The organism is Lachnoclostridium sp. An131, from assembly GCF_002160825.1.
In the GTDB taxonomy this organism is placed as follows: Bacteria; Bacillota; Clostridia; order Lachnospirales; family Lachnospiraceae; genus Laedolimicola.
Genome location: NZ_NFLI01000022.1, coordinates 1 through 54,950, shown reverse-complemented (window position 1 = coordinate 54,950; position 54,950 = coordinate 1). Strand labels below are relative to the sequence as shown.

Genomic DNA, 54,950 nt, shown 5'->3' with positions numbered 1-54,950 from the left:
TATTGGTACTCCTTTCGGTTTTGTTTTTTTCGTCGAAATCATTATACCTCAAGGAGCCAATACTCTTTTTATTTATTTTTTATCAACTGACTATTTCTTTACTCCAACCAACCCGCGTCACAGAAGCGACTGATAGGCTTTCACATAGCTTTTCTTTCCCACGGTCACTGCCGCCAGGTATCCGGCTACAATCAAAAACAGCCAGAGAAAATAGCTTCCGGGCAGCGGCGTCAGCCCAAAGCCGCCGCCGAAAGGAAGGAAGGGAAGAAGCGTCAGCGCTCCCACTGCCAGAAACGTGGAGACGAGCAGGGGCGCAGAAGCCCGGCTTTTTACAAACGGCATCCGGGCCGTACGGATAAAATGAATCACCAGAGTCTGCGTCCACATGGACTCTACAAACCAGCCTGTCTGGAACAGGGCCGTAAATCCGGCCTGCGCCGCCGGGTCAAGGGTATGATAGCTGCCTCCGAACACAGCCGGGCAGATCACGAAATACATCAGCAGGTAAGTCAGAATGTCAAACACCGAGCTGACCGGCCCCATCCGGAACATAAACTTCTGTACGGAAGCTGCGTCCCAGCTGCTGGGCTGCCGGAGAAATTCCTCATCCACATGGTCCCAGGGAAGGGCGGTGCAGGATACGTCATACACCATATTTAAAAGCAGGATCTGGATCGCTTCCATCGGAAGGAAGGGCAGAAATACCGAGGCCGCCAGAACAGAAAACATATTTCCGAAATTGGACGCCGCCGTAAGCTTGATGTATTTCATCATATTCGCATAGACCTTACGTCCCTCCAGGACCCCCTGCTCCAGCACAAGCAGATCCTTTTCCAGAAGAATCACCTGTGCACATTCTTTGGCGATATCCACGGCATTATCCACAGAAATCCCCACATCCGACGCCTTCATGGCCGCGCTGTCATTGATTCCGTCGCCCAGATAGCCTACACAGTGGCCGTTTGCGCGCAGCGCCTCCACCACTCTCGCCTTCTGCTCCGGAGAAAGCTTCGCAAAGATAGAGACCTCCTCCACGCAGGCCGCAAGCTCCCGGTCCGTAAGCCCTTCCAGCTCCTCTCCCAGGAGTAGCCGGTCAGACGGGATTCCTACCATATCGCAGATACAGCGGGTCACCTTTTCATTGTCTCCGGTCAGCACCTTCGTCTCTACTCCATAGTGATGAAGAGCCTTTACCGCTCCGGCCGTGGTGGGCTTGGGCAGGTCAAGGAAGGCCAGATATCCGATCAGAACCATATCCTTCTCATCCTCCGCCGAAAATGCGCCCACAGGAGAGGGATTCGTCTTCTGGGCCAGCCCCAGCACACGCAGGCCCCTTTCATTCAGCTTTCTCACGCGCTCCAGCACCTTTTCCCGCATCTCTCCGGTCAGGGGGACGATCTGCCCGTGATACTCGGTGAAGGCAGACACCTGAAGCATTTCCTCTGCCGCTCCTTTTGTGATCATCTGCCGTTTCCCCTTCTGATCCTCCACCACAACACTCATGCGGCGGCGCTCAAAATCAAAGGGAACCTCATCGACCTTCGTATAGCTTTTCTCCAGATCCTGAAGCTCCGGATTGCCCTGCATCAGCGCCTGGGTCCGCTCGATGATAGCCCGGTCCAGAAGATTGCGAAGTCCTGTCTGGTACCAGCTGTTCAGAAACGCATGGCGCAGAATTCTGTCGTCTTCCTCTCCGTCTATATTCAGATGGCGCTCCAGCACAATCTTATCCTGTGTCAGCGTTCCCGTCTTATCGGTGCAGAGAATATCCATGGAACCAAGGTTCTGGATCGCATTGATATCCTTCATGATCACCTTCTGGCGGCTCATGGACACAGCGCCCCGGGCCAGGCAGGCAGTCACAATCACAGGCAGCATTTCCGGCGTAAGGCCGATGGCAATGGAAATCGCGAACAGAACGGCATGCAGCCAGTTTCCTTTTACAAAACCGTTCAGAAGCAGAACCACCGGAACCATAATCAGCATCAGGCGCACGAGAAGCCAGGACACAGAATTTACTCCCTTTTCAAAGGAGGTCTCCGCCCGTTTTCCTTCCAGCTTCCCGGCCATGCTGCCCAGAACGGTTCCATCACCGACAGCTGTCACGACGCCCTTGGCGCTTCCGCTGACCACATTGCTTCCCATAAAAGCCAGGCAGGTCCGCTGGAGCGCCGGCGTCTCCCGGCAGTCCGGCATCCCTGTCTTTTCCACCGGCTCGCTTTCTCCCGTCAGCGCCGACTGGCTCACAAACAAATCCTTTGTCTCCAGGATCCGCAGATCCGCCGGGATCATGTCACCGGCCGCCAGATGGATGATGTCTCCCACCACAATCTCTTCTATGGAGATTTCCCGGGGACCGTCCTCCATCCGTTCCACGCAGGCGGTGGTGCGGAGCATCTGAGACAGCCTTGCGGCCGCATTGCCGCTCCGGGTCTCCTGCACCAGGCGGAGAATCCCGGATATCAGCACCATAACCGTGATGATGATCACAGACGCCGGATTTTTCTCACCCGGCTCTGCCCAGATCACTTCTGTAAAAAGAGAAACCAGGGCCAGCGCGCAGAGAATCAGAGAAAAGGGATTCACAAACGCTTCCCAGATTCTCTGACCAAAAGAATGCTTCTCCCCCTTTGAGATCCGGTTTTCCCCGTATTTTTCCCGAAGCCCGCTTATCTGCTCCCTGGAGAGTCCTTCCGGATAAGTGTCCAGAGCCTCATAAACCTCCGCTTCCTCCATGGATGCGAACACTGCAGAGCTCTGCCCTGTCTCCCGGGTCTGAAGCTCCTTCCCTGCCTTTCCGGTTTTTTCCCTGTTTCCGATCATTCGAATAAAATTCCTTCTGAGTATGTTCTTCATAGCTTTTACCTCCATTTCTGACATGGAAGAAGCAGACAAGGCATGGAGCGCCCTGACCAGAACACAAGGACTCCCTCTTTTCAGCCTTACAGGACTGAAAAAGGGCATAAAGATACCGCAGAAAATTCATTCTCTGCGGCGATGACGTGTCAAAACAGCCTCTCTGCGGCGGAACCAGCCGCCCTGCGAGGCTTTCTGTTCAGAAAAAGACGGCAGAACATTACGCGGCCGGATCTGCAGGCCGCATGCCGGATTTTCCCATATGACGCTTCATCGCTTTGTCTGCTTTCCGACTTCGGCCATTACAACCTTCCACGTAAGTCACCTTCCTTTTGATTTCTTTCTTCTGCGGGATTTTTTCAGACTTTCTTCCCGCATGCCTATTTTAAACGCATCCGGCCCGGGAAGTCAACACCGGGCCGGAAACTTTTCTGTTAACTTTTTATGAACTGTTACTACAAATAATAACTATGAACTCAGCAGCGCTTCGCGAATCACCTCGCACACGGTCGGATGAGGAAATACCGTCCGCAGAATGCGATCCACCGGAACCTGCAGATCAATCATCAGCGCCAGGGAATAGATATATTCCGAAGCGTAGGAGGACATCAGCGCCGCTCCAATCAGCGTGTTTTTCTCCGCATCAAGAATCAGCTTGCACAGGCCGTTACTCATTCCGTTTTCCGCCACATGACGGCCGCTGAAGTTGATGGATACCTTCTTTACCTTATAAGGTCTGCCGGAGGCCTTCGCCTGTTCCTCAGACACGCCCACGAAGGCTGCTTCCGGATTTGTGTAAACCACTCCGCAGATGGCGTCGTAGCTCATGGCGTCCTCCCGGCCGAGGATATGGTTGACAGCTGCCTCTCCTTCCCGGTAGCCCACATGGGCCAGCATCACCTTTCCATTCACATCTCCGATGGCGTAGACATGGGGAACGTTCGTCTGCATATACTCATTTGTCACGATGGCCCCTCGCTCCACCTGCACGCCCAGCTCTTCCAGGCCCTCGATATTGCTGTTTGCCCGGCGTCCCACGCACATGAGGGCCTTGTCGTAGGCAGCCACATCAATTCTGCCGTCCTTCTCAAAGGTCACTACGCCTTCCGACACCTTTTTCACACTGCTGGACAGATAAAAGGTCACGCCCTTTTTCTCCATCTCCTGCTGCAGGAGCGCGCTGACTTCCCGGTCATTGGGGCCCAGCACCTTGTCCAGCATTTCGATCACAGTGACCCTGGAGCCGATTTCCTGAAAATAGGCAGCCATCTCAAAGCCAATCACGCCGCCGCCCACGATAAGCAGCTTGGCCGGAACCTCTGTCATATCCAGAATCTCATCGCTCGTCATCACCGTACCGTCGGTCAGGCCTTCCTTTACGCCCTCAATCGGCGGAATCACCGGGGATGAGCCTGTCGCCAGAATCAGATCCGCCGCTGTGTACTCTTCTCCGTCTACCGTCACCAGCAGCCTGCCGTCCTTCCGGCCGACCTTTCCCGTTCCATTCACCACCTTGACCTTCGCCCGGCGCAGACCGGCAGCCACTCCCTGCACCAGCGTCTTTACGACCTCGTCCTTCTTTCTGACCACTGCCGCCTGATCGATCCTCACGTCACCGTCTGCCGTCACGCCATAGTCTGCTCCGGCTCCGTCTGCGTAATGGTACATCTTGGAAGCGTACAAAAAGGTCTTGGTGGGAATGCATCCCACATTCAGGCAGGTGCCGCCAAGGTTCTTTTTCTCCACCAGAAGCACGCTTTTTCCATGGTGAGCCGCATATTCCGCACAGTTGTATCCGGCCGGACCGCCGCCTACGATGATTACATCAAACTCCTGCATTTCCAATTTCCTCCTCATTCTGATTTTTTCACGTTACAAATACCATTTGATTATACTTTTTATCGGAGGAATTGTCAATTTTATATCAATCTTCTTTTGCCCAGCCGTAGGCATATTTTACAGCCTTCTTCCAGCCCTTGAGCTTCCCCGCTCTCTCCTCGCCGCTGATGGCCGGCTCAAAGGTCCTGTCAACCGCCCAGTTCTTCCGTATATCCTCCGGCCCGGACCAGTAGCCCACTGCCAGACCAGCCAGGTAAGCCGCTCCCATGGCTGTGGTCTCCACACAGCGGGGACGGTTCACCGGAGCGCCTATAATGTCTGCCTGGGTCTGCATCAGAAAGTCATTGGCGCTGGCGCCGCCGTCCGCCTTCAACGCTTCCAGACGGATGCCCGAATCCGCTTCCATAGCCACCAGGACATCATTTACCTGATAAGCAATGGACTCCAGGGTTGCCCGGATAATATGATACTTGTTCACGCCTCTGGTGATCCCTACGATCGTTCCCCGGGCATACTGGTCCCAGTAGGGCGCTCCCAGGCCGGTAAAGGCCGGCACCACATAGCAGCCATTGGTATCGCTGACCTTTTTCGCCATATACTCGGAATCCTCCGAGGAATCAATCAGTCTCATCTCGTCCCGGAGCCACTGAATCGCGGCTCCTGCCACAAAAATGGAGCCCTCCAGCGCGTAGGTTACTTTCCCGTCGATTCCCCAGGCAATGGTCGTCACCAGGCCGTTCTCGGAAAACACAGGCCGTTCTCCCGTATTCATCAGCAGGAAGCAGCCTGTCCCATATGTATTTTTCGCCTCGCCGGGATGGAAACAGGTCTGTCCGAACAGGGCTGACTGCTGATCGCCCGCGGCGCCAGCGATGGGAATGGGCCCGCCGAAAAAGGAAGGATCGGTACAGCCGTAAACACAGCTGGAAGGCTTTACCTCCGGCAGCATGCTTTCCGGAATATTCAGGACCTCCAGAATGTCCCGGTCCCATTCCAGCGTATTGATATTGAACAGCATGGTACGGGAGGCATTGGAATAATCCGTCACATGAACGGCTCCCTTCGTCAGCTTCCAGATCAGCCAGGTCTCCACAGTTCCGAAAAGCAGCTCTCCCCGTTCGGCGCGCTCCCTGGCTCCGGGCACATGATCCAGAATCCAGCGGATCTTCGTAGCGGAGAAATAAGCGTCAATCACAAGCCCTGTCTTCTTCCGGAAGCTGTCTGTAAGCCCTCTCTCCTTCAGCAGATCGCAATACCGCGCCGTCCGGCGGCACTGCCAGACAATGGCATGATAGACCGGTTCTCCTGTATTCTTATCCCAGACGATGGCAGTCTCACGCTGATTTGTGATGCCGATGGCGGCTATGTTTTCCGCTGCCGCCCCTATCATGCTCATGGCCTCCACCGCCACGCCCAGCATACTGGCCCAGATCTCGTCCGCGTCGTGCTCCACCCAGCCCGGCTTCGGGAAATGCTGATGAAATTCCCTCTGAGCCACGCTGCACATTTCCCCCTTTTCATTAAACAGGATGCAGCGGTTGCTGGTCGTCCCCGCATCCAATGCCATAATATACTTTTTCACCCTTCCGTTCCTCCTTGCAGATACCTTTCTATCTTTTCTTTGTTCAGCCCTTCTCCTATGGCGATCAGAATCTCCTGCCCTGCCTGAATGGGCCGCAGCGCCGTCTCCTGCCGGGTCGCATTCAGCTCAAGCCAGCCCTCGCTTCCATGTTCCGCGCCCTGGCTCCTCACAAACCCCTTCAGCCGGAAGACAGAGCCACAGGCCGGATCTCCCAGAATCCTTTCCGCCGCACGCCGCAGGCTCTCTTCTGTCAGCTGTACATTCATAAAAAAGAGAGAGTCAAAGGCCTGATTTTCTCCCAGATCCATTTTTTCATAGTCCGCAGGCACATAGCCGCAGGAAGAACATCTCTGAAAGTCCTCATCCGTAAGGCCCTCCCAGTCCTTACAGAGAATTTCCCTTCCAATCCGGAGCCTGCGCTTACACTGCGCCCTCTCAAGCGCCCGGTTCAGACGCTCTTCCGTCCCGCGAATCTCTTCCATCGAAGCCTCCCGGCTCCTGCTTATGAGCACGCAGCCCGCACACGCCGCTTCCGAAGCCAGCAGATATTCCGCCGCCTGCGGCAGCTCCTTCTCCAGCTTCGCATTCACAACCGCGATCACGCTTCCGATTTCATACCACCTGTCCAGAGGCTCCTCATGCAGGGCGTCGAAAAATTCATCTACATCATAGATCCCGGACGGCTCCACCAGCACCCGGTCATAACCGCTCATTCCCATGGCAATCAGCTTCGTCCGAAACCTCCGCCGGTGCGTCTCCTGATCTCCTCCTCCGGAAACCATTTCCAGCTCGCAGCGCTCCCCTTCCAAATCCCGGAGAAGCATCATGTCCACATTGACGGCTCCGAAATCATTTTCCAGGATTCCGACATACTGGCCCCGGGCCATGAGCCAGGCCGCATATTTTTTCAGAAACGTCGTCTTGCCTGATCCAAGGAAGCCGGTAATCAAATCTATTTTTATCATAGCTCCTCTATGCTCCGTTTAATATACTTCGGCCCCAAAGGGCATCAGGGCCAGCTGCGCCAGCTTGAAATGCTGCAGCCCAAAGGGAATCCCGATAATCGTAACGCACAGCAGCGCTCCCAGGACTGCGTGCTCTATGGCCAGTGCCAGCCCGGAAAAGAGAAGCCAGAGAATATTCAGCAGGAAAGAGACTGTCCCTCCTCCATACCGGATTTCTTTTCCGAATGGAAAAAAGCTTAACCCTGCCAGCTTAAAGCACTGGGTCCCCACAGGGATTCCCACAATCGTAATGCACCAGAGGCAGCCCGCCAGGCACCAGCTAAGCCCGCTCAAAGCCCCTCCAAAAACAAACCACAAAAAATTTCCAAGACATCCCATAGACGTATCCTTTCTAAAAATCCAGTCTTATTACACGTTTTTTATAAAAATGCCGGCGCCGGTGCGCCGAGGGGCAATACGGTCCCTTGGCGCACCGGCGCTGCCTCTTTGTAGTGTCATTCTATCACTTAATGCTGTGCTTTTCAATTCCAGCTTCCGGACAATCCGGCCCGCTGTCTTACTCCTGTATTCTTCCTTTGGGGCCTGGTAAAGCCCTGTTTAAGCCAGTCTCCATACAAAAGGGGGATTGACGGCGGAGTGGGAAACGCAATAAAATAAATGGAGAAATATTCTCACCACCAGCTGTTCCGGACAGAAATTACCTGCTGCCCGCAAAACAGCCTTATGAGATTCCAAATACAAAGGAGTGTGAACATTCATGAACATGATAACCCTGGGAAGTACAGGAATCACCGTCCCACAGAATGCTTTCGGCGCTCTGCCCGTACAGCGGGTGAATATGGGAACCGCCGTACAGCTTCTGCAGCGGGCATACGAAGGCGGCATGCGCTTCTTCGACACCGCCCGCGCCTACAGCGACAGCGAAGAAAAGCTTGGAAACGCCTTTCAGCAGATATTTGAAAAAGCGCGCCAGGAAATCTATATCGCCACCAAAACTCAGGCCAAGACGCCGGAAGCCTTCCGGGCACAGCTTGAGACCTCATTGAAGCTCCTGAAGACAGATTATATCGATATCTATCAGTTCCACTGCGCGGATACCTGCTGGCGTCCGGGAGACGGCAGCGGAATGTATGAATGCATGCAGGAGGCAAAGGAAGCGGGCAAAATCCGCCATATCGGAATCACGGCCCACAAGCTCGGCGTAGCCAGAGAGGCCATTGAGTCCGGCCTTTACGAAACACTGCAGTTTCCTTTAAGCTACCTTTCCTCCGAAAAGGAACTGGAACTGGTGAAGCTATGCCAGGAACACAGCATGGGCTTTATCGCCATGAAGGGCCTCGCCGGAGGGCTGATCAATCATTCCAGGGCAGCTTTTGCCTTTATGTCTCAGTTTGACAATGTTCTTCCGATCTGGGGGATTCAGAAAATGTCTGAGCTGGAAGAATGGCTCTCCTATATGGAACAGCCTCCGGCTATGGACGAAGAAATTTCACGCTTTATCGAAAAGGAAAAGGCTGAGCTGACCGGAGATTTCTGCCGGGGCTGCGGCTACTGCATGCCCTGCCCTGCCGGAATTCTCATTAACAACTGCGCCAGAATGTCCCTGATGGTAAGAAGAGCCCCTTCCGATCAGTGGCTGAATGAATACTGGCAGGAAAACATGAAAAAAATCGAAGAATGCCTGCACTGCGGCCAGTGTATGGAAAAATGTCCCTATGAGCTGAACACTCCGGAGCTTCTTGAGAAAAATTATGAAGATTATAAACGGATTCTGGCCGGAGAGGTGAAGGTAAATTAGCCTTCTCCTATCCTTCCTGATCTTCGCAGAAGTGCCGTGTAAGAGCGGAGGGCGCCCGGATCCCTGCAGTGCATTCAGGGATCCGGGCGCCCTCCGTTTCTTTTTCAAAGTTTCTTTTTCAAACAAGCTTGGCCTTACCACTCTGCCGTCTACTGCCTCTCAGGCGTAAAATATACAAAATAGGTATCGCCTGTGGTTCCATCCGAGTAGATATCCTGGGTCGAAATGGAGAAATCCTTGTACCCTTCCGGGACCTCATACACCAGAAGGCCCTCTACCCTTTCATCGACTCCCAGCTCATACTCATAGGGAAGCTGATCTTCACTGACCGCAGCAATCTCCTCCCCCGTCTCCGGATCGGATGTAATCGGAAACGCATAGGCCTCATCATCGTCATCCTCTCCCCACTGAGCCTGAAAATCCCAGTCAGACATAGGAATGGACTCATTAAAGGTGTTTTTCACGGTGGCGTCCACCACAAGAAGCTCTGTTCCTTCAGAAGCCGCTCTTCCCTCAAACTCGCTGCACAGATATGCGCTGTTTACGGTGAACTCAAAAAAATCTGTGCGAATGGAATCTCCGATTCTGCCCTCTGTCGTACTCTTTCCCGCGCCAAACAGGCCGCAGCCCGCAAGTCCAAGCAGCAGCACGGTACACGCAAGGACTGCCGCTGCCCTGATTTTTCTTCTGTTCATTGCTTTCCCCTCTCAATCAAATATTTGTTTCCTGAAATCAGCTTATCATGGTTCAGATGGAAAGGCAACCTGTTTTTTCTGATTCTGTTCCATCATTCCGCTTCCTGTTTCTCCGCCTTCTCCTCCGTTCCATAAACGTCATTCCGGATCAGTCTATATACAGCCGCAGACAGGGGCACCCCCAGCAGCATTCCGGGAATTCCAAGCACTCCGCCCCCTACGGTAACCGCAGCCAGAACCCAGAGAGCCGGAAGCCCCAGAGAGGAGCCTACCACCTTCGGATAAATCAGATTTCCCTCCAGCTGCTGCAATATCACGATAAACACCAGGAAAATCAACGCTTTTACCGGAGAAACCGTCAGAATCATAAACGCTCCCACAATAGCGCCAATGTAGGCTCCGGCTACAGGGATCAGCGCAGTGAAGCCTATCAGAGCTCCGATCATTGTCGCATATGGCAGGCGGATCAAAAGCATGCCCAGCATGCACAGCACGCCCAGTATCACCGCTTCCGTACACTGGCCGACAATATATCTGTGAAAGCAGTCGTTGACGACTCCCACAACATACCGGATTTTTTTATTCCATCCGTCCCTCAGATACCGCTCCATTATTTTTTGCAGCTGTCTTCCAAGCTTTTCCTTCCCAAGCAGAAGATAGATCGAAAAAATCAGGGCCATAAAAAAGGTGACAAACCCGGATACAACCGACGTAACCGTATTGACAATCGCATTCGCGGCGCTCCCCACTCCCGCAGTAAGCACCTTGACAATGTCAGTCATACGGCTCTTCCAGTCAATCTGCGCCAGAGAATCCGCGATAGTCTCTGGCAGAATCCCCTGCTCCTCACACCATTTTGTGAAATCAGCCACGACACCCGGCACTCCTGCGGCAATCACACAGATACAGGAAACCAGCTCCGGAATCACCAGCACCAGCAGCAGAACCACGATAATCAGCAGAGTCGCAAAGGCCAGCGCCATACACAGCGGCCTTTTGAGCTTCAAACCCGCACCGGAGGCCGCCCTGCCGAATAGACGGTGTTCGTAAAAGGTCATTAGAATATTCACAAGATAAGCCATCACTGCTCCCAAAAGCAGCGGCATCGCCGCAGAAAGAAGCAGGCTTCCCATCCTCGCCACAGACGGCCAGTAATGAATGCACAAATAGAGCAGAAATATTGTAACGCCCGCCCGCAGGCAGGTCTTGACGTCAAGCTTCATTCTTTCCCCTTTCTATCATCCATTTTCTCCCGCAGGATACTGTTCCATAAAATACACACTCTATGTCTGGTTCTGTATTTTGAAATACGTTACATCGCCATATTCTATCATAGATTTCTCGTAATTATCATAAATCAAAATTCCATAATCCCCTATTGCACAGACATCTTTATTCAGATATTTTCCAGCTTCTTTTATCATGCCCGCCATGCTCTCAGAACCATCATAATGCATTTCAAGCAAAAACGGGGGCATACAGTCAAGTCCGATTCCTCTGCAATATTTCATGGTTGTATAGTACCAGTTTGGCGACAAAAAATATTCCTGATACAACATAAGCGCCCCCGCACTGTATGCAAGTATCATTCCCTGATAATTGCTTAACGCAGACAGCAGCTTATTGTTTTTTATCCTTTCAACTCCAAGTTCAGCATCTCCGCCTGGAATAACCAGACAGGTATATCGGTTAAAGTCAGGAACTTCCTCGCAAGTGAAATAATTATAAAAATCAATCCTGTTCCGTACTGCTCCTGCGCCGCAAAGCTGATCCTGTATTTTCTGTGTCAGTATGCCTTCTTCGCCAAAATACTCTTCCCAGGAAAGCAAATCCTTTACATACCGTTCCATAGTGCATACCGGAAGCACTAAAAAGGAATCTGATTGCTCAAAGGAGACTGCCTGCCGCAACAGATCGCTTTTCAGTTTACTGCAAAATATCAGTTTCATGCTTGTTATTTCCCTCAATTCTAAAAAAGAACTCTTCAAACCGTTCGATCCCCAGATTAAAGCTATAAGTAGGGAGTCCTGCATACTCGCAGTACTTCAGATAATCCTCCGGCAGGTCCGCCTCGATTCCCTGCTCCAGCAGGAGAGCCTGCTGCCTGCAAAATTCACTGCGTAACTTCTCTATCCGATATTCATCATAATAGCCATGGCCCAATCCATGATTATTCATAATCCACTTTGTCTCTAATGGAATCCCGTACGTACTCTCCCAGGCTAACGGAGAAATAATAGGTGCGTTTACAAAAACCGCATGAGGATATTCCTGTGAAATAGAAGTATAATAATTACAAATCCCCTCAACTGTAAAAGAGTGCTTTTTCAAATATTCGTTTAAAACATCCACAACCTCAACCGTATCAAACAGATGATTGTAATCCAGCCCTTGCTCCACAGCCAGCCTCTTGGCATTTTCCAGCACCATTAGATAAAAATTCTTTAAATCAAAATTAAAATCAGGAGTCAGAACCACTTCCAGAGTATAAAATTCATTTTTGCCTGTTTTCGTAACATATCTGTCCCTGACAACATACCCAAGCTCAAATACCGGCGCCAATGACATGTATAACTTTTTTTTCAATTCCAGCTCATGTGTTATTCTTATATACTTTTTGCCAATATATTCTCCAGTCACGAGTGCGGGCGATGCCTTGCTGGTTCCCCGATAAGGGGTCAGTATCGGAGCAGAAACCTGGATGACTCCAAGTTTCTGAAGTTCCTCCCGGATGATTTCTATTAAATTTACATAGTGCTTCCATCGCGCAAGATGAACACCGCCATTCAGGCTATTTGTAAACTCATTTTCAAGCTCCACATTTTCCTGCCTGTAGCCATATGATTTATACGACGCATTTTTATTCGGGATATACACTTTCAAGAGTGCCTCAATATAGACAATCTGAATTCCTTTCCTATTCGTTCCGTAATGCCATGCTGCGTCTATGACCGTCCCGATAGATATAGACGATTCTCCCAACAGTTCATTCGGTATAAGCAGCTGCTGCCTATACAGCTTGAATGAATATGCATCGCAAAATGTAACTGTTTTATGTTTTCTAATCGTCAGAATCCGAAATAACATCTTGTTTTACCTTTTTCTTCCAACATAAAAATGCTCTTTGTAGCAAGTCTCCTGATCATCACTTTCTGCCTCGATATAAGGCACGCCAGAGAAAAGGTCCAGCGTTTGAAATCCAAACATTTCAAACAGCTCTTTCATTGAGGCATCGCTATTTAACCGTCTTTGTGCCTGTGGTCTGTCCAAACGCCAGCCAATCAGATCGGCAAAGATCACTGTACCGTCACTCCGCACAGCATCTGCTATTTTACGCACTGCCGCTTCGTGATTCGGAAGCAGATTGACTGTATTCGAGCAAACAAGCAAATCACATTCAGGAATCTCGCAAGTGATCAAATTACTGATTCCAAACTCTGCATTCGAAAGAGAAAATCCCTCTACCAAATATTTTGCAGAAATATCGTCTTCCGAATATACATCCCTTCGGAGAAGCGCCGTCCTTTTATCACTGCATACGATCCGATCAGCAAGGAGCAATGCCAGGAATGAATAATCCAGTCCTTCTACCTGGGAATTTTTATAGATTCGTGCAAAATCAAGCACCGATCTTCCCGGACCACATCCCGGGATTATGATCTTCTCAGGCATTCCCTGGTGCCAGGTCGCCGCCAGGCTTACCAGGGTCGAGTAAAGGGCCTCACTCCGGGCGTATTTTTTTTCTGTAAATCTGGAATACTGGAAAAAAGCCAGCCGCATAGTCTCTGCCCATTGTGTATATTTTTTTGTCTTTTCCGATATTTCACCCTCTCCCCACTCTGTCAGATTCACTCTGTGAAGAGCCGCAAATTTATCAATCTGCTCTATTCCTTCTGTACACCACGCTTTTATCATTCCGCTGTGGATCCAGAAGTCATCCAATGCAGCAATCGCTTTTTGCAGATAGGATTTCTGCGAAACGAAATATTGATTCCGTTCTTTTTCTTTCAGGAAACAGGTAATCATCTCTCATCTCCTCTTTTTTTTAGCAGTTCCATCTTTTCCAGCGTTTTTAAAAAATTACCGTTCAAAAGCGGAATGACATTGGGATGGCAGACGACATCCTCATCCACGTCATTCCCGATATAAATCAAAAGATCGAGAGAGTGTTTTTTCAGAAACGCATCCCAGTCCTCCTTTGAGCTCTTGTTAAAAGACTCTGTTGTCAGAATTTCATCAAAGAACTGCTGTCCGTTCCATCCCTTCAAATCTCTGTAAACCTTTTTCCGGTTAGACGCACTAATCAGATACAGCGGATAGGATTCTCTCAGCGACTGCAGAAAATACACCCAGCTGGTATCAGGTTTTACCTTTGAATGGTATAGTTCCAATACCTCAATGTAATCCGCTCCTATCTGCTCCGCAATCATCTTACGCGAAGTTTTATTATACACTTCATGCCGGATAAAATTTTTATATTTTTCTTCACTGCACTCTGACAGTGCTTCAATCCATGCATCATTACTGAGAAGGATCGTATTATGCAGATCAAATCCGAATGCTATTTTCATTGCACAATCTCTCTTTCCGAAGGTGACAGCAAAATTTCTTTTGCCTGCACCTTAATGCCATACGCATTTTTTATATAGGCCACCTGTTCCTGAGACACCGGACTGTGAATCACAAGAGCATCCTCCTCTGTCTCACAAATAAAACTATTTCCAAATTTCCCCTCCAGTTCCCTCTTGATACCAGCGAAATCTTTCTCTTCCATTCTGCCGCAGTTTTTATAATTACCGCATCGATCACTGCAGTGATGTATTCGTCGAAAATAGAGAAGCTGACATCTTTTCTTGCCATGCGCCGCTATCATACAGGACGTATGCCTGTAAACTGGATAATTCAGCCTTTGTATCGCCAGCAGAGAAAGGATTCTGTCATACAGATCCGGCTCTATCAGCTTATGATGGGGGTCATATCCCATAAGACCGGGCACCAGCCTTCTGTTTTCTGAGGTCACCCTGAGCCCGGTAATAATACTCCCCGAAAATCTGTACAAGCTAAATTGTTTCAGAATTTTAATCATTTGATCAAGATCATCGTTATATCCCGGGATAATGGGTCTAAAGTAATGAAACCTGCTATCCTCTGGCACATTTTCCGATATAATCTCAAGATCGCGTTTTAGATTGCCGTAATTAAAATCCGCTTCGATATTGCTATATGAATAAATGTACAATAAATTTAGCTTTTCAAAAAAGTGTTTTAATGAAGCATCTGATGGGAATTTACTGATAATCAGTATCGGCGATCTGACTGACTCCTCCACAAACAGTTCCAATAATCTCATCGTATCATCAATCACTGCCGGCAAAAGGGGATCCGTCCTGTTATTGATCAGCAATGGAGTCTTCTCGTTCAAAAAAAGCGTACTTTTTTTCTTTAATGTTTCTATAATTTTCTCCGGTGTCATACTTCTTTCCGGCTTTTTCTTAAATTCATTCAGTTTTGACAAAACACAGTACGGACAGCCCATTGGACAGCCAATATGTGTCGATACTGATAACCCGCTTTTTAAATGTTCAATCATACTGTTTTCTCCCCCAGCTTATCGAACATACCCTTCCGGGAAAAGGAGCTGCATATACTTTTCCGTCGAAATACCTTCTATGCTGTTTGCCAGAAATGTGTTTCTTGAAAAAGAGTCCAGTTCTTCTGTTACATCCTCCTTTCTCACATCTTTGCGATGCAATTCACTAATAGGGGAATATTCCTTCCATCGATACGGGATCTCCAGCTTTTCCACAAGCTCCTGCGTTCTTAACACTTCCTCCGATGTCTGTCCCGGAAGCCCCAGTATAAGCAGTGCTTTTACATTTACTCCAGTCTCTTTGCACAGATGGATCGTCTCCATAATCCTATCCATCGTCTGGTGTTTATTCACCCTTTTCAGAAGTCCGTCCTCAAAAGTTTCTATCCCCAGGGACAATTGACAGAGACCTGCTTTTTTCATCAGCAGCAGAAGCTCCTCATCCAGACAGTCCACCCTGGTATCGCTTCTCCATGGAACGATGCAGTCCTCCTCGATGATTCTCTTACACAATTTTTTTACCCACTCCCTGTCATAAGTAAATGTTGTTGCGGAAAAATAGACCGAGGAATAGCTCGCTCTTATCCTTTTCAGCATAGAGATGATTTCCTCTACCGGGCGTTGTGCAAAAACAGCCCCTTTTCCTGTGGGAAACAATATCTTCTCTGAGCAGAAGGAACAGTGAAAAGGACATCCCACCTGAACTGTAAACTCAAACATTCCGTTTCCCCAATATTTATACAAATCCAGCGGAGCATTGGTATCAAGGGAACATCCCCAGGTATGGTGTTCTACTTCTATATTTATAATCTTATCCTGCGGAGTTACAGGGAGCCTCCCACTATCAAGCACATGGAGGATCGCTTCCGCAAAATTCCCGTTTGCGATTACAAAATCCACTTCCGGACGCATGGAAAGATAATTTGGCACAAGTGCCGCTGCCGTACCATAAACAATCGTCCTTCCTGTTTTTGTCATAAATTTGTAAATTTCCATCAATTCAAGCGACTGCCTAATATTATAGGGCTCTATCAGAAGAATCAATCTATCCGCATTGCGAAACTGTTCGTAAATCTGGTTTCTGTTTTTCATCTCCACTGCACAATCCAAAACAGAAATATGGCTGTATTTTTTAGATACCAAATCGATTGTTTCGGCAAAATAAGTAAAATGTTTAAACATGGAATGATTTAAGTATGACGATGGCGGATAGACAAATAGAATTTTCATTAGCAATCACCTGTTTCCTAAATCACAAATATGGTAAAAACAACCGTTTTTACCATACTTGTTTTCTTTTGTATTTAATGTAATCTTGTTCCCTCTGGCACAATATCATCAACAAAGATTACCTGACAGCCGCAAGCATTGTTCGTTGCTGCAAGAAGCATACCTTCACTGGTAACACCTGTGATACGGGCCGGTTTTAAATTCGCTATTACAATAATTTTTTTCCCTATCAGCTGCTCTGGAGTATAATATGCTTTCAGGGAAGAAACAATCGTCCGTTCTTTGAGCCCATCAAACAGAGTAAGCTTGTAGCAGCTATGTGATTTTCTTATTTCCTGGCATTTCAGAACCTTACAAACCCGAAGATCAATAGCGTCAAATTTGTCAAGATCAATCACATCCTGCACCGGAGATACTGGATCAGGCTCGCCATACGTTACCTTCTTTTCTTCCGGCTCTACCTTTTTATTTAATTCTGAGAGCGGAACCATTTCCTCCTCTGTTTTCTCGTTGGTGAAATCTAAAAGATGAATGTAGCGTTCCTTATCTATTGCATAAAGAAAGAGGTATAATCTCGGTCCTTTCTCTTTATTTAGCAGCAGACGGTAAACCTCTTTGAAGAACGCTCCCTGATATTTCTTCAAATTCGGATTATCCTCGCCAAAAATCCGTTTCGGTATATCATATAGCTTCGTATTCAACTCATCCAAGGTATACGATTCTCTCTGAAGATAGTCGTGCAGGTCTTTAATTTCCTGTTTCTCTTCATCAGACAGAGCCTCATATACTTCCCAGTTCCGATGCGGAACCAGCCTGTTTACATTCTCTGGAGAGCAGTTTTCCAGCCAATACTGTGCAAGCTGAAGCCTTTCTTTAAAGTCAGCGTATTTATAGGGCTGTCCGATTTTTTCAAAGACAGTTTCAAGAAGGGAAACATTAAAGTCCACAACTGAACCCAATTGAACAAGCAGCGACATGGGTACCGTCTTGATCGGCCGGTCAGTCAGGAGACAGCTTTCCATAATCGACTTTACATGGTCATTCGCCTCTCCGCCGATATACTGATTATACTGTTTGTCAAATTCAAAATACTGACGCAAAATACCTTCATCAAAACACAGATCAAACGCTTTATTCGGTTCCACCCTGGCGTAAAGCCACAGCAGAATTTCCGGCTGATATACCTTCAGCAGGGTGTCTGGAGTCAGGTTCAATCCCGATGACCCCGACATTTTACCTGTGGTACCCTTGATCCCGATAAATTCATACCCCTGGAAAACAGGAGCATCTATTCCGAATATCTTCTTCGCAATGACACGGCTGGTATCGTAAGAACCGTTCGGAGCTGCATGGTCTTTTCCGCCCGGCTCAAAGTCAACCTGCTCATACGCCCATCTCATTGGCCAGTCAACTTTCCATGCCAGTTTGCAGTCTGTATCCGTATTGAAGTTAAAGTCCCCCTCATATCCGCACTTGCAGACATAATTTGCCACCTTTGTTGTATCATCATATCCAATGATTTTTGTCGTATCCCTGTGGCAACGTGGGCAGTAAATGCTTACCGGATAATAGTTTTCTCTTTCTCCCTCTTCGGCAGCCTGTGTCCTAAAGCTGTCCAGAATATCGAAAATTTCTCCTCTTTTATCAAGCGCGGTCAAAATATAATCTCTGTATTTCCCAGATCTATACATCTCCGCCTGATGCCTGTAATCTAATTGAATCCCGAACTTATCAATAGCATGTTCAAATTCCCGTTCAAAGTATTCCGCATAAGATTTCTCTTCCGAGTCAAACGGGTTTGGGATATCCACATAAGAATATCCGATATATTTTTCGAATCCATCCGTCGCCTTCTCTACATTAACCGGGACTTTTCTTAATCTGTCATATTCATCCCACGAAAAAAGCAATCTGGCCTTTTTCCCTTTTCTCTCCAGCGCTCTGACAACAAATAAACTTGTTGCTATGTCTCTGAAATTTCCAATATGGATCGATCCAGATGGGCTGATTCCAGCCGCACACACAAATTCTTCTTTATCCGGATTCTTCTTAATAAGCTTATCTGCTATCGTATCTGACCAATGCATTCTTATCCTCCCCTTATCTCTTTCCAATTATTTCAAGACTGTATTTTAGTCAGTAACATACATATGATATTTAGTATACCAGAAGACATATTAAATGCCAAGGATAAATCATTCTTGAATTTCCGCAGCTAATTTCCATGTCCGAGAAACAAAACCAGGTTTAACGGGATACATCTTTACTTCTGTATGTATGGAATCTCCACGTTTTCGTATCAATTACTAAAAACTCCTGCGTCCCAATCGGTTCCCCATTTCGATATGTAGAAAATACATCACAGGAAATAATATTTCCACTTCGGAATATGTGCTCAACCGGAGTATGTCCGACAACCTGCAGAATCTCATCTGACTTATACAGCTTTCTTTTTGAATACTGCGGCCGGTACCAGACAGGTGACATATCATTCCACATAGAATCGTGATCCAATCCATTAATGAAATCAATCGCCTGCTCAGCATTATGATACAGATCAGGCGGCACTATATTTTCCACAAAGTAATCCATAACGCCGCCATGGCAAAACAGTACATTATCAATTATATGAATATATTTCATTTCATTGCCTTCCGGCAATGCTCTTTTTAATTCCAATAGTTTTTTCCGAACTGTCCAGGCAGCCATTACACTATATCCACTCTCTCGCTCATTCCAGATATAACTAAGATCATGATTTCCATATACCCATAATGTATCCGGATATTTCTTAGCGAATGTAATCGCAGCATCAAACGTCTCGGCATACAATTCAATATTATATTCTTTCCCCCAGTCATCTGGTATATCCATGAGACACACTGTCTGTCCGGCGCAGCCCTTTTCCAACAATTCTTCTGCTATCCGGAACATATATGGTTTCAAATGTATATCCGGTATCACAAGCACCTGCATACACCATCTCCCCTTGCTCTATTTTACAAGCCAGGCGCAGCCGCTATTGCTGTTTATACGTGAAGAATAAGAGAGCACTTCTTGAAAATTTTCCCTTCAAAAAGTGCCCACATTATCAGCTTCTCAATATAATTCGCAGGTAACAGCTCTTTATCTCGCTACATAATACTTCATGATTACTTTGACCTCTGAATCTCCAGCACCTTATACTCTATCATTCCGGCCTGGGTCTCCACCTGGATCGTATCTCCTACGCGCGCCCCGATCAGAGCCTTTCCTACCGGAGACTCGTTGGAAATCTTCCCATTCAGGCTGTCCGCCTCGGAAGAGCCTACCAGCTTAAACTCCTCTTCCTCATCGTACTCCACATCAAGGACCTTGACCACACAGCCAACACTGATCTTGTCCAGATCCACTTCATCCTCAACTACAACCTCGGCATTCTTCAGAATCTTCTCGATCTCCTCGATACGCGCTTCGATATCCCGCTGCTCATCCTTCGCTGCATCGTACTCCGCATTCTCAGACAGATCACCCTGTTCTCTGGCTTCCTTGATCTTCTGGGCAATCTCCTTTCTCTGCACTACCTTCAGATCCTGAAGCTCGTCCTCCAGCTTCTTCAGTCCCTCATAAGTCAGCAAATTTTTCTTCCCACTCATGTTCCTTTACATCCTTCCTGTTTCTTATTTCCAATCTATTTCATTATATCTCTTTCTGTCCCGTTTATTCCTGTAACCTGTTCTTTTGATTCCAGTGGAGCAGGCCCGGTCTCCTGTCTGAACCTGCGCCCCTGAAAGCCTTCAGAAACATTCACAGTATTATATCTTAACAGAATCCGATTGTCAAGATTTCTTCCAGCTCTTTCAGGCTTTCCACGCTGTTGATCCTTGCCCGCAGCCTGGCTGAATGGGGAAGTCCTGCCGTATACCAGGAAACATGCTTGCGCATCTCCCGGATCCCCGTGTAATCGCCCTTGTATTCTACCTGCATGCGCGCATGGCGCAGCATCATAGATCGCACCTCTTCCAGGGAAGGCTTTGGCTCCTCCCTGCCATTTATAAGATATTCCCGAATCTGACGGAAAATCCAGGGATTTCCTCTGGCCGCCCGGCCCACCATCACACCGTCGCAGCCCGTCTCCTCCAGCATGGCCCTGGCCTTCCGGGGCGAATCCACATCCCCGTTTCCTATCACCGGAATAGAGACCGCCTCCTTCACCTGGCGGATAATATCCCAGTCTGCTTTTCCGGAGTAATACTGCTCTCTCGTCCTCCCATGAACCGCGATGGCCGCTGCTCCGGACCCTTCCGCGATCCGCGCAATCTCTACCGCATTCACATGGGCATCGTCAAAGCCCTTGCGAATCTTTACTGTGACCGGCTTTTTGATGGCCCCCGCCACCTTGCTGATAATCTGTTCCACCAGCTTCGGGTCACGCATCAGCGCCGAGCCTTCCCCGTTTCCCACAATCTTCGGAACCGGGCAGCCCATGTTGATATCCAGAATATCAAACGGCTCTTCCTCTATTTCTTTTGCAATCTCTGCCATCAGCTCAGGCTCTGATCCGAAAAGCTGCAGTGAAACCGGACGCTCCGCCGGATCAATCTGCATCAGCTTCCGGGTATTGCGGTTGCGGTATGCAATCGCCTTTGCACTGACCATCTCCATGCAGACCAGGTCTGCTCCCTGCTCATGGCAGAGCAAACGAAATGGCAGGTCGCTTACCCCTGCCATAGGCGCCAGTATCACAGAACCTGCAAGCTCTGTATTTCCTATTTTTAATGACATATCCCGATACCCTTTCCCGCTAACGCCTGTGCCTGCGCCTGTGTGTCTGCTGCTCCCTTCTGGCTTTCCAGAACAGCAGGATACTGGCCAGAAAGCAGGCCGCAGCCGCAGCCACCCAAAGTATAAATACCACCTGGATAAAGGGCAGCTGGAGCACAAAGCTCTCATTTGGAAAACGCTGCGCGTACCAGCTCCAGTCTGCCGCTGTCAATGCCAGAAGAATGGCAGCGTACAAAAAAACCTGTGCCTTTCTTTCAAGATTGTTCATCTTCCTCTTCCTGTTCTGCAGCGTCTGATTGTTCTGCCTGCTCCGAGTCCGCTGCTGCTTCTTCTGAATCTGAGACTTCTACAGACTCTGCTGTTTCCTCTGTTTCTGAGGCTTCAGCAGCCTCCGCTCCTGCGCCGCCATGCTTTCCTGCCCAGAAAAACAGCACTACACCAAAGATAAACGCAAAAATTGCGATAAACTGAGAGGTGGACAGTGCTCCTACGTTTCCACGCTCCAGATCGCCCCGGAAAAATTCCAGGATAAAGCGTCCCGCGCTGTACAGCGCAAAATAGAGACCTGTTACCTGTCCCTCTCCCTTCTTCCATTTTTTCGCAAAGAGAATCAGGAACCCAAAATGCAGGAAATCCAGCACGCTGGATATGATCTGCGTCGGAATCAGCGGCACTCCGTTAGGCGCGTAGGCCGAATTCTGGAAAACAATGCTGAACGCGCAGTCTGTCTCCCTTCCGTAGCAGCAGCCTGCCAGAAGGCAGCCTATCCGCCCGAAGCCCTGAGCCAGCGCTACTGAGGGAAGCGCCAGATCGAGATAACTTGGCACATTCATTTTCCATCTCCGACAGTAGAGCACAATTCCCGCAAAGCCGCCAATCAGTGCGCCGTAAATCACAAAGCCTTCCATCAGATCCCGATAAAGCAGAGACGGATCCGCCGCAATCTGAGGCAGAACCGTAAGGTAATACAAAACCTTGCCTCCAATGATGCCGCCGATGACGGCACAAATCGTGAGCCCAAAGACCCTCTCGTCATCCAGCCCAAGCCTTCTGGCCCGGTATTCTGCCAGGCAGTAAGCCGCAAAAATACCAATTGCAATCATCAGCCCATAGCCGTATACAGTAAATGGTCCGATGGAAAAAAGTTCGTTATGCATGTTCAATCTCCTCATTCAAGAAAAATACTTTATAAAACAGCTCCAGGGAAGCCAGAAGCTCCGCTTTTTCCTTCTGAAGCTCCTTTATCTTCAGGCCGCTTCCGATTTCGTCAAAAAAGAAGTCGTCCTCCCGGCTGGATACCTGGAAAATTAATGTCCCGTCCTCCTCAAATTCCAGAAGCAGGATTCCTCCCACCTCTGACACAAAAAGCACGCACATGATCTTGAGCTCTTTTTTTATCGCTTCCGGCAGGGCCGAAAAATCTTCGTTAAAATAATATTTCTCCTCATAAGAATTTGCGCCGCAAAGCACTACATTATCCTGATACATCTGCTTTTCATCCTCCCGGCTTTTTATACATACCCATAGACGCCGCGCACCGATACCTCGCCTGCATAGACCTGCTCAATTCGTCCGTCGGACAGCCTTACCAGCAGCTCGCCCTGGTCATTGATCCCAAGGGCCGTCCCCGTGTGCTCGTTTCCCGGCTCCAGTACCTGTACCTGCCGTCCTTTATTCACCAGAAGCTCTTCATAATCCTTTCTCATACTGCTCAGGTCTTCCGTCTCTTCAAACTGCCCGTAATACTCCTCAAAATATTCCATACAAAGAGCGATCAGCTCTGAGCGCATCAGCGGCCTGCCTGCCGCCTGGCGCAGAGACGCCGCCTGAGTCAGGCTCTCAGGAAAGATCTGCGTGTTTACATTGATGCCGACACCGATTACTACATAATGAATGCAGTCAATCTCCGCGCTCATCTCCGTCAGAATCCCGGCAGCCTTCCTGCCGTCCAGCACCAGATCGTTGGGCCATTTCAGCCCGATCCGCAGCGTTTTCCCTGACAGCAGCATCTCTCCCGGCTGCGGCGCATCCTCCGCCCGCGTCTCCGCCCTTCCGGGCTCCACTATGCCAGGCTCTGTCATTCGGCCCAGAAGCTCATTGCAGGCGCGGGCCGCTGCAAACCCCATCACCAGTGTCAGCATGGAAGCATGCTCCGGACGGATCTCCGGGCGCAGCAGAAGACTCATATAGACAGCCTCTCCCGGAGGAGAGCTCCAGGATCTTCCCCGGCGCCCCCTCCCTTCTGTCTGCCTTTCCGCGCAGACCAGGGTGCCGTGGGGCGCTCCCTCCTCTGCCAGGCGCTTTGCCTGGATATTGGTAGAATCTGTCGTATCAAAACAGACGCAGCTTCTTCCCATCACCCTTGTCTTCAGACGGCTGCCGATCTCCGCCTCTGTCACCACATCCGGAAGCTCCTTCAGGCAGTAGCCCTTATTGGAGACGCTGTCAATCGCGTAGCCCTCCTCCTTCAGCCTTGTGACCGCTTTCCAGACCGCAGTCCTGGAGACGCCAAATCTCTCACAAAGCTCCTGGCCGGAGACGTAAGCCTCCGACGCACGGAGCGCCTTTAAAATTTCTTCCTTTATCATAAAAACCACGACCGGATCAAATCAAAAATCAACGCCACCGCCAGAATCCCCGAAAACACAGAGCAGAGATAGCCTGTTACCCTCTTGCTCTTCGCCAGCTCCATGATCCCCGACAGCGCGCACATCACCACGCCGAGAAAACAGGCTGCCGGCGCCAGATATTTTGCTTCCCTGCCGCACAGAACCAGAACTGCCAGAATCAGAATCGCGCAGGCCAGAACCATATTCATGATTTTCCAGTGATAATAAGGATCTCTGACAACCCTGTTTTTCTTTTTCTGCATAGCAGCTAAGCCCCCAGTGTAGCAGCCATAACCGCTTTGATTGTATGCATGCGGTTTTCTGCCTCATCGAAAACCACAGACTGAGCGGACTCAAATACCTCGTCGGTGCACTCCATCTCTGTAATGCCGAATTTCTCCGCAATCTGCTTTCCTATCGTAGTTTTCAGATCGTGGAATGCCGGCAGGCAGTGGGTAAATATTGCCTGCGGTCCCGCATTTTCCATGACCCTTCTATTGACCTGATAGGGAGACAGCTCACGGATTCTGGTCTCCCATACCTCGTCCGGCTCTCCCATGGAAACCCATACGTCGGTGTAAATCACATCCGCTCCCTTTGTGCCGCTCTCCACATCCTCAGTCAGCGTAATCTCCGCTCCCGTCTCCTTCGCCACGCCTTCACACCAGGACACCAGCTCCTGATTCGGGAAGTAGGCCTTCGGAGCGCAGGCCGTAAAATGCATGCCCATCTTCGCGCAGGCAATCATCAGAGAATTCCCCATATTATAACGGGCATCTCCCATATAAACCAGCTTCACGCCCTTCAGGCGTCCCAGATGCTCCTTTACCGTCAGAAGCATCGCCAGCATCTGGGTCGGGTGGTACTCGTTGGTCAGGCCGTTCCAGACCGGCACATCCGAGTACTTTGCCAGCTCCTCTACAATCTCCTGTCCAAACCCTCTGTATTCAATTCCGTCAAACATCCGGCTCAGCACTCTGGCCGTATCTGCGATGCTCTCCTTTTTCCCGATCTGGGAGCCTGACGGATCGAGATAGGTCGTTCCCATCCCCAGATCATGAGCCGCCACCTCAAAGGCGCAGCGCGTCCTCGTGCTTGTCTTTTCAAAAATCAGAGCTATATTTTTTCCTCTGAGATCCCGCTCCACGATCCCCTGCTTCTTTCTCGCCTTCAGCTCCGCAGCCAAATCTACCAGATATTCAATCTCCTCCGGCGTGAAATCCCGGAGCGTAAGAAAATCGCGTCCTTTTAAATCCATCTTATCCTTCCTCCTCATGTCCAGGCGCCAAATCCAGAATCAGCCGCGCATAATCCGGAAGCCTTTCCGGAAGCCTGCCCTGCCGGATCCTGGCCCTGGTCTCCTCCAGAAGCTCCTGCACCGTATATACCCTGTATCTGGGCACCTTGCAGAGCCGGGCCGTATGTTCCAAAATCGCCAGATACAGGCTGCTGTAGGTCCAGTCCTTTGGCAGCTTCAGTTCCGCAGCCAGAAGCGGCAGCAAAACCTCCAGAAATTCCCGCAGCTCCTGCGGCGGTTCCTGATTGAGCTCATACGCCTCCAGAAGGGAAGACCGCGCCTCTGGCGCCGCCTGTATCAATTGCTTTAAATAATAACACTCTTCCTGCGTTTGTTCAACATAATATATTTTTCCCTGCAGGCCGTAAATGACACGCAGAGCGTCGTAATACCCCAGCCGCATATTCCGCCTGCTCCTGGCCGCGTCAAATTGAAGCGTGCTGCCGAGATTGACGTCCGGAGCTATCTCTGTCACGCTGACTCCTTCGGGAATGCTGACACGCTTCTCACGGCCCACGCCAAAAATCCGCAGCAGAATCAGATCCTGATATCCGTGCTCCAGGAGCACGTCCATGGGAAGCACATTCGTCGCTCCTCCATCCACGTAGGTCTTTCCATGCAGCTTTTCATTCTTAAAGCCCGGCAGATAAGCGCTGGCCAGCAGCATATCCTTCATCTGCCCCTCCGGGACCGTCTTCATATCCACATTCAGCTCTTTCCGATCTGTCAGGGAATAGGTGCAGGAATAGAAGTCCATGGGGCTGCTGCGGATAACCTCTTCATCGATATTCTCCTCGATCAGACGGCGGAGAGGCGTGATGTCCATGCCTCCTACCCCCAGCATCCGAAAGACCTCCTTCAGAGTCTCCCTCCAGAGCTCTGGGGTCTTCTGTGTTTTGTCAAACAGCCTGCCCATCAGCTCATCGTCTACATCCATGATCTGGGAATAAGAAATATTCGCCCACAGATTCTCCGCGCGCTCCAAATCGTCCATGCAAATCAAAGCTCCGTTCAGAGCCCCTACAGAGGTTCCCGACACGCCCCTGATCTTGACGCCTGCTTCCTTCAGGGCCTTCCAGGCTCCTATCTGATAAGCTCCCTTGGCTCCTCCGCCCTCCAGCACCAGCCCGTATTCCTTTGTCAAATCAAGCTTTGGTTCCATACCTGCAAGCCTCCCCGTACCACAAGGAGGCTGCGCGCAAGTCTCCCTGCGCAGCAGCCCCCGCCATATATGCAGTCACATTCCCTGCATTTTTTGAAATCAGTTTTCCTTCGCCACTTCTGTGACAGCCTTTACCATACCTGCCAATCCCTGAATCTCGGACGGAATGATAATCTTGGTCGCCTGGCCGTCCGCAGCCTTTGCAAAAGCCTCCAGGCTCTTCAGCTGCAGCACTGCGCTGTCCGCATTGGCATCCTTCAGCATTCTCAGGCCGTCCGCATTGGCCTGCTGTACCTTCAGAATCGCCTGTGCCTGGCCCTCTGCCTCGCGGATCATCGCTTCCTTCTTTGCCTCGGCCCGAAGAATCGCAGCCTCCTTCTCTGCCTCAGCGTCCAGAATCGCAGATTCCTTCTGGCCCTCCGCTACCAGAATCGTAGACTTCTTCTCGCCTTCGGCGCGAAGAATCGCTTCACGGCGTTCACGCTCTGCCTTCATCTGCTTCTCCATCGCATCCTGAATCGCAGCCGGCGGGATAATATTCTTCAGCTCTACGCGGTTTACCTTGATGCCCCAGGGATCGGTCGCCACATCCAGGGACGCGCGCATCTTTGTATTGATCACCTCACGGGAGGTCAGCGTCTGATCCAGCTCCAGCTCACCGATGATATTCCGCAGAGTCGTCGCGGTCAGATTCTCGATGGCCATGATCGGATTCTCCACCCCGTAAGCGAAAAGCTTCGGATCTGTAATCTGGAAAAATACAACCGTATCAATGCGCATCGTTACATTGTCCTTCGTAATCACAGGCTGGGGAGCGAAATCAACCACCTGCTCCTTCAGGGTAATTCTTCTGGCAACCCGATCGATAAACGGAGCCTTGAAATGGATTCCCACACCCCAGGTTCCCATATACGCTCCGAGCCGCTCCACTACCATCGCCTGTGCCTGCGGCACAATCTTGATACAGGAAGCAAGAATCAGCAAAATGAAAATAATCAGAATAATAATAAGTACAGTACCTACTATCTGCGGCATCTGTCACCCCTCCTCTTTCCTTTTTACAATTAATTTTACACCCTGCACAGCTACGATCTCTACATGAGTCCCTTCCGGGATCTCTACAGAATCTTCCTCTGACCGGGCCGTCCAGGCTGCTCCGTTCACAACAGCCTCTCCCTGCGCCTCCAGATTCGAAATCGCGGATGTCACGACAGCTGTTTTTCCGATCAGGCTGTCCACATTCGTCTTTTCCTTTTTCTGGTTGTTAAAATAGCGCAGAGCCCATGGCCGCGTACAGAACAGCAGTATCAGGGAAACCGCACAGAACGCTGCCCACTGAAGAACAGGCGACACATTGAGCATAGAGAGAATAAAGCCTGCCAGCGCTCCTCCGGCAAACCAGATCGTCGTAAGTCCCAGCGTGATGATTTCCAGTACAATCAGTACAATAATCAAAATCAGCCAGTATATCGCATCCATACGCCACTGCTCTCCTTTCCTTCCCGAACTTATGATCAATGATACTATAAATGCGGCCTGATTACAAGTAAAGTTTCTGTCAGGCTTCCTGTGCAGCCTGGTCTGCGGCAGCTTCCACGCGTGAGTGGACTGCAGGATACCTCCACAGCAGGAACAGTGTTCCGGCCAGCAGGACAATCGTCACAGCCAGCCCGCCCTCCAGTCCAAACGCTCCGCCGTTTATCAGCCCTCTTCCTTCTACGGAGGTGCTCGCAAATACGGAGCACTCAGTCACAATTCCGCTCACCCGGATTCCGTAAAAGTTGCCCTGCGCCAGGTTCCAGATAGAATGCAGCGCTCCGACACCCCAGATATTTCCGCTTTTTACAAAATAAACAGACGCAAAGACTCCAAACAGCGTCAGGTTGATGAATGCCAGCGGACTGATTCCCGTGTTTCCCAGATGAAGCATCGCAAAGAGAACTGCGTTGGCAAAAGCTGCCGCCCACATGGAATGGCGCCGTGCGTATGACACCAGAAAATACCCCCGGCACAAAACCTCCTCCGCCATTCCCTGAATCAAAAAGCCCAGCACAAACAGCAGAAAAATCCCAGGCGTAAAGCCTGCTGAAATTCCTTCTATCTTAAGCGCTCCTGTAAGCACACAGATCAGTACAGCCGCAGAAAACAAAAGAAAGCCAAAGCAAAGTCCCTTCAGATATTCCTTTCCCATGCCTCTTTTTACGAATCCGAGCGTGTTCATCCTCCGTTTCTGCAGAGCCCTGCAGAACAGCATTACCACTCCTATCATAGCCAGATTCGCAAATAACATACAGATTGTCACGCCGTCCGAGTTCATCGCCGCAAGCATGGCCTCCTCTGCCAGCGCGGCGTCGCCGCTCATGGCAGCCGACAATACAGCCGGATTCGCAGCTATGGCAATTGCGATCCCCGGAATCATAACCAGGCTTTCTGCAATCGACACAGTAAAAAAGACTGCTCCAAAGACCAGAACCTCCAGAATCCAATTCCACCCTCTCTGCGCCTCTCTCGCTTTCAGCACCGCAGCCGGCGTCTCAAGCCTAAAATTCATACCGTTTTCCTCCTCAGCAGCCGTTCCCACAGGAAGCGGCCTTTCTGTGTTTATTGTATCACACAGTTCTCTCTTTTCACACGAAAGATTTTCTTAAGAAAGCTAAGAAAACATACCCGCCAATTTACCTCGCGTCAAGAAAGCGCGCGCTGTCAGGCGCATAAAAAAAGAAACTCCGGCTTTTCCTGCCTGAACTTCTTTTTTCAGCACACAAACGTGCCTTTTTAAACTTCATAAATCGGATTTAATAAAATACATGATTTCCAATCACGATGTGGTCGGAGCTTACTGATGAGCGCGCATTCTTGAAATGCGTATAGCCGCCGATGTTCGTATAGCCGTTAATCGCCTCCTGCGCTGCCTGTACGCAGCTTGCCTTGGGGCTGCTGGTATACCGGAGAATCGTACCGTTGCTCACTACGCCAAACTGGCCCGGGGCATAGATAACATCCGCAATCGTGCTTCCGTAGCGTCCGCTTCTCACACGGTTCATGACCACCGCGCCAATCGCTACCTGCCCTTCATAGGGCTGGTTTCCGCCCTCGGCCTGAATCAGCGCCGCCAGAAGCGTCACATCGTCGCCGTTCGCCTTAAAGGCCTCCAGCTGCTGCTTCAGCGCCTCCCGCTTCTCCTCGGCTTCCTTTTCTTCTATCTCTTCCATCGTCATGGCTTCGCCAAGCTCATACTGTACGTCCACATATTCTGCGGATACAAAGCCCGTCTTATCCTCTGCGTATTCTACCTGAACCCACTCGGAACTCTCGCCGCCTGCGTCTACCACGTCAAGCTTCGCGCCTTCCTCTACGTTCTTCAGAATCCTTGCCTCAGTGCTGGCCTCCTCACGGACTCTTAAGCCTCCGGTCAGAGAAGTGGCTGTCAGCGTCGCTTCCTCCTGAGCCTGAGTGTATGCTTCCTCGCCAAACAGCAGATAATCGTTGCTTACATAGCCTTCTACATTGCCGGAGCTGATCTTGGTCCAGCCCTCTGCCTCTTCTACAATCTCTCCGCCGTCTCCCTTGAACATACGTCCGACAGCTTCCGCCTCCGAGCTGGGCTCGGAACGCACCGTCACATAATCCTCCACATTGGCAAGCACCTTGCCGTCCCATTCATCCTGTGCCTGTATTTCCTCAAAATCCTCGCTTGTCAGATCGTCCATTACGGACTCGATACCAGCCGCCATCTCCACATCCAGTCCGGCAAAGCCGGAGCCCAGCACCCAGAGTGCCGCAAGGGCAGAAAGCGGAAGTACCTTTTTGCTGATAAAGCTCATAACAACCTCCCGTAGTTCCTATGATGTAACATTTTTATTTCACATATTACAATTATTATTACAAATGTTACATTTCTGTTACGTTTGGTATTGTAACAAAGCCGCAGGCATTTGTCAACCCTTCATCTTCTGACGCGCACTTCCGGATGGCCGGACGGTATTGTAATCGAGTAGGGGAGATTTTCTCTCCCCTCTCACACCACCGTACATGCCGTTCGGCATACGGCGGTTCAACATAACTTCAAAGCATGACGCTCATTGTAATAATCAAGACAGCTTACAAGCCCTGCTTTAGCTAATACCTCTTTTGAGATTGCCCTGACAACGCATGTCTTAGTCGCTACCCAGTAATAGCGGTCTCCGCAATACGCTGTCAGCCTTGCCAGGTCTTTTCCGATTCCCAATTTCTGCAATCCCCATTGTCGTTTCTTCGGCACTTTCCACTGCTTCCAGATGATAACTCTGAGTCTTGTTCTTAGGTGTGCATCAATTTCTGTCATTACTGTTTTCATGGAGCCGAGGGCATAGTAGTTAATCCACCCTCTTGTCACCCGATTGATTCTCTCAATCTTGCTCGTGACTGTCCCCGGCATTCTCCTACAGGTTAGTTCTTTCAGTCTGTCTTTGAATTTCTTCACAGAGTCCTGATGGGGTCTGCTCTTCCATTCTTTTGTCTTACTGTCCTTGTAGAATCCGAACCCAAGATACTTCAGCTTTAGCGGTCTTGTGATGTGAGTCTTGGTCATGTTGACCTTTAACCCCAGTTTCCTCTGTATCCAGTCTGATACCGTCCGCATCACTCTTTTTGCACTCGATTCGCTTTTGACCGCTATTACACAGTCATCTGCGTATCTTGTGAACCGAAGTCCTCTTGTCTCCAGTTCCTTATCAAGTTCATTCAGCATGATGTTTGACAGTAGCGGTGACAGGTTTCCGCCCTGTGGCGTTCCAATTTTTGTTTCTGCGTAACCCTGCGGTGTCATAACTCCTGCTTTCAGATACTTGCGGATTAGGGATTCTGTATCGCCATCGTTGATAATCTTGTGAACCAGGCTCATCAGCTTGTCCTGCGGTACATTGTCAAAGAATTTCTCTAAGTCGATGTCTACTATCCATTCATAACCATCGTTTAAATATAAGAGCAGCTGCCTGATTGCCATTTCACAGCTCCTGTTCGGTCTAAAGCCATAGCTCCACTCTGAAAACAATGGCTCACACATGGGGCTTATCACCTGCACGATACCTTGCTGGATTACCCGGTCCATTACAGTCGGGATTCCCAGCTTTCTCACTCCACCATCCGGTTTGGGAATTTCCACCCTCCTGACCGGCTGTGGTTTATACTCCCTGCCCCTGATTTGATTCCTGATACTCTCCCAGTTCTCTTTGATATAATCGCCGAGTTCTTCAATCGTTACCTCATCTACTCCTCCTGCCCCTTTATTGGCGCAGACTCTTTTGTATGCGGCGTTCATGTTGTCTTTGGACAGTATCTTTTCCAACAGTTCTGACATTGCTTTGTGTGCTTTCTCCTTTCCGTTTCCGTGGATTCGCCCTAAGTTGTACAGTACCTGCTCATTTACGTTTTGCCCTTCCTGCTGTCGGGTATTCCATGGAGCATACATTTGATTACACAGTTACATTGTTCAGCCCTTCAGCAACATCCATTTCAGGACTCTACCTACTATGGCCTCTGCTGACTTCTCACAGTTCGTTGTTACTACGGTACATCTCCGCCTGTGAGACCTCACGGGATAAGCCTGCCAGTCTTTCCTCGTCTACCTGCCTGATTTACGCACATGGGTTACGGTTGCCTTTTGGACTTCGCTGTCTACGGTCAGCTTATCCGCCATGTACGCCTTATATCAGGTTTCTGTCCGTCAGGCTACGATTTCGCTATCCCTTCTTCTCGCCTGTACCTCACAATACAAACCTTGGGAGTCGCTATGGGGTTCGTCGGCAACTACGCCCCTTGTGGACTTTCACCACAGACTAACGGCATGCCCGTCATACCATAAAAACGGCGGCCGGTTTCCCGGCCGCCGCAGCTGTAATGTGCTGTAATATTTCTTATCCTCTATAGTAGTTGATGAGACAGCCCTTCAGAATAATCTCACGCTCATCATCGGTCAGACCTCCCAGCCGGAGCGTCACTTCACGCTCCTTCTCGCCGTTTACATAGACCTTAATCTCACTCTGCTTCTCCTCGATCGCTTTGCGGATATCCGGCACAAACAGGAAGTCTCCCTTTGTAAACGGAAGCTCTCCTTCCTCAATCAGGAAGGGAAGCATGCCCCAGTTGATCAGGTTCGAGCGGTAACGCTTGGTCGCGTAGGAATTGGCGATATTCGCCCAGCCGCCCAGCACCTTCTGGCAGGAAGCCGCCTGCTCTCTTGCAGAACCGTCGCCCGGCTTCACCGCAAAAATTGTGCTTCCTACGCCCAGATTGGTCTTGTCCACACCCGGGTACCATGCGTCCAGCGCCTGGAAGACGTCTTTCAGCTCCGGCACAGCCTCCGCAGGACAATTTCCTGCCTCGATGGCTTTCTCTGCCTTCTGAATCTCCTTCGCAAGCCCTACATAAGCCGGATCCTTGCGGGACAGCGTGAACTCTGCCAGTCCCAGCGGATTGGAACGGTAGGAGGAGGTCTCTCCGGACGGAATCAGCTCGTCCGTCGTCGTAACCGGATCGTGAATCTCAGATACTACCTTGAGAATCAGCTGCTCCGGAAGCGCCGGCATTGCGGGCCAATCCTTGATGTTCGGCCCCATCTTGATTTCCACAGACGGATCGGCCACGCCCTTGCTGTCAAAGACACGGTTCTCATAGATCTTGCTGTCGAAGAAATAGCGCGGATTGGAGTAATCTACATCCATCTCTGTCGCCGCTGTCAGGTAACCCTTATTCGCCGCTGTCGCCGCGATGGAACGGGCATCCATCAGCGCCACAGACGCAATCTGCCCGCTCTGAAGCTTGGATCCCTCCCGGTTCGGGAAGTTTCTCGTAGAGTGGCGGATACTGAAGCCGTTGTTGGCCGGGGTATCTCCCGCTCCGAAGCAGGGACCGCAGAAGGCTGTCTTCATGACAGCTCCCGTCTCCATCAGCGCCGCTGCCGCTCCATTCTTCACCAGCTCCATATAAACCGGCATGCTTGCCGGGTACACGCTTAAGGTAAACTCATCCGGGCCGATGCTTGCGCCCTTCAGGATATCGGCTGCCGCACAGATATTCTCGAAGCCGCCGCCCGCACAGCCGGCGATGATTCCCTGATCCACATAAAGCTTTCCGTCGCGGATCTTGTCCGTCAGATGGTACTCGACTGCTCCGCCTAAGGAAACCAGAGCCTTCTTTTCCACATCTCTGAGAATATCTCCCAGATTCGCCTTCACCTCTTCGATCGTATAGGTATTGCTCGGATGGAAGGGCATCGCAATCATCGGCTTGACCGCGCTCAAATCCACATAAACCATTCCATCATAATATGCCACCTTGCCCGGCTTCAGCTCCTTATAAGCTTCCGGTCTCTTATGAATCTCATAAAATTCCTTAATCTTATCGTCGGTCTGCCAGATGGAGGACAGACAGGTGGTCTCCGTCGTCATGACGTCAATGCCGATACGGAAATCAGCGCTTAAATTCTCCACGCCGTCGCCGACGAATTCCATAACCTTATTGTTTACATATCCCTTCTCAAAGACAGCGCCGATGATGGCAAGCGCCACGTCCTGGGGGCCTACGCCCTTCTGGGGCTTACCGGTCAGGTATACGCCCACTACATCAGGCATATTGATATCATAGGTTTTATTCAGAAGCTGCTTTACCAGCTCCGGTCCGCCCTCTCCCATCGCCATGGTTCCCAGGGCTCCGTAGCGGGTATGGCTGTCCGAACCCAGGATCATCTTTCCGCCCTCTGCCAGCACCTCACGGGCAAACTGGTGAATCACGGCCTGATGCGGGGGAACGTAGATTCCGCCGTATCTCTTGGCGCAGGTCAGGCCGAACATGTGGTCATCCTCATTGATCGTTCCGCCTACTGCGCAGAGGCTGTTGTGGCAGTTTGTCAGCACATAGGGAATCGGAAACCTCTCCAGTCCGGAAGCCCTGGCTGTCTGAATAATTCCCACAAACGTAATGTCGTGAGACGTCAGCTTATCAAATTTGATCTCAAGCTTTTCCATATTTCCGGAAGTATTATGCGCTTCCAGAATTCCATAGGCAATCGTCTGCTTTTTCGCATCCTCCTTCGCAGGAACGCTGCCGAGCTGGCTTTCCAGCACGCTGGCTGCATCCTTCGTATCCGGAACAAGCTCTGTCCCGTTCAGCAGATACGCTCCGCCTTCAAATAACTGAACCATATATTTTCCTCCTGAACAGGCGCCCTTCTCTTCTTTCCACGGACGCCGCGATATTTATATTATAAAGAGAGGCGGGGGAGAATGCAAGCTGTTTTATCCCTGCTTCATTCCAGCCGGCCTGCATGTTCTCCGTTCTCTGTCCCTGCTTCCTCCTGCCTGCCCGCTGATTTTCCGGGAGAAGGGGCTTCCGGGAAGATAATTGTCACCTTAAACAGATCCCCGTCCAGGTAAATATCAAAGCTGCCCTTCTGAAGCTCTGTCAGATTCTTCGCAATCGAGAGTCCCAGGCCGCTTCCTTCGGTGCTTCGGGCCACATCGCCGCGGATAAACCGCTCCGTCAGCTCTCCGGCCTCAATATTCAGCGGCTGCTCGGAAATATTTTTGATGCTGAAACGAACCATATGGCCCACAATCGTCAAATCCACATAAACCCGGGTATTCGGCATCGCATATTTCGCCGCATTGTTGTAAAGGTTTTCAATGATTCGCCAGAGCCTGCGTCCATCCGCCTCGATCACCACCGGGTCCTGGGGCATGTTCACCACAAACTGCAGTCCCTTGTCCTCAAACTTTTCACTGAATTCCCCATTTGTCTGATTGATCAGCTCCTGGAAATTAATCCGGGTCATCTCAAGCTTCACGTTGCCGGAGCTGATCTTGGAGGCCTCCACCAGGTCGTCTGTCAGATGCTTCAGGCGCAGAGCCTTGTCCTCCAGAATCGCAATGTAGTTTTCTGCCCGCGCATTCTGGATGTCCTCCCGCTTCAGCAGATCCACGTAATTGATAATCGAGGTCAGCGGCGTCTTGATATCATGGGATACATTTGTAATCAGGTCCGATTTCAGCCTTTCATCCTTGATACTCTTTTCCACTGCTGTAGAAAGGCCCTTTCCGATCTGGTTTACCGCCCCAGCCAGGATCAGATTATCTCCCCCCAGCTTGTCTGTGGGAATCTGATGTTTCAGATCGCCCTCGGAAATCTTTGCAATGCCGTCCAGAATTTTCTGCCGCTGCACTGCCTGGCGCATCAGAAAAATTCCTGTTCCCAGATCAAAGAGCACAGCCAGGAACATTCCCAGCGCTCCCATGCAGAGAAATACGATGTTCAGAAGCAGAAAGCTTCCATAGCTGAGCAGTGTCTTCGTCGTGGCCTTCCGGTTTTGAAACGCTTTTCCGAGGCCGGCAGCAATCCAGTGCAACACGCTGTTCGTCCACAGTGTCCTGCTCCGAAGCCTCCGTACCAGACTCAGGTAACCAGTCAGGAACAGAAGATTGAAGAGAAACGCAATGCCGCCGCCTCCCAGCGTAAATTCTGTCATACTCATATCACTGCGTGACAGATAGGCTGCCGCCGCCAGCAGAAGCAGGGCCGGCACCGCGATCAAAAGCACCGCCGCCTCCGTCTTGACACGATCGAAACGGTTCAGCCGTATGGATCCTCCTTCCTCTGTGCCGCGTCCCGCAGCCATCGTCAGGTATACCATGGTCAGAAGATAGAGAATCGCTCCCAGCACCACTCCATAGACTGCAAGCTGGCTGACCGGGCGGATTTCCTCGAACTGCTGCTTATATATCTGCAGATTATCGCTGGCCATGTAATTTGGATCGACAGCCACTGCCAGAATGTAATCTCCCTCTACCGAAGGAGGATAGCTCTTCACATAGCTGCTCAGCTCGCTTAAAGAAATCGGCATATTGCTGGATTGGAAATCCATATTGGAGCTGTCGTAAATCAGATAATCCCGAAATCCCTGAATATAGGCCACAAGCCCGTCCCTGTCAGTAAATTCCGCGTTGCCAAAGGACATAATATTTGTGTAGCACTTCTCCTCATAATCCTCCGGCGTAACCTCTGCCACAGATTTGGGGATAACCAGATAGCGCATATTGGTCATGCTGGGGCTGAACAGCTCAAGATTCTCTTTATACGCATAAAAATCATTGTAGATGACAGAGATAATATTCTCCAGATCATAGTAAAGCGCCTGGAGCTGATCTGTTGTCAGATAATGCTCTTCCGCATATGCGGTAAGGCTTTCATAGCCTACAGGAGCGTATCTTTCCTCTACCGCTTCGATCTGTTCTACATTCTGTACTGTAGCCTGACCCGGATCAGGAATTCCCATCTGAGCCAGCGTCTCAGAATCCGCCGCTCCTATGACCTCCTCCCAGAGTATTTCTCCGTTTTCCGTATCCGAAGCTCCTTCTTCTGCAGCTTCCGTCTCTGCTGCTCCCGTATCCTCCGCTTCCTGGCTTTCCTCTCCGGAGACTTCCTCCTGGTAGCCTTCCTCCCCGCCTACCGTGGAGATCGAGGCGACAGCCGCTCCGTCCTCATACACGGACTGCTCTGTGTAATTCCGGGAGCCCTTCGTCAGGTAACCGACGCTTCCATCATCATAAGTCAGCTTCATCAGAGTAATGCTTTCAAAGCCATCCAGAAACCAGTTCAGGAGATCTGTCAGCCGGTAATAGAGGCCGCCGTCTGAAGGGTCACCCTTCAGGATCGTGCCGCTCTCCACATATTCCTCCACGTTCACCAGAAGATCTGCATTATAGACGCCGTCCTTCTCAAACTTGCTTTCCCGGCTGGCGGCCCGGATGCAGCGGTAAATCTGTTCACGGACCTCGTTCTGATAATAGGCCGTGCTCTCAAAGCTCTCGTCGCTGCCAATCCAGCCAAAGCCGCTGCTTCCCACATAAATCGTGCACACAGCCACAGACAGGACGAGAACCACTGCGCAGATCTGATTCACAATAACAGCCACAGCCTTCCAGGCCTTCGAATACTCCCATTTCATTCTACAGCTTCTCCACCTTATAACCGATGCCCCAGACTACCTTCAGGTAGCGGGGTTCTTTTGCATTGATCTCAATTTTCTCACGAATATGCCGAATGTGCACCGCCACCGTATTGTCCGCTCCGATAGCGTCTTCATTCCAGATACTTTCATAAATCTGATTGATCGAAAAGACCTTTCCCTGGTTTTTCACCAGAAGCAGCAGAATATTATACTCGATAGGCGTAAGCTTCACCGGCTCTCCGTCTACCGTCACCTCTTTCAAATCATCATTGATCATCAAACCGCCCGTCTGATATACCTTCTGGCTCTCTCCCGCCGCCGTGCCAAGCTTGGTATAACGGCGAAGCTGGGATTTGACCCGCGCCACCAGCTCCAGAGGATTAAAGGGCTTCGTCACGTAGTCGTCCGCACCGATATTCAGGCCCAGGATCTTGTCTGCGTCCTCTGATTTTGCAGACAGGATGATGATCGGAATGCTGCTCTTTTCCCGAATCTTAAGCGTCGCACGCAGACCGTCCAGCTTCGGCATCATGATATCAATCAAAAGCAGCTGCACATCCTCTCTCTGAAGTATGTCCACCGCCTGCAGGCCGTCATAGGCCTTTAAGATTCTGTACCCCTCCTGAGAAAGATAAATCTCTATCGCATCTACAATTTCCTTGTCATCGTCACATACCAGGATTGTATTCTTGTTTTTTGTCATGCTTTTCACCTCTAACTCCCATTGTACTGTCTGTCTACAGTTATAACAAGGCTTTTTTAAGTTCTAAAGCCGGGAATTCTTAAGATTTTCTTGAGATCCCGGAAAACCGCGCTTTTCCGCACCCCTTCCGCATGTGGGGCAGCTTATCCGGAGCATCAAAAGACTGCCGCAAAGCATCGGGCTGCGGCAGTCTCTGGTATCCTCTGTATGTCTGGCTTTATCCCAGATATTCAGCATATTTTTCTTCGCTGGCGTTCAGGAACACAATTCCGATGATGCCGGGGCCTGTATGGGCTCCAATCGCGCAGCCCACCCAGGAGCGGATGATGTCATGGCAGTGATATCTCTCCTCCAGCATCGCGCACACCTTTTCACAGGTCTCCGGATCATTTCCATGCACCACGCTGATGATCTGCTTATCCAGATCTACGCCCCGTTCGCCCACAAGATCTACGCAGCGCTTCAGGGATTTATGGCGGCCCCGAATCTTTTCTGTCGCCTCCAGGGCCCCTTCCTTGTTGATTTCAATGATCGGCTTCAGGTCAAGCACCCCGCCCAGCACTGCCGAGGTCTTGCTCAGCCGCCCGCCTCTGTACAGATACTCCAGTGTCTCCACAGTTACAATATGCTCCATGTGTGAGCAGAAGTACTGGGCCGCCTCAATGATCAGCTCCTTCGGAGCTCCATTTGCCTGCATGCGCAGAGCCTTATATACCGCCAGGCCAAAGCCCATGGAAGCGCATTTCGTATCAATAATTGTGATTTTGAAATCCGGATACTCCTCCAGAAGCTCCTCCTTTGCAAGGTTGGCTGCGTTGAAGGTGCCTGCGATTCCTGTGGAAAAGCACAGGTACAGAACCTCATCCCCCGCCTCTGCATAGGGCTTAAAGTTCTCGTAAAACATATACTGGTTGATATGATAGGTCTTGATATCGGCTCCTTCCGCCTGAATCTTGTAAAACTGCTCCGGAAAAATCGTCTTTCCGTCAAAATAGTCGGTTCCGTTTATCGTAACCGGCGTGGGAATCACATGAAGCTGATATTTGTCAATGATTTCCTTTGGCAGATCCGAAGCGGAATCTGTAATAATCTTAAAAGCCATAATTATCTCCCCTGTTTCCATTTTTCACGGGACGGTCGTCCGCCCTATAAGTTTTCAAGTTCCTTCAGCCAGATTGACGCGCTGGCGTCGCTTGGCATCCTTAAGTCGCCTCTGGGTGACACCGCCACAGAGCCGACCTTCGGCCCGTCAGGCAGGCAGGAGCGCTTAAACTGCTGGGAGAAGAACCTGCGGTAAAAGGTCTTCAGCCATTTCAGAATCGTCTCGTCCCCGTAGACTCCCTCGAAGGCTCTCCGGGCCAGACGGTAAATCTTTGAGGGTGAGAAGCCAAAACGCAGCACATAATACAGATAAAAATCATGGAGCTCATAGGGGCCCACCAGATCCTCTGTCTTCTGGGCGATCACTCCGTCCTTCGGAGGCAGAAGCTCCGGGCTCACCGGCGTATCCAGCACATCCAGAAGCACCGCCGCCAGCTCCTTATCCCCATAGGTATCCGCACAGTACCGCACAAGATGACGAACCAGAGTCTTCGGCACGCCGGCGTTCACACCGTACATGGACATGTGATCGCCATTGTAGGTGGCCCAGCCAAGGGCCAGCTCCGACATATCGCCGGTTCCTATCACAAGGCCTCCGGACTGGTTTGCCAGATCCATCAGCACCTGCGTCCTTTCTCTCGCCTGGGAATTCTCGTACGTCACATCATGCCGCTCCGGATCGTGGCCGATATCCCGGAAATGCGTAGATACCGCTTCTTTGATGTCTACCTCGCGAAGCGTCGCTCCCAGCCTTTTCACCAGATCGCAGGCGTTGTGATAGGTTCGGTCTGTCGTGCCGAAGCAGGGCATCGTTACACCGAGAATTCCTTCCCTGGGCAGTCCCAGGCTGTCAAAAGCACGGACCGTGACCAGAAGGGCCAGCGTAGAGTCCAGGCCGCCTGAAATACCGACCACCGCAGTCCGGCAGTGCGTATGCTCCAGGCGTTTCTTCAGGCCCATATACTGGATCGCAAAAATTTCCTCGCAGCGCCTCTGGCGGTCCTGGCTGTCGTCCGGCACAAAGGGAGCCGGATCGATCAGACGCTCCAGCCTCGTATCCTCCCTTTTCAGACGAAAGCCGATCTCTGTATACACCTCGTCTGATTTCGAGAAAAACGTAGTCATCCTCCTGCGCTCTCCCACGATCCTCTCGATATCCAGATCCGCGTAAATGGTCTCATTTTTAAAACGAGCGGAACGGCTCAGAATCTTCCCGTTTTCCGCAATTAAATTATGTCCTCCAAACACCAGATCCTGGGAGGATTCCCCTTCTCCGGCATTTGCGTAAATATATCCGCAGACCAGCCTCGCCGACTGCCCGCTGATCAGCGCTTCCCGGTATCCGTCCTTTCCCGTCGTCTCGTCGCTGGCTGAGCAGTTGACAATTACGGTCGCGCCCGCAAGCGCATGGCGGATGCTGGGCGGATCCGGAACCCAGACGTCCTCGCAGATCTCCGCAGCCACTGCCAGTCCCGGCAGAGATTCGCAGGTAAACAAAAGCTTTGTCCCGAAAGGAATATAGTCCCCTTCGCCGTCTCCAAGGTCTACCCAGACGTCATCTGCCTCCTTATTTCCCCGGGCAAAATGGCGCAGCTCATAGAACTCCCCATAATTAGGAAGGCAGGTCTTTGGCACCAGGCCCAGAAGCCTTCCTCCCTGAAAGGCCGCCGCCACATTGTACAGCTTCCCGTCCTTTTCCCAGGGAAGCCCCGCAAAGATCAGGGCATCCAGCTGCGCTGTCTCCCGGATAATCCGGAAAAGCTCTTCCTTTGCTCTTTTCAGCAGAAGCTCCTGCAGAAACAGATCGCCGCAGGTATAGCCTGTGATGCACAGCTCCGGAAACACGATAAGCTTCGCACCGTTCCCCGCCGCCTCAGCAGCAAGACGGATAATCTCCTGCGCGTTGGCTTCCGGATCTGCCACCTGAACCTTCGGCGTCACAGCCGCCGTCTTGATAAATCCGTGTCTCATTCGCTCTCCCTTTCCACTCTAGCGCTTCGCCTTCGCCAGAATTCTTTTCAGGTCTTCCACATCAAAGGTATATGCCTGATCACAGAACTGGCATTTCACCTCTATCGGCTTATTTTCCTGAATCATTTCCCGGATATCCCTGCTCCCGATGCTGACGATAGCCCGCTCCACACGCTCTCTTGTGCAGTTGCAGTAATAGGAGGCCGGAAGCGTATCCGTAATCTCCAGCCCGAAATCTCCCAAAAGCCTTTCCAGCAGCTCCTCCGGAGTCAGCCCCTGATCGAGAAGGGCTGTCACGGAGCTTACCTCCGAAAGCTTTTTCTCCAGTTCATCAATCACCTTATCGCCGGTAAACGGCATCAGCTGGATGATAAAGCCGCCGGCCTGGCGGATCGTATTGTCCCGGTTCAGAAGCACGCCCAGTCCCACTGAGGAGGGCACCTGCTCTGAGGTGGCAAAGTAATAGGTAAGATCCTCTGCAATCTCTCCGGTCTGCAGCTCTGTCTGCCCCACGTAGGGCTCCTTCAGGCCCAGATCCTTGATCACGCGCAGCATTCCATTTCCCACAGCTCCGGCCACATCCAGCTTTCCCTTTGAGTTGGCATGAATCAAAACCGCCGGCTCATTGACATAGCCCTTTACCCGGGCCTTGGAGTCGGCAGTCACTGTAATTCCGCCGATGGGCCCGTCGCCCTTGATCTGAAGGGTCAGAAGATCGTTTTCCCCTTTCATCATGGCCCCCATCATGGCTCCCGCGCTTAAAAGCCTTCCCAGGGCCGCCGTAGCCACTGGGCTCGTATTATGGATGGAGCGGGCTCTCTCCACCAGCTCCTTTGATGTGATGGCAAAAGCGCGGATCTGAAGATCCGCCGCAGCCGCCCTTACAATATAATCTGACATCTCTGCTCCTTTATCCTGTCTCAAAATCTCATATTTTCTTTCATTCGGAAAGATTTTCGTCCGCTCCCCAGGCTTCTTCTGGTTCATTCCTCCGTCTGCGCAGCCTTCCGGGCCAGGAAAAGGATTCTTTCCGTCTCCTCCCGAAGCTCTCCTCCCGTCTCTGCATCCATCAGCCCTTCCACCTGGAACCCGGCCTCCTCCAGAAGCCTGCGCACCGTCTCCGCCTCGTAAGCCTTCTGAAAATGGGTCTCCTGGGAGCGGCTGTACCGCCCGTCCTCTTCTCTCACGTAGATCGTCAGATCGTATTCGTTCAGCATTTCCTCCGGGTCGTACCAGTTTTCCCAGATAAAGCTTCCTTCCTCCCTGTTTTCCGCAATGACCGATTCTCCCAGAAGCTTCTCATACTTATAAACGGTATTCATGTCAAAAAGGATGACTCCGTCCGGGTCAAGATAATTGTGCGCCAGGCGGAAGACCTGAAGCAGATCCTTTTCTTCCGTAATGTAATTCAGGGAATCACAGACACTGACGACAGCCCGCACTGTACCGTACAGCTCAAACTCCCGCATGTCCTGCAGAAGGTAGAGGATATCATGTCCGGACTCCCTCTTTTTCCCGTCGGCCAGCTCCAGCATCTCCTCTGAAGCATCCACGCCGATCATATCGTAGCCCGCCGCAGCCAAAAGCTCCGTCATGCTGCCCGTACCGCAGCCCAGCTCCAGTACAAGCCCGTCTTCAATCCCATACCCTTTTAATTTCTCCACGATCCGGCCGGCCCATTCCCGGTAGGGAACTCCGTCCATAAACAGATCATAAACTTGCGCAAAGCTTGTATAGGCGTCCATCTGCATCTCCCCTGCTGTTTTCCTCCGGCGCCGGCTATGGCCTCAGGCGGGGGCCTCAGCCTCAACGATTTCTCTCCGGAGCCATACCTCATGATAGCAAATTTCCCGAAAAAATACAAGGACTGCCGCATGCTTTTGCGGCAGTCCCTGAATATTCCGTTTACAGTTATTTACTGCTCAAGAACTTCTCTATATTTGCAAGAGCCTCTTCCTCGTCCTCGCCGTTGGCAGAGACCGTCACTGTCTCGCCGGCATACAGGCCGAGGGTCATCATTCCCATGATACTCTTGGCGTTTACCTTTTTGTTGTCGCTTTCCACATAGATTTCGCTGCCATACTGACTTGCTACCTGCACCAGCAGGGCCACAGGTCTGGCCTCCAACCCTTCCGGAATTTGAATTGTGATTTCCTGCTTAATCATAATATTCTCTCCTCCTTGTGATCCCTTAGCTCTTCTGCAATAAAACTCAGCTTCCTGAGTCTGTGGTTCACTCCTGATTTGCCTACCGCCGGAGTCAGCATCTGTCCCAGCTCCTTCAGCGACATCCCCGGCTGCTCCAGGCGCAGCCTCGCTATCTCAGCCAGATTCTCAGGCAGCTGTTCAAAGCCGATCGTCTTCTGGATATACTGAATATCCTCAATCTGCTTTACCGCTGCAGAAACGGTCTTATTCAGGTTGGCAGTCTCGCAGTTCACCTGCCGGTTCACGGAATTCCGCATCTCCTTCAGAATGCGGATATTCTCAAACTTCATCAGGCCTACATGCGCTTCCATCACATTCAGAATGTCTGCTATCTGTGAACCTTCCTTAACATAAAGAATGTAACTGTGCTTGCGAAGCGTAATCTTCGCCTCAACGCCAAAACTCTCCAGCATTCCTGAGAGCTGCTCCGCCATGGCCCTCTCCGGGCATACGATTTCAAAATGATAGCTTTTCTCCGGATCACTGACGGAACCGGAAGCCAGAAAGGCTCCCCGGATAAAGGCGCGCCTGCAGCATGGATTTTGGATCAGGACATGCCTGACCGCGCTCATATCCGCATAAGACGTCACCTCAAAGCTTCTGCTCCCACTGGAATTTCTGTTCTGACGAACCGACACGCTCATGTCTATATTAAATGTTTTTTTCAGCAATGTAAAGTATTTTCTTGCAACTGCCAGATTTTCCGTATGCATTCTTACACTTTCGGATCCGTCCGCCCCGGTCTCCACATGGCTGCAGAAGCTTAAAATCGCGGAAATCTCCGCAAGACGGCAGTGTCTGGCAGGCGGAAGCTGGTAGGACAGCTCCTGCTTGATTTCACTGGAAAAGGACATCTGTCACCTCATACCCTTTCTCAATGGGCTTTTACAATCGCATCCTTCCCGATATCCCGGTGCTCAATCCGCACTGCATAATCGGCGTTTTCCCGCAGGCGCCCATACAGCTTGTTTGCCAGCGTCACAGAGCGGTGCTTTCCACCGGTACAGCCGATAGAAATCACCAGCTGGTTTTTTCCTTCCAGCACATAGTTGGGAATCAGAAACTGTATCATATCGATGAGCTTGTCCAGAAAACGGTGGGACACCTCGAAGCCCATCACAAAATCCTGAACCTCCCTGTCATTCCCGTTCAGACCTCTCAGCTCCTCGTAATAGTAAGGGTTCGGAAGGAATCTTACGTCAAACACCAGGTCCGAGTCATTGGGGATCCCGTATTTGAAGCCAAAGGACAGAACTGTGATCACCAGATTTTTAAAATCCTTATTCTGCACAAAAATTTTGTCCAGCTCCTGCTTCAGCTCTCTCGTGAGAAGGCTGCTGGTGTCAATAATATAGTCCGCCTGCTTTTTCAGGAAAGACAGCTTCTTCCTCTCCTCGGCAATTCCCTCGATGATGCGGCCGTCCTGGGCCAGCGGATGGTTTCTTCTCGTCTCCTTATACCGCTTCACCAGCACGTCATCCGAGGCCTCCAGAAACAGAATCTCGTACTTATAGCCATCCCGGGACAGCTTGCCCAGCGTGCTCTCCAGCTCGTCCAGCGTCCGTCCGCTTCGAATATCCAGCCCCAGAGCCACCTTGGAAATCTCGCTGGTGCTGGAATAGATCAGCTCCGCAAATTTCCCAATCAAAGAAATCGGAAGGTTATCCACACAGAAATAGCCTGCGTCCTCCAGTATCCTTAAGGAGGTTCCTCTGCCTGCACCAGATATGCCGGTCACTATCACAAATCTCATTCGTATTCTCCCTTAACTGCCGGTTCTTGCGCCGGTCCTTTCCGCCGGCTTTCCCAGCCTGTTCCCGGAATCCGTTTAAAACCCCAGGGTCTTCACTTCCATCTCCAGCTCTACTCCGAATTTGTCCCTGACCTCCGTCTGTACATGACGGATCAGCTTCATGACATCCTCCGCAGTAGCGTCCCCCCTGTTAATCACAAAACCGCAGTGCTTTTCCGAAACCTCCGCTCCGCCTACGCGGTATCCGCGAAGCCCTGCGTCCATAATCAGCTTCCCTGCAAAATATCCGGCCGGCCTCTTAAACGTGCTGCCCGCGCTGGGATATTCCAGAGGCTGTTTTGTGGTTCTCGCTTCCTTCAGCTCCTGCATCCGGCCTTCAATCTCCGTCTGAAGGCCTTCCTTCAGCTCCAGAAGCGCACTTAAAACCACGTAGCCCTTCCGGGCGATGATACTGGTCCGATAGCCCAGCTCCAGCTCCTCCCGGCTCAGCCGGAGAAGCTTCCCTTCCTTTGTCATGACGAGAGCTTCCCGCACTACGTCCTTCATCTCTCCTCCGTAGGCCCCTGCGTTCATGACCAGCGCTCCTCCTACGGTTCCCGGGATCCCGGAAGCAAATTCCAGTCCTGTAAGTCCTGCCTTTGCCGCCAGGTGAGCCGCCTTTACCAGAAGAACGCCTGCTTCCAGCTCCATCAGGCAGCCCTCTATACGGACTGCTTCCATATTGTGAAACAGCTGGATGACCACTCCGTCATACCCGCTGTCGCTCACCAGCACATTGCTGCCATTCCCCAGAATATACCAAGACATGCCTGCTTTCTCACAGGCCTCTACAGTCCCGGCAAGCTGCGCTGCCGACCGGGGAAGACAGAAAAGCCGGGCCGGGCCTCCGATCCGGAAGGTCGTGTGCTTATTCATAGGTTCATTGCGGAGCACATTCTCTGCCCCGTTTATCTCGCATAACGTATTGTAAAGGGATTCGTTTTTCATATTCTGTATGGTATCCTGCCATTTCATTTTACTTCGTTACGATACATTATATGCAAAATTTGAAATTTACACAACCCCTTACAAACGCAGGCCCTCTATTCTGTATTCTCTGTACGCCTTATGCTTCCGGCTTCTTCGGCTTCAGATACTTTTTCAGGTACTGCCCTGTATAGGACACCTCCTGCTCCGCGATCTCTTCCGGCGTCCCCTTCGCGATCACTGTGCCGCCCCTGTCTCCGCCTTCCGGTCCCATATCAATGATATAATCCGCCGTCTTAATCACATCCAGATTGTGCTCAATGACGACAACCGTATTGCCGCCCTCAGCCAGACGCTGCAGGATCTCCGTCAGCTTGTGAACATCTGCGAAATGAAGTCCTGTCGTCGGCTCGTCCAGAATATAAATCGTCTTTCCGGTGCTTCGTTTGGAAAGCTCCGTGGCCAGCTTGATTCTCTGAGCCTCTCCTCCGGACAGGGTCGTGGACGGCTGTCCCAGCTTGATATAGGAAAGTCCCACATCGTTCAGGGTCTCTATTTTTCTGCGGATAGAGGGCACCGGCTCAAAGAATTCCAGCGCTTCCTCCACCGTCATATCCAGTACGTCAAAAATGCTCTTGCCCTTATATTTTACCTCAAGCGTCTCCCGGTTGTACCGTTTTCCCTGGCAGACCTCGCAGGGCACATAGACATCCGGCAGGAAATGCATCTCAATCTTGATAATCCCGTCTCCGGAGCAGGCCTCGCAGCGGCCGCCCTTTACGTTGAAGCTGAAACGTCCCTTCTTGTAGCCCCGGCTCTTTGCGTCGGCCGTGGACGCGAAAAGATCCCGGATCTGGTCAAAGACGCCCGTGTAGGTCGCCGGATTGGAACGGGGCGTCCGCCCAATGGGTGACTGGTCGATGGCGATGACCTTATCCAGCTGCTCGATTCCTTCTATCGCCTTATATTTTCCGGGGATTGTCCTCGCCCGGTTCAGCTTTCTCGCCAGCGTCTTATACAGGATTTCATTGACAAGAGAGCTCTTTCCAGATCCGGAAACTCCTGTCACGCAGGTCATCACGCCCAGCGGGATATCCACCTGAATATTCTTCAGATTGTTCTCTGCAGCTCCCTTGATGGTAAGCCATCCCGTGGGAGTCCGGCGCGTCTCCGGCACCGGAATCTGGAGCCGTCCGCTTAAGTAAGCGCCCGTAATCGATTCCGGGCAGGCCATGATCTCTTCCGCCGTGCCTGCTGCCACTACCTGACCGCCGTGTTCTCCGGCTCCCGGCCCGATATCCACAATATAGTCCGCCGCAAACATGGTGTCCTCGTCATGCTCCACGACAATCAGCGTATTTCCCAAATCCCGCAGGCGCTTCAGGGTCGCCAGCAGCTTGTCGTTGTCCCTCTGGTGAAGGCCGATGCTGGGCTCGTCCAGAATATAGGCCACCCCCACAAGTCCCGAACCTATCTGCGTCGCCAGACGGATTCTCTGGGCCTCTCCGCCGGACAGGGTACCCGTAGCCCGGGCCAGTGTCAGGTAATCCAGACCCACATCCACCAGAAAGCCGATACGCGCGCGGATCTCCTTTAAAATCTGCGCTCCGATGAGCTCCTGCTGAGGCGTGAGCTTCAGATCCTTCAGGAAATCATAGAGCGTCCGGACAGACATGGCAGTAATCTCCGCAATATTTTTATCCGCCACCGTCACGGCCAGGGAAGTCTTCTTCAGGCGCTGACCGCCGCAGGTCTTACAGGGCGTGATCCGCATGAAGGTCTCATACTCCTGCTTTACGATTTCCGAGCCTGTCTCCCGGTAACGCCGTTCCACATTTTTGATCAGGCCCTCAAAGGCCACGTCGTAAACGCCCTGGCCTCTTTGTCCCTTATAATGCACCTTCATCTTATGGCCGTCCGTGCCATGAATCAATATCTTCTGAATTTCCGGATCCAGCTTTTCGTATGGCGTATTCAAATCAAAATGATATTCTTCCGAAAGCGCTTTCAAAAGCGCATAGGTGAAGCTGGACGGATCTGTACAGGACTGCCATCCCATAACCGTAATGGCTCCCTCCGCAATGCTCAAAGACTTGTCCGGAATCATCAGATCCTCGTCAAACTCCATCTTGTACCCCAGACCAAAGCAGTCCGGGCAGGCACCGAAGGGATTATTGAAGGAAAAGCTTCTCGGCTCAATCTCCTCCATGCTGATGCCGCAGTCCGGGCAGGCGTAGCTGGAGCTGAAGGACAGAATCTCCTCCTCGCTTCCGCCGACGATTTCCACGATCAGAAGCCCCTCCGCCAGGTTCAGTACAGTCTCAATAGAATCCGCCAGACGCCGCTCAATGCCCGGCTTCACCACCAGACGGTCCACAACGATCTCAATCAGGTGCTTCACATTCTTTTCCAGCTTGATTTCCTCGGAAAGCTCATAAAGGCTTCCATCAATCTTCACACGGACAAAGCCGCTCTTTCTTGCCTGCTCCAGCACCTTCACATGCTCGCCCTTGCGCCCCTTTACCACCGGCGCCAGAAGCTGGATTCTCGTCCGCTCCGGCAGGGCCATGATCTGGTCCACCATCTGATCGACGCTCTGCTTTTTGATCTCCTTGCCGCATTTCGGGCAATGGGGAATTCCAATCCGCGCGTAAAGCAGACGGAAATAGTCGTAAATCTCCGTCACCGTTCCTACCGTAGATCTGGGGTTCCGGTTCGTGGACTTCTGATCGATGGAAATCGCCGGGGACAGTCCCTCAATGCTTTCCACATTCGGCTTTTCCATCTGTCCCAGGAACTGACGCGCGTAGGAAGACAGAGACTCCATATATCTCCTCTGTCCTTCCGCGTAAATCGTGTCAAAGGCCAGAGAGGACTTTCCGGAACCGCTTAAGCCCGTCAGCACCACAAATTTATCTCTGGGAATATCCAGATCCAGATTTCTTAAATTATGTTCATTTGCTCCCCTGATTCTGATACAGTTTTTCATAATACTCCTCTTATCTTTTGCTCTATAGCCTGCGCCGGAACCCGGAAAATATTCTTACTGGTTTTCTCCTGGTTCTCCCGTACTTTCCCTACAGATCCGCAAGCTGCTTTTTCAATTCAATCATCTTGTCACGCAGCTCCGCGGCCAGCTCGAAATTCAGCTCCGCAGCCGCCTTCTTCATCTTCTTGTCGATATCCGCAACCAGCTTTTCCAGCTCTTTTTTGCTCATGGACTCCGGATCCTTCTCGAACTGCAGCTCCTCCTGAGCGATTTCTTTGGAAATGCTGATCAGCTCCCGGACAGACTTCTGAATGGTCTTCGGGGTGATGCCATGCTCCTTATTATAAGCCTCCTGCAGCGCCCGGCGCCTCTCCGTCTCTTCAATCGCAAGCCGCATGGAATCCGTGATGGTGTCCGCATACATGATAACATGGCCCTCGGAATTTCGGGCCGCACGGCCAATGGTCTGGATCAGCGATACCTCAGAACGCAGGAACCCTTCCTTGTCCGCGTCCAGAATCGCCACCAGCGTAATCTCCGGAATGTCCAGGCCCTCACGGAGCAGGTTGATTCCCACCAGAACATCGAACACATCGAGACGCATATCCCGGATAATCTGTGTCCGCTCCAGCGTGTCAATATCAGAATGAAGATATTTGACACGAATGCCCAGCTCCCGCATATAATCCGTCAGGTCCTCTGCCATTCTTTTAGTCAGCGTCGTAATCAGAATCTTATGGCCTGCTGCCGTCTCCTTATTGACTTCACCCACCAGGTCATCGATCTGCCCCTCTACCGGGCGCACCTCCACCTTCGGGTCCAGAAGTCCTGTAGGCCGGATAATCTGCTCGGCCCGCAGCATCTCATGATCCGCCTCATATTCTCCCGGCGTCGCCGACACAAACAGGATTTGATCTATTTTACTTTCAAACTCTTCAAAATTCAAGGGGCGGTTGTCCAGCGCTGACGGCAGGCGGAATCCATAATCCACCAGCGTCCTTTTTCTGGACTGGTCGCCCGCAAACATTCCGCGGATCTGCGGAACCGTTTTGTGGGACTCGTCAATAATAATCAGGAAATCATCCTTAAAATAATCCATCAGCGTATTGGGCGGCGTTCCCGGCGCATACCCCGACAAATGGCGGGAATAATTCTCGATGCCGGAGCAGAAGCCCGTTTCCTTCAGCATCTCGATATCGAAATTCGTCCGCTCCGCAATCCTCTGGGCTTCCAGAAGCTTATCCTCGCTCTTGAAATACCGGACGCGCTCCTCCAGCTCCTGCTCGATGGCCGCCGCTGCCCGCTTGATCTGCTCCGCCGGCACCACATAATGGGAGGCCGGGAAGATCGCCACATGATTCAGCTCTTCCTTAATCTCTCCGGTCAGCACGTCGATCCGGGTAATCCGGTCGATCTCGTCTCCGAAAAACTCCACCCGCACAGCCGTCTCGGCCTCGTTGGCCGGAATGATCTCAATCACATCCCCCCGCACCCGGAATGTGCCGCGCTTAAAGTCCATATCGTTCCGATCATACTGGATATCCACGAGCTGCCGCAGCACCTCGTCCCGGTCCTTTTCCATTCCCGGCCGCAGGGACACCATCATCTTCTCAAAGTTTTCCGGTTCACCCAACCCGTAGATACAGGACACTGAAGAGACGATGATAACGTCGCGGCGCTCGATGAGCGCCGCGGTGGCCGACAAGCGGAGCTTGTCGATCTCATCGTTGATGGCGGAATCCTTGGCAATGTAGGTATCTGTGGAGGGCACGTACGCCTCCGGCTGGTAATAATCATAGTAGGACACAAAATACTCCACTGCGTTCTCGGGGAAGAACTCCTTAAACTCACCGTAGAGCTGCGCCGCGAGGGTTTTATTGTGTGCAATGACCAGCGTCGGCTTGTTCAGCTGCTGGATGATATTGGCCATCGTGAAGGTCTTGCCGGAACCCGTAACCCCCAGTAAAGTCTGGGCCTGATTGCCTTCCTGGAATCCTTTGACCAGCTTTTCAATGGCCTGCGGCTGGTCGCCGGTGGGCTGATATTCTGAGTGTAATTTGAAACCGGCAGCTTTTTTGCCGGTTTCATGAGCAAGGAGCTGGCCTTCGCCAGCGGATTGCGAATGTCCTTGATTTCCCATTTTCTATTTTTCCTCCCTGGTGACCGTAGTAAAAAGTTTGCCTATTAGGCAGAAATTCGTAAAATGAAGCAATTTTGGCCTGCCTAATAGGCAAACTTTTTTGATTTTACGAATTCAGGTCACCAAAACGTGTTTTTCAAAACTGCGTAACACCAGATAAACCCTGGTGGAATTGGCATTTCTAAAGGTCACCAAACATGCCAGAATTCACGTTGTTCATTCTGGCATGCTCAGAACCTTCGGTTCTTCGCTGCCTGACCAGAGAAAAGCAAATGCTCCCTCCGGCCGCGCTTGCTTTTCTTCCAGTCAGGCAAATTATAGCATGGATAGCGAAAAAAGTATAGCCGCATTTTAGAACATCCGTTCCCTTCTGCTGCTATACTTTTTTAGTATGTTCAATTTTACACTAAAACTATTCCAACGTCCAGTATTTACCATCCGGTACTAAGTCTTTTCTGTATGCCCAGCAACGATTCGTGTGGTATGCTGTAAAAAGAGTTACGTTTGTTGTTGAATTGTGACAAGATAAAAGCCGCCGGGATCAGCATAAGCACTGAACCCGGCAGCCGCATTTTAATAAAAGATTCCCCCCTTAAATCTAGCCTAATTTCCCCAAGCGATTATTCTAATTCTCTAGTGTATAAATCATAATCGGAATATCTTCCCCTCTATCGTAGACATAGATTCTTTTACATACAGGGCAACGCCATACCTCATACCTGGGAGAGGGTATCATCCAAGGCTGTATACTGTCACAATTACAAATTGCATCCCATTCTTTATCTGTATATACAATAAGTTCTATGTCATTTGGTGCTTCATGATTATCTAATAATTTACCACATTTACAAGTCATTCTTGCCACTTACTCACCTCACATATGTTCCTTCGTTGGTCCAAATTTCTACACGTCCTGGCAACTCACTAATTTTCCAATTACTCTGTCGACGACATTCTCCGCATCTTGCATTGTTATTTCAGTCTTTCTTGCCCCGCTTGTCATAGGTATAGGTGTAGCTCTCATTTCCATCCTTCTTGGAAATCAGCTGATTCAGTTCGTTATACTGATAGTCTCCGATTTCATTTGAACCTTCCTGTCCAAGGTATCCACGAATGTTGATGTAAAAATATTTCTGTGAATCATCCATTCATCTTTTTCTCTTTCAGCCTTATCATCAGAGCTTTAATTTCTTTAGGATCAGTTACCTGCCTTCCCAATGTCGGAATAGGAGGATAATCTGTGTTGGCAGCTTTCTCCAGCGCATCTGCAAATGCCTCCACATCATCCTTATCCGCGATGACAAAATTTTTTGTTATACTCGAAGCTGCCATATTCAAACACCTCCTTCGTCTGTATGAAACTTGCACATTACTTTACTCCTTCGAATTTATGATGACCCATGAGCCGTTCCTGCTGGAACCCTCACGCTGTATCCAGCCGCTTTTTTGAAGACTTCTCATAATCCTTTTCACCGTAGCGATAGAAATACCGAGTTTCTTTCCAATATTTTTTTGTGTTACACTCGAGTCGTTTTGAATGATATCTAGAATAGCCTTTTCATAAGTATCGTTGATATCATCTGTATCGGCTTTGGTATCATTGGTATCAGCTTTGGTGTCATTGGTATCAGCTTTGGTGTCATTGGTATCAGCTTTGGTGTCATTGGTATCACGCTCTCTAGGATCAACAACACCATTCTGATCTGTAATAGCTTTTTTCCGATAGAGGTTGATGCGGAAATCGCTGCCCATATCAATCAGCTCGGGCTCACGGAGGCCATATTCCTTTGCCTCCTGAAACATTTTCGGGATACCGCTCCCCCATGCCTCTACGATATTCATATAGGAAAAGGCCGCTGCTATCCCACGATTTCGAATCTTTGAAAGGCCTGTCTTCATCTTCTCAATGGTAATCTCACTGTCCAGCATTCCAGGAGAAGTTACTTCCAGCCGGTCATCAAAAAGCGCCACTTGAATTTTTCCCGGTGTAAGATAACTTCTGTGGCAAACAGCATTGGAAATCATCTCACGGATAGTTTTAACAGGTAATTCATAGTAGTCTTGCCTGGCAATTCCCTCAATACGAGAGCCAAGGTCAATGTGCTGCAGCACAAAATTGTAAGCGTCTTCAATCTGTTCGTAAATAGCTCCTGTAAACTCCTTACGAGTGATAAAGATATCACGTACCTTGCCCTTGAATACTGCACATTGTATGGCGGCATCTGGAAAGTCTACCATATCGCCGTCCAAAAGAAGATAACCATTGGTTGGATGGCAAACTCCCTCCCGTTCTATCAGCAGTTTCCATGAAAGCAGCTGATTTTTGCCTACCTTTTGGATCTGCTCTCTTGCTGTATCTGTCTCAGCCAGCTTAATGGCATGCTGGTACATTTTCTCGCAGAAGGCGGCGATTTCATTTTCCGAAACAATCTGCTCGCTCTCAATTTGATCATAAGAACGGTTTGTTCCTTCCATAATGAGTTCCTGTACACGATACCGCTCTGCATGGCGTGTTGTTCCGGCTACTCGGATATAGGTGCCATCCATAATGCCTTGGCTTTTGATATAGTAAGGACGTTGCATTCCAGAAATAATCTCTACGACAATGATCAGTTTTCCGTCGATTTCCTGCACAGCAATGTTAGGGGTGATCTTAGGTTCGCAGCTATCGAAAATGGCATTCGTAATCGCATCCATCTTTTGAAAGACTTCTTCCTTAGAAAACCCGGTGACAGTCCATGTCCCATTTTCTACGCCAAAAACCAGCTTCCCGCCTTTGCCATTGGCAAAAGCCACCACTGTCTTCATATACTTTTCGCTTTTAGGTGGAATTTCGCTTTTAAACTCCACATTATCAGATTCGCCAGCAAAAATCTCTGCTGCAGTCATCTAATCACCTCATCTCTATAGAAACTGGCATTCCGTGACAGCACTGCCTCAAGTGGACGTTTTCTTCTCACGTTCTGCCTTCTTTAATCCCTTCATCTATCCTCTATAAAAGCATATCATATTTTTCACAGTTAATAAATTTAATTCTGACCCTCTCTAATAATTCTAGTTCTCTCTGATTCTTCCCGTTCGCATCTACACTTCTTTGCTTTCATCATCAAAACCTTGATCTCTTTTGGGTCTGTCAGCTGTCTCGCTGCCACTTTCCGTAAGGGTACATCAGCATTTGCCGATTCTTCCAGCGCGTTGACAAACGTCTCTACCTTATTTTTTCCAGTGATAACAAAATTCCGGGTAATACTTGAAGTCGGCATAATAATTCCTCCCTGTCGATTATTCTGCATACCATCCTGCCCTATACGCGTCTTTACGAATGAAGGTCACCTATGCTGTCTAATCCACCCTGTTTTATCATGTCCATACAGTCCACCTAGTCCACAATATCTGGTATAAGTAACGCGAAATACCACTAAATAGCACGCCCAAGGGGTCCTCTCCCTAGTAGGACACAAAATACTCCACTGCGTTCTCGGGGAAGAACTCCTTAAACTCACCGTAGAGTTGTGCCGCGAGGGTTTTATTGTGTGCAATGACCAGCGTCGGCTTGTTCAGCTGCTGGATCACATTGGCCATCGTGAAGGTCTTGCCAGATCCCGTAACCCCCAGTAAAGTCTGGGCTTGGTTGCCTTCTTTGAATCCTTTGACCAGCTTTTCAATGGCCTGCGGCTGGTCGCCGGTGGGCTGATATTCTGAGTGTAATTTGAAACCGGCAGCTTTTTTGCCGGTTTCATGAGCAAGGAGC

At 50.5% G+C, this 54,950-nt stretch carries 47 protein-coding genes and 1 pseudogene; 1 reads left to right on the top strand and 47 read right to left on the bottom strand.

Translation table 11 applies throughout. From position 1 onward, the window contains the following. Nucleotides 1-117 precede the first annotated feature (117 nt). The 5 genes from mgtA to B5E77_RS15340 form a co-directional block, all read right to left on the bottom strand. Nucleotides 118-2,856, bottom strand: coding sequence for a magnesium-translocating P-type ATPase (mgtA, locus tag B5E77_RS15360; protein WP_087166241.1), 2,739 nt, complete (start codon nucleotides 2,854-2,856; stop codon nucleotides 118-120). Nucleotides 2,857-3,324: 468 nt separating this feature from the next. Continuing rightward, nucleotides 3,325-4,695, bottom strand: coding sequence for a dihydrolipoyl dehydrogenase (gene lpdA / locus B5E77_RS15355; RefSeq protein ID WP_087166240.1), 1,371 nt, complete (start codon nucleotides 4,693-4,695; stop codon nucleotides 3,325-3,327). Nucleotides 4,696-4,780: 85 nt separating this feature from the next. Next, complete coding sequence (gene glpK, locus B5E77_RS15350; protein WP_087166239.1) at nucleotides 4,781-6,277, bottom strand: glycerol kinase GlpK; 1,497 nt, start codon at nucleotides 6,275-6,277, stop codon at nucleotides 4,781-4,783. Then, nucleotides 6,274-7,242, bottom strand: a complete 969-nt coding sequence (locus tag B5E77_RS15345; RefSeq protein ID WP_087166238.1) for a GTP-binding protein — start codon at nucleotides 7,240-7,242, stop codon at nucleotides 6,274-6,276. The genes glpK and B5E77_RS15345 overlap by 4 nt, the downstream gene beginning before the upstream one ends. Nucleotides 7,243-7,260: 18 nt before the next feature. Further along, nucleotides 7,261-7,620, bottom strand: coding sequence for a YccF domain-containing protein (locus tag B5E77_RS15340; RefSeq protein WP_087166237.1), 360 nt, complete (start codon nucleotides 7,618-7,620; stop codon nucleotides 7,261-7,263). Nucleotides 7,621-7,999: 379 nt separating this feature from the next. Between B5E77_RS15340 and B5E77_RS15335 the strand changes: the two genes are divergently transcribed. Beyond that, on the top strand, nucleotides 8,000-9,040 hold the full coding sequence (locus B5E77_RS15335; RefSeq protein ID WP_087166236.1) for an aldo/keto reductase: 1,041 nt from the start codon (nucleotides 8,000-8,002) through the stop codon (nucleotides 9,038-9,040). A gap of 149 nt (nucleotides 9,041-9,189) precedes the next feature. Here the strand turns inward: B5E77_RS15335 and B5E77_RS15330 are convergent, their stop codons facing one another. The 42 genes and pseudogenes from B5E77_RS15330 to B5E77_RS15125 all read right to left on the bottom strand — a co-directional run. Further along, nucleotides 9,190-9,735, bottom strand: a complete 546-nt coding sequence (locus B5E77_RS15330; RefSeq protein WP_087166235.1) for a DUF4352 domain-containing protein — start codon at nucleotides 9,733-9,735, stop codon at nucleotides 9,190-9,192. Nucleotides 9,736-9,827: 92 nt separating this feature from the next. Beyond that, on the bottom strand, nucleotides 9,828-10,958 hold the full coding sequence (locus tag B5E77_RS15325) for an AI-2E family transporter (protein ID WP_087166234.1): 1,131 nt from the start codon (nucleotides 10,956-10,958) through the stop codon (nucleotides 9,828-9,830). Between the two features lie 60 nt (nucleotides 10,959-11,018). After that, the gene (locus B5E77_RS15320) at nucleotides 11,019-11,723 is read right to left on the bottom strand and encodes a hypothetical protein (RefSeq protein ID WP_143468653.1); all 705 of its coding nucleotides are present in this window, start codon (nucleotides 11,721-11,723) and stop codon (nucleotides 11,019-11,021) included. Next, a complete protein-coding gene (locus B5E77_RS15315; protein ID WP_143468652.1) occupies nucleotides 11,662-12,822 on the bottom strand; it encodes an amino acid--tRNA ligase-related protein in 1,161 nt (386 codons plus the stop codon). The genes B5E77_RS15320 and B5E77_RS15315 overlap by 62 nt, the downstream gene beginning before the upstream one ends. Nucleotides 12,823-12,828: 6 nt before the next feature. Then, nucleotides 12,829-13,761, bottom strand: coding sequence for a class I SAM-dependent methyltransferase (locus B5E77_RS15310; RefSeq protein ID WP_087166231.1), 933 nt, complete (start codon nucleotides 13,759-13,761; stop codon nucleotides 12,829-12,831). Further along, nucleotides 13,758-14,306, bottom strand: a complete 549-nt coding sequence (locus tag B5E77_RS15305) for an HAD hydrolase-like protein (protein WP_087166230.1) — start codon at nucleotides 14,304-14,306, stop codon at nucleotides 13,758-13,760. The genes B5E77_RS15310 and B5E77_RS15305 overlap by 4 nt, the downstream gene beginning before the upstream one ends. Then, on the bottom strand, nucleotides 14,303-15,325 hold the full coding sequence (locus tag B5E77_RS15300) for a hypothetical protein (protein ID WP_087166229.1): 1,023 nt from the start codon (nucleotides 15,323-15,325) through the stop codon (nucleotides 14,303-14,305). Before B5E77_RS15300 ends, B5E77_RS15305 begins: the two co-directional genes overlap by 4 nt. 18 nt (nucleotides 15,326-15,343) lie before the next feature. Next, nucleotides 15,344-16,555, bottom strand: a complete 1,212-nt coding sequence (locus B5E77_RS15295; RefSeq protein ID WP_087166228.1) for a B12-binding domain-containing radical SAM protein — start codon at nucleotides 16,553-16,555, stop codon at nucleotides 15,344-15,346. A gap of 74 nt (nucleotides 16,556-16,629) precedes the next feature. Next, on the bottom strand, nucleotides 16,630-18,669 hold the full coding sequence (gene lysS, locus B5E77_RS15290; protein WP_242963767.1) for a lysine--tRNA ligase: 2,040 nt from the start codon (nucleotides 18,667-18,669) through the stop codon (nucleotides 16,630-16,632). Nucleotides 18,670-18,802: 133 nt separating this feature from the next. Beyond that, a complete protein-coding gene (locus tag B5E77_RS15285; RefSeq protein WP_087166226.1) occupies nucleotides 18,803-19,531 on the bottom strand; it encodes a metallophosphoesterase in 729 nt (242 codons plus the stop codon). Nucleotides 19,532-19,707: 176 nt separating this feature from the next. Further along, nucleotides 19,708-20,190, bottom strand: coding sequence for a transcription elongation factor GreA (greA, locus tag B5E77_RS15280; RefSeq protein ID WP_087166225.1), 483 nt, complete (start codon nucleotides 20,188-20,190; stop codon nucleotides 19,708-19,710). A gap of 166 nt (nucleotides 20,191-20,356) precedes the next feature. Then, the gene (gene dusB, locus B5E77_RS15275) at nucleotides 20,357-21,319 is read right to left on the bottom strand and encodes a tRNA dihydrouridine synthase DusB (protein ID WP_087166224.1); all 963 of its coding nucleotides are present in this window, start codon (nucleotides 21,317-21,319) and stop codon (nucleotides 20,357-20,359) included. Between the two features lie 19 nt (nucleotides 21,320-21,338). Beyond that, the gene (locus B5E77_RS15270) at nucleotides 21,339-21,587 is read right to left on the bottom strand and encodes a hypothetical protein (RefSeq protein ID WP_087166223.1); all 249 of its coding nucleotides are present in this window, start codon (nucleotides 21,585-21,587) and stop codon (nucleotides 21,339-21,341) included. Further along, the gene (locus B5E77_RS15265) at nucleotides 21,574-22,476 is read right to left on the bottom strand and encodes a prolipoprotein diacylglyceryl transferase (RefSeq protein WP_087166222.1); all 903 of its coding nucleotides are present in this window, start codon (nucleotides 22,474-22,476) and stop codon (nucleotides 21,574-21,576) included. The genes B5E77_RS15270 and B5E77_RS15265 overlap by 14 nt, the downstream gene beginning before the upstream one ends. Beyond that, nucleotides 22,469-22,807: a DUF6145 family protein gene (locus B5E77_RS15260; protein WP_087166221.1), complete on the bottom strand. Its 339-nt coding sequence runs from the start codon at nucleotides 22,805-22,807 to the stop codon at nucleotides 22,469-22,471. Before B5E77_RS15260 ends, B5E77_RS15265 begins: the two co-directional genes overlap by 8 nt. Before the next feature lie 23 nt (nucleotides 22,808-22,830). Further along, on the bottom strand, nucleotides 22,831-23,904 hold the full coding sequence (locus tag B5E77_RS15255; RefSeq protein ID WP_087166246.1) for a biotin--[acetyl-CoA-carboxylase] ligase: 1,074 nt from the start codon (nucleotides 23,902-23,904) through the stop codon (nucleotides 22,831-22,833). After that, nucleotides 23,904-24,191 (bottom strand): hypothetical protein, encoded by a 288-nt coding sequence (locus B5E77_RS15250; protein WP_087166220.1) that lies wholly within the window; start codon nucleotides 24,189-24,191, stop codon nucleotides 23,904-23,906. The genes B5E77_RS15255 and B5E77_RS15250 overlap by 1 nt, the downstream gene beginning before the upstream one ends. Nucleotides 24,192-24,196: 5 nt before the next feature. Then, complete coding sequence (gene argF / locus B5E77_RS15245) at nucleotides 24,197-25,186, bottom strand: ornithine carbamoyltransferase (protein ID WP_087166219.1); 990 nt, start codon at nucleotides 25,184-25,186, stop codon at nucleotides 24,197-24,199. Between the two features lies 1 nt (nucleotide 25,187). Then, complete coding sequence (locus B5E77_RS15240) at nucleotides 25,188-26,387, bottom strand: patatin-like phospholipase family protein (protein ID WP_087166218.1); 1,200 nt, start codon at nucleotides 26,385-26,387, stop codon at nucleotides 25,188-25,190. A 99-nt stretch (nucleotides 26,388-26,486) separates the two neighbouring features. Beyond that, nucleotides 26,487-27,422: an SPFH domain-containing protein gene (locus B5E77_RS15235; protein WP_087166217.1), complete on the bottom strand. Its 936-nt coding sequence runs from the start codon at nucleotides 27,420-27,422 to the stop codon at nucleotides 26,487-26,489. Nucleotides 27,423-27,425: 3 nt separating this feature from the next. Continuing rightward, complete coding sequence (locus B5E77_RS15230) at nucleotides 27,426-27,866, bottom strand: NfeD family protein (protein ID WP_087166216.1); 441 nt, start codon at nucleotides 27,864-27,866, stop codon at nucleotides 27,426-27,428. 79 nt (nucleotides 27,867-27,945) lie between these two features. Beyond that, a complete protein-coding gene (locus B5E77_RS15225; RefSeq protein ID WP_087166215.1) occupies nucleotides 27,946-28,938 on the bottom strand; it encodes a CPBP family intramembrane glutamic endopeptidase in 993 nt (330 codons plus the stop codon). 244 nt (nucleotides 28,939-29,182) lie between these two features. Next, complete coding sequence (locus B5E77_RS15220; RefSeq protein WP_087166214.1) at nucleotides 29,183-30,211, bottom strand: cell wall hydrolase; 1,029 nt, start codon at nucleotides 30,209-30,211, stop codon at nucleotides 29,183-29,185. 230 nt (nucleotides 30,212-30,441) lie between these two features. Continuing rightward, nucleotides 30,442-31,725 carry a group II intron reverse transcriptase/maturase gene (gene ltrA / locus B5E77_RS15215; RefSeq protein ID WP_087166213.1) on the bottom strand — a complete coding sequence of 428 codons (1,284 nt, stop codon included), beginning with the start codon at nucleotides 31,723-31,725 and terminating at the stop codon, nucleotides 30,442-30,444. A gap of 556 nt (nucleotides 31,726-32,281) precedes the next feature. Continuing rightward, on the bottom strand, nucleotides 32,282-34,567 hold the full coding sequence (locus B5E77_RS15210; protein WP_087166212.1) for a hydratase: 2,286 nt from the start codon (nucleotides 34,565-34,567) through the stop codon (nucleotides 32,282-32,284). Between the two features lie 104 nt (nucleotides 34,568-34,671). After that, the gene (locus B5E77_RS15205; protein WP_087166211.1) at nucleotides 34,672-37,365 is read right to left on the bottom strand and encodes a sensor histidine kinase; all 2,694 of its coding nucleotides are present in this window, start codon (nucleotides 37,363-37,365) and stop codon (nucleotides 34,672-34,674) included. Nucleotide 37,366: 1 nt separating this feature from the next. Beyond that, nucleotides 37,367-38,071, bottom strand: coding sequence for a response regulator transcription factor (locus tag B5E77_RS15200; RefSeq protein WP_087166210.1), 705 nt, complete (start codon nucleotides 38,069-38,071; stop codon nucleotides 37,367-37,369). 217 nt (nucleotides 38,072-38,288) lie between these two features. Next, nucleotides 38,289-39,173, bottom strand: coding sequence for a DegV family protein (locus B5E77_RS15195; protein ID WP_087166209.1), 885 nt, complete (start codon nucleotides 39,171-39,173; stop codon nucleotides 38,289-38,291). A 44-nt stretch (nucleotides 39,174-39,217) separates the two neighbouring features. After that, complete coding sequence (locus tag B5E77_RS15190) at nucleotides 39,218-41,143, bottom strand: NAD(+) synthase (RefSeq protein WP_087166208.1); 1,926 nt, start codon at nucleotides 41,141-41,143, stop codon at nucleotides 39,218-39,220. Between the two features lie 18 nt (nucleotides 41,144-41,161). Then, nucleotides 41,162-42,043 carry an Hsp33 family molecular chaperone HslO gene (gene hslO / locus B5E77_RS15185; RefSeq protein ID WP_087166245.1) on the bottom strand — a complete coding sequence of 294 codons (882 nt, stop codon included), beginning with the start codon at nucleotides 42,041-42,043 and terminating at the stop codon, nucleotides 41,162-41,164. Between the two features lie 83 nt (nucleotides 42,044-42,126). Next, nucleotides 42,127-42,888, bottom strand: coding sequence for a class I SAM-dependent DNA methyltransferase (locus tag B5E77_RS15180; protein WP_087166244.1), 762 nt, complete (start codon nucleotides 42,886-42,888; stop codon nucleotides 42,127-42,129). 166 nt (nucleotides 42,889-43,054) lie between these two features. Beyond that, nucleotides 43,055-43,309, bottom strand: a complete 255-nt coding sequence (locus tag B5E77_RS15175; RefSeq protein WP_087166207.1) for an HPr family phosphocarrier protein — start codon at nucleotides 43,307-43,309, stop codon at nucleotides 43,055-43,057. Beyond that, complete coding sequence (gene whiA / locus B5E77_RS15170; protein ID WP_087166206.1) at nucleotides 43,306-44,205, bottom strand: DNA-binding protein WhiA; 900 nt, start codon at nucleotides 44,203-44,205, stop codon at nucleotides 43,306-43,308. The genes B5E77_RS15175 and whiA overlap by 4 nt, the downstream gene beginning before the upstream one ends. A gap of 20 nt (nucleotides 44,206-44,225) precedes the next feature. Further along, nucleotides 44,226-45,104, bottom strand: coding sequence for an RNase adapter RapZ (gene rapZ, locus B5E77_RS15165; RefSeq protein ID WP_087166205.1), 879 nt, complete (start codon nucleotides 45,102-45,104; stop codon nucleotides 44,226-44,228). A gap of 75 nt (nucleotides 45,105-45,179) precedes the next feature. Then, nucleotides 45,180-46,091, bottom strand: a complete 912-nt coding sequence (gene murB / locus B5E77_RS15160; RefSeq protein WP_087166243.1) for a UDP-N-acetylmuramate dehydrogenase — start codon at nucleotides 46,089-46,091, stop codon at nucleotides 45,180-45,182. Between the two features lie 118 nt (nucleotides 46,092-46,209). Further along, nucleotides 46,210-49,059, bottom strand: a complete 2,850-nt coding sequence (gene uvrA / locus B5E77_RS15155; RefSeq protein WP_087166204.1) for an excinuclease ABC subunit UvrA — start codon at nucleotides 49,057-49,059, stop codon at nucleotides 46,210-46,212. An 88-nt stretch (nucleotides 49,060-49,147) separates the two neighbouring features. Next, on the bottom strand, nucleotides 49,148-51,199 hold the full coding sequence (gene uvrB, locus B5E77_RS15150) for an excinuclease ABC subunit UvrB (RefSeq protein ID WP_087166203.1): 2,052 nt from the start codon (nucleotides 51,197-51,199) through the stop codon (nucleotides 49,148-49,150). Nucleotides 51,200-52,176: 977 nt separating this feature from the next. Continuing rightward, nucleotides 52,177-52,347 carry a hypothetical protein gene (locus B5E77_RS16860; RefSeq protein WP_143468650.1) on the bottom strand — a complete coding sequence of 57 codons (171 nt, stop codon included), beginning with the start codon at nucleotides 52,345-52,347 and terminating at the stop codon, nucleotides 52,177-52,179. Beyond that, nucleotides 52,340-52,531, bottom strand: coding sequence for a hypothetical protein (locus B5E77_RS15140; RefSeq protein WP_087166201.1), 192 nt, complete (start codon nucleotides 52,529-52,531; stop codon nucleotides 52,340-52,342). Before B5E77_RS15140 ends, B5E77_RS16860 begins: the two co-directional genes overlap by 8 nt. A gap of 42 nt (nucleotides 52,532-52,573) precedes the next feature. Then, a complete protein-coding gene (locus B5E77_RS15135) occupies nucleotides 52,574-54,088 on the bottom strand; it encodes an RNA-binding domain-containing protein (protein ID WP_087166200.1) in 1,515 nt (504 codons plus the stop codon). A gap of 140 nt (nucleotides 54,089-54,228) precedes the next feature. Next, complete coding sequence (locus tag B5E77_RS15130; protein ID WP_087166199.1) at nucleotides 54,229-54,462, bottom strand: hypothetical protein; 234 nt, start codon at nucleotides 54,460-54,462, stop codon at nucleotides 54,229-54,231. 187 nt (nucleotides 54,463-54,649) lie between these two features. After that, nucleotides 54,650-54,865, bottom strand: a pseudogene (locus tag B5E77_RS15125) (DEAD/DEAH box helicase family protein); the annotation flags it as partial. Nucleotides 54,866-54,950: the final 85 nt, after the last annotated feature.

Coding starts and splice junctions, on each gene's coding strand:
- mgtA (WP_087166241.1), bottom strand. CDS start 2,856: ATGAAGAACATACTCAGAAGGAATTTTATTCGAATGATCGGAAACAGG.
- lpdA (WP_087166240.1), bottom strand. CDS start 4,695: ATGCAGGAGTTTGATGTAATCATCGTAGGCGGCGGTCCGGCCGGATAC.
- B5E77_RS15345 (WP_087166238.1), bottom strand. CDS start 7,242: ATGATAAAAATAGATTTGATTACCGGCTTCCTTGGATCAGGCAAGACG.
- B5E77_RS15340 (WP_087166237.1), bottom strand. CDS start 7,620: ATGGGATGTCTTGGAAATTTTTTGTGGTTTGTTTTTGGAGGGGCTTTG.
- B5E77_RS15335 (WP_087166236.1), top strand. CDS start 8,000: ATGAACATGATAACCCTGGGAAGTACAGGAATCACCGTCCCACAGAAT.
- B5E77_RS15330 (WP_087166235.1), bottom strand. CDS start 9,735: ATGAACAGAAGAAAAATCAGGGCAGCGGCAGTCCTTGCGTGTACCGTG.
- B5E77_RS15325 (WP_087166234.1), bottom strand. CDS start 10,958: ATGAAGCTTGACGTCAAGACCTGCCTGCGGGCGGGCGTTACAATATTT.
- B5E77_RS15315 (WP_143468652.1), bottom strand. CDS start 12,822: ATGTTATTTCGGATTCTGACGATTAGAAAACATAAAACAGTTACATTT.
- B5E77_RS15310 (WP_087166231.1), bottom strand. CDS start 13,761: ATGATTACCTGTTTCCTGAAAGAAAAAGAACGGAATCAATATTTCGTT.
- B5E77_RS15305 (WP_087166230.1), bottom strand. CDS start 14,306: ATGAAAATAGCATTCGGATTTGATCTGCATAATACGATCCTTCTCAGT.
- B5E77_RS15300 (WP_087166229.1), bottom strand. CDS start 15,325: ATGATTGAACATTTAAAAAGCGGGTTATCAGTATCGACACATATTGGC.
- B5E77_RS15295 (WP_087166228.1), bottom strand. CDS start 16,555: ATGAAAATTCTATTTGTCTATCCGCCATCGTCATACTTAAATCATTCC.
- B5E77_RS15285 (WP_087166226.1), bottom strand. CDS start 19,531: ATGCAGGTGCTTGTGATACCGGATATACATTTGAAACCATATATGTTC.
- greA (WP_087166225.1), bottom strand. CDS start 20,190: ATGAGTGGGAAGAAAAATTTGCTGACTTATGAGGGACTGAAGAAGCTG.
- dusB (WP_087166224.1), bottom strand. CDS start 21,319: ATGTCATTAAAAATAGGAAATACAGAGCTTGCAGGTTCTGTGATACTG.
- B5E77_RS15270 (WP_087166223.1), bottom strand. CDS start 21,587: ATGAACAATCTTGAAAGAAAGGCACAGGTTTTTTTGTACGCTGCCATT.
- B5E77_RS15265 (WP_087166222.1), bottom strand. CDS start 22,476: ATGCATAACGAACTTTTTTCCATCGGACCATTTACTGTATACGGCTAT.
- B5E77_RS15260 (WP_087166221.1), bottom strand. CDS start 22,807: ATGTATCAGGATAATGTAGTGCTTTGCGGCGCAAATTCTTATGAGGAG.
- B5E77_RS15250 (WP_087166220.1), bottom strand. CDS start 24,191: ATGCAGAAAAAGAAAAACAGGGTTGTCAGAGATCCTTATTATCACTGG.
- argF (WP_087166219.1), bottom strand. CDS start 25,186: ATGGATTTAAAAGGACGCGATTTTCTTACGCTCCGGGATTTCACGCCG.
- B5E77_RS15240 (WP_087166218.1), bottom strand. CDS start 26,387: ATGGAACCAAAGCTTGATTTGACAAAGGAATACGGGCTGGTGCTGGAG.
- B5E77_RS15235 (WP_087166217.1), bottom strand. CDS start 27,422: ATGCCGCAGATAGTAGGTACTGTACTTATTATTATTCTGATTATTTTC.
- B5E77_RS15230 (WP_087166216.1), bottom strand. CDS start 27,866: ATGGATGCGATATACTGGCTGATTTTGATTATTGTACTGATTGTACTG.
- B5E77_RS15225 (WP_087166215.1), bottom strand. CDS start 28,938: ATGAATTTTAGGCTTGAGACGCCGGCTGCGGTGCTGAAAGCGAGAGAG.
- B5E77_RS15220 (WP_087166214.1), bottom strand. CDS start 30,211: ATGAGCTTTATCAGCAAAAAGGTACTTCCGCTTTCTGCCCTTGCGGCA.
- ltrA (WP_087166213.1), bottom strand. CDS start 31,725: ATGTCAGAACTGTTGGAAAAGATACTGTCCAAAGACAACATGAACGCC.
- B5E77_RS15210 (WP_087166212.1), bottom strand. CDS start 34,567: ATGGTTCAGTTATTTGAAGGCGGAGCGTATCTGCTGAACGGGACAGAG.
- B5E77_RS15205 (WP_087166211.1), bottom strand. CDS start 37,365: ATGAAATGGGAGTATTCGAAGGCCTGGAAGGCTGTGGCTGTTATTGTG.
- B5E77_RS15200 (WP_087166210.1), bottom strand. CDS start 38,071: ATGACAAAAAACAAGAATACAATCCTGGTATGTGACGATGACAAGGAA.
- B5E77_RS15195 (WP_087166209.1), bottom strand. CDS start 39,173: ATGGCTTTTAAGATTATTACAGATTCCGCTTCGGATCTGCCAAAGGAA.
- B5E77_RS15190 (WP_087166208.1), bottom strand. CDS start 41,143: ATGAGACACGGATTTATCAAGACGGCGGCTGTGACGCCGAAGGTTCAG.
- hslO (WP_087166245.1), bottom strand. CDS start 42,043: ATGTCAGATTATATTGTAAGGGCGGCTGCGGCGGATCTTCAGATCCGC.
- B5E77_RS15180 (WP_087166244.1), bottom strand. CDS start 42,888: ATGGACGCCTATACAAGCTTTGCGCAAGTTTATGATCTGTTTATGGAC.
- B5E77_RS15175 (WP_087166207.1), bottom strand. CDS start 43,309: ATGATTAAGCAGGAAATCACAATTCAAATTCCGGAAGGGTTGGAGGCC.
- whiA (WP_087166206.1), bottom strand. CDS start 44,205: ATGTCCTTTTCCAGTGAAATCAAGCAGGAGCTGTCCTACCAGCTTCCG.
- rapZ (WP_087166205.1), bottom strand. CDS start 45,104: ATGAGATTTGTGATAGTGACCGGCATATCTGGTGCAGGCAGAGGAACC.
- murB (WP_087166243.1), bottom strand. CDS start 46,091: ATGAAAAACGAATCCCTTTACAATACGTTATGCGAGATAAACGGGGCA.
- uvrA (WP_087166204.1), bottom strand. CDS start 49,059: ATGAAAAACTGTATCAGAATCAGGGGAGCAAATGAACATAATTTAAGA.
- uvrB (WP_087166203.1), bottom strand. CDS start 51,199: ATGGGAAATCAAGGACATTCGCAATCCGCTGGCGAAGGCCAGCTCCTT.
- B5E77_RS16860 (WP_143468650.1), bottom strand. CDS start 52,347: ATGGATGATTCACAGAAATATTTTTACATCAACATTCGTGGATACCTT.
- B5E77_RS15140 (WP_087166201.1), bottom strand. CDS start 52,531: ATGGCAGCTTCGAGTATAACAAAAAATTTTGTCATCGCGGATAAGGAT.
- B5E77_RS15135 (WP_087166200.1), bottom strand. CDS start 54,088: ATGACTGCAGCAGAGATTTTTGCTGGCGAATCTGATAATGTGGAGTTT.
- B5E77_RS15130 (WP_087166199.1), bottom strand. CDS start 54,462: ATGCCGACTTCAAGTATTACCCGGAATTTTGTTATCACTGGAAAAAAT.